Origin of the sequence: Streptomyces canus (genome assembly GCF_030815415.1) — a bacterium.
In the GTDB taxonomy this organism is placed as follows: domain Bacteria; phylum Actinomycetota; class Actinomycetes; order Streptomycetales; family Streptomycetaceae; genus Streptomyces; species Streptomyces canus_F.
In genome coordinates, this window is the sequence record NZ_JAUSWW010000001.1 from 4,383,287 (window position 1) to 4,440,654 (window position 57,368).

The 57,368-nt window shown below is 70.0% G+C and carries 52 protein-coding genes, 1 pseudogene and 1 riboswitch (2 of these 54 running past the window's edge); of the genes and pseudogenes, 22 read left to right on the forward strand and 31 right to left on the reverse strand.

The annotated features are described in order from the left end of the window. Positions 1–576, forward strand: partial view of a M28 family metallopeptidase gene (locus QF037_RS20180; protein ID WP_307027184.1) — the 3' portion only. The gene continues 375 nt to the left of window position 1, outside the view; the window shows 576 of its 951 coding nt (coding positions 376–951); its start codon lies off the left edge, out of view; it ends in the stop codon at positions 574–576. On the opposite strand, the gene QF037_RS20185 is transcribed toward QF037_RS20180, so the two are convergent. Then, positions 573–2,636, reverse strand: coding sequence for a hypothetical protein (locus tag QF037_RS20185; protein WP_307027185.1), 2,064 nt, complete (start codon positions 2,634–2,636; stop codon positions 573–575). The genes QF037_RS20180 and QF037_RS20185 overlap by 4 nt on opposite strands. A 218-nt stretch (positions 2,637–2,854) precedes the next feature. On the opposite strand from QF037_RS20185, the gene QF037_RS20190 reads away from it, so the two are divergent. Further along, entirely contained in the window at positions 2,855–3,352 is a 498-nt protein-coding gene (locus tag QF037_RS20190) for a DUF6668 family protein (protein ID WP_307027187.1), read from the forward strand. An 82-nt stretch (positions 3,353–3,434) separates the two neighbouring features. Further along, positions 3,435–4,019 carry a flavodoxin family protein gene (locus QF037_RS20195; RefSeq protein WP_307027189.1) on the forward strand — a complete coding sequence of 195 codons (585 nt, stop codon included), beginning with the start codon at positions 3,435–3,437 and terminating at the stop codon, positions 4,017–4,019. A 7-nt stretch (positions 4,020–4,026) separates the two neighbouring features. Here QF037_RS20195 and QF037_RS20200 read toward each other — a convergent pair whose 3' ends face one another. From QF037_RS20200 to QF037_RS20225, 6 genes are all read right to left on the reverse strand, one after another. Next, positions 4,027–4,893, reverse strand: coding sequence for an ABC transporter permease (locus QF037_RS20200; protein ID WP_307027190.1), 867 nt, complete (start codon positions 4,891–4,893; stop codon positions 4,027–4,029). Beyond that, positions 4,880–5,872: an ABC transporter ATP-binding protein gene (locus QF037_RS20205; protein WP_307027192.1), complete on the reverse strand. Its 993-nt coding sequence runs from the start codon at positions 5,870–5,872 to the stop codon at positions 4,880–4,882. The genes QF037_RS20200 and QF037_RS20205 overlap by 14 nt, the downstream gene beginning before the upstream one ends. Positions 5,873–5,905: 33 nt before the next feature. Next, entirely contained in the window at positions 5,906–7,141 is a 1,236-nt protein-coding gene (locus tag QF037_RS20210; protein ID WP_307027194.1) for a LolA family protein, read from the reverse strand. 249 nt (positions 7,142–7,390) lie between these two features. Next, positions 7,391–8,338: a CHRD domain-containing protein gene (locus QF037_RS20215; protein ID WP_307027197.1), complete on the reverse strand. Its 948-nt coding sequence runs from the start codon at positions 8,336–8,338 to the stop codon at positions 7,391–7,393. 185 nt (positions 8,339–8,523) lie between these two features. Next, positions 8,524–9,534, reverse strand: a complete 1,011-nt coding sequence (locus QF037_RS20220; RefSeq protein WP_307027199.1) for a polyprenyl synthetase family protein — start codon at positions 9,532–9,534, stop codon at positions 8,524–8,526. An 85-nt stretch (positions 9,535–9,619) separates the two neighbouring features. Next, entirely contained in the window at positions 9,620–9,820 is a 201-nt protein-coding gene (locus QF037_RS20225) for a hypothetical protein (protein WP_307027202.1), read from the reverse strand. A gap of 198 nt (positions 9,821–10,018) precedes the next feature. Here QF037_RS20225 and QF037_RS20230 point away from each other — a divergent pair. Then, positions 10,019–10,467: pseudogene (locus QF037_RS20230) on the forward strand (CocE/NonD family hydrolase C-terminal non-catalytic domain-containing protein); the annotation flags it as partial. 282 nt (positions 10,468–10,749) lie between these two features. Further along, a riboswitch (cyclic di-AMP (ydaO/yuaA leader) is annotated at positions 10,750–10,910 on the forward strand. 1 nt (position 10,911) lies between these two features. Then, positions 10,912–11,394 (forward strand): transglycosylase SLT domain-containing protein, encoded by a 483-nt coding sequence (locus tag QF037_RS20235; RefSeq protein WP_307027203.1) that lies wholly within the window; start codon positions 10,912–10,914, stop codon positions 11,392–11,394. Between the two features lie 12 nt (positions 11,395–11,406). On the opposite strand, the gene QF037_RS20240 is transcribed toward QF037_RS20235, so the two are convergent. Beyond that, positions 11,407–12,219 (reverse strand): HAD family hydrolase, encoded by an 813-nt coding sequence (locus QF037_RS20240; protein WP_307027205.1) that lies wholly within the window; start codon positions 12,217–12,219, stop codon positions 11,407–11,409. 341 nt (positions 12,220–12,560) lie between these two features. Here QF037_RS20240 and QF037_RS20245 point away from each other — a divergent pair, with 341 nt between their 5' ends. From QF037_RS20245 to QF037_RS20300, 12 genes are all read left to right on the forward strand, one after another. Further along, on the forward strand, positions 12,561–13,709 hold the full coding sequence (locus tag QF037_RS20245) for a glycoside hydrolase family 53 protein (protein WP_307027206.1): 1,149 nt from the start codon (positions 12,561–12,563) through the stop codon (positions 13,707–13,709). Between the two features lie 71 nt (positions 13,710–13,780). After that, positions 13,781–14,392, forward strand: a complete 612-nt coding sequence (locus tag QF037_RS20250; protein ID WP_307027208.1) for a hypothetical protein — start codon at positions 13,781–13,783, stop codon at positions 14,390–14,392. Between the two features lie 168 nt (positions 14,393–14,560). Next, a complete protein-coding gene (fahA, locus tag QF037_RS20255; RefSeq protein WP_307027209.1) occupies positions 14,561–15,790 on the forward strand; it encodes a fumarylacetoacetase in 1,230 nt (409 codons plus the stop codon). A 488-nt stretch (positions 15,791–16,278) separates the two neighbouring features. Further along, positions 16,279–16,659 carry a hypothetical protein gene (locus QF037_RS20260; RefSeq protein WP_307027211.1) on the forward strand — a complete coding sequence of 127 codons (381 nt, stop codon included), beginning with the start codon at positions 16,279–16,281 and terminating at the stop codon, positions 16,657–16,659. Beyond that, entirely contained in the window at positions 16,656–17,036 is a 381-nt protein-coding gene (locus QF037_RS20265; RefSeq protein ID WP_307027213.1) for a GntR family transcriptional regulator, read from the forward strand. Before QF037_RS20260 ends, QF037_RS20265 begins: the two co-directional genes overlap by 4 nt. A gap of 226 nt (positions 17,037–17,262) precedes the next feature. Beyond that, positions 17,263–18,204 carry a M56 family metallopeptidase gene (locus QF037_RS20270; protein ID WP_307027215.1) on the forward strand — a complete coding sequence of 314 codons (942 nt, stop codon included), beginning with the start codon at positions 17,263–17,265 and terminating at the stop codon, positions 18,202–18,204. A gap of 121 nt (positions 18,205–18,325) precedes the next feature. Next, on the forward strand, positions 18,326–19,114 hold the full coding sequence (locus QF037_RS20275) for a GntR family transcriptional regulator (protein WP_307027217.1): 789 nt from the start codon (positions 18,326–18,328) through the stop codon (positions 19,112–19,114). An 87-nt stretch (positions 19,115–19,201) separates the two neighbouring features. Continuing rightward, positions 19,202–19,429, forward strand: coding sequence for a 4Fe-4S dicluster domain-containing protein (locus QF037_RS20280; RefSeq protein ID WP_020120576.1), 228 nt, complete (start codon positions 19,202–19,204; stop codon positions 19,427–19,429). 16 nt (positions 19,430–19,445) lie between these two features. Beyond that, positions 19,446–20,789, forward strand: a complete 1,344-nt coding sequence (locus QF037_RS20285; protein WP_307027219.1) for an ABC transporter substrate-binding protein — start codon at positions 19,446–19,448, stop codon at positions 20,787–20,789. Then, on the forward strand, positions 20,786–21,769 hold the full coding sequence (locus QF037_RS20290) for an ABC transporter permease (RefSeq protein ID WP_307027222.1): 984 nt from the start codon (positions 20,786–20,788) through the stop codon (positions 21,767–21,769). The genes QF037_RS20285 and QF037_RS20290 overlap by 4 nt, the downstream gene beginning before the upstream one ends. 256 nt (positions 21,770–22,025) lie before the next feature. Continuing rightward, complete coding sequence (locus QF037_RS20295; protein ID WP_373463964.1) at positions 22,026–23,006, forward strand: ABC transporter ATP-binding protein; 981 nt, start codon at positions 22,026–22,028, stop codon at positions 23,004–23,006. A gap of 11 nt (positions 23,007–23,017) precedes the next feature. Further along, complete coding sequence (locus QF037_RS20300; protein ID WP_307027224.1) at positions 23,018–25,849, forward strand: fumarate reductase/succinate dehydrogenase flavoprotein subunit; 2,832 nt, start codon at positions 23,018–23,020, stop codon at positions 25,847–25,849. A gap of 66 nt (positions 25,850–25,915) precedes the next feature. On the opposite strand, the gene recQ is transcribed toward QF037_RS20300, so the two are convergent. Then, positions 25,916–27,919, reverse strand: a complete 2,004-nt coding sequence (gene recQ / locus QF037_RS20305; protein ID WP_307027226.1) for a DNA helicase RecQ — start codon at positions 27,917–27,919, stop codon at positions 25,916–25,918. 149 nt (positions 27,920–28,068) lie between these two features. Between recQ and QF037_RS20310 the strand changes: the two genes are divergently transcribed. Continuing rightward, positions 28,069–28,635, forward strand: a complete 567-nt coding sequence (locus QF037_RS20310; RefSeq protein WP_307027228.1) for a hypothetical protein — start codon at positions 28,069–28,071, stop codon at positions 28,633–28,635. Positions 28,636–28,711: 76 nt separating this feature from the next. Here the strand turns inward: QF037_RS20310 and nuoN are convergent, their stop codons facing one another. The 14 genes from nuoN to QF037_RS20380 are packed head-to-tail and all read right to left on the reverse strand — an operon-like array spanning position 28,712 to position 44,744. Continuing rightward, positions 28,712–30,361 (reverse strand): NADH-quinone oxidoreductase subunit NuoN, encoded by a 1,650-nt coding sequence (nuoN, locus tag QF037_RS20315; RefSeq protein ID WP_266889058.1) that lies wholly within the window; start codon positions 30,359–30,361, stop codon positions 28,712–28,714. Further along, positions 30,358–31,929, reverse strand: coding sequence for an NADH-quinone oxidoreductase subunit M (locus QF037_RS20320; protein WP_307027231.1), 1,572 nt, complete (start codon positions 31,927–31,929; stop codon positions 30,358–30,360). Before QF037_RS20320 ends, nuoN begins: the two co-directional genes overlap by 4 nt. A 5-nt stretch (positions 31,930–31,934) precedes the next feature. Next, positions 31,935–33,899, reverse strand: coding sequence for an NADH-quinone oxidoreductase subunit L (nuoL, locus tag QF037_RS20325; RefSeq protein WP_307027232.1), 1,965 nt, complete (start codon positions 33,897–33,899; stop codon positions 31,935–31,937). A gap of 14 nt (positions 33,900–33,913) precedes the next feature. Further along, a complete protein-coding gene (gene nuoK / locus QF037_RS20330) occupies positions 33,914–34,213 on the reverse strand; it encodes an NADH-quinone oxidoreductase subunit NuoK (protein ID WP_003974374.1) in 300 nt (99 codons plus the stop codon). Further along, positions 34,210–35,067 carry an NADH-quinone oxidoreductase subunit J gene (locus QF037_RS20335; protein ID WP_307027234.1) on the reverse strand — a complete coding sequence of 286 codons (858 nt, stop codon included), beginning with the start codon at positions 35,065–35,067 and terminating at the stop codon, positions 34,210–34,212. Before QF037_RS20335 ends, nuoK begins: the two co-directional genes overlap by 4 nt. Beyond that, a complete protein-coding gene (gene nuoI, locus QF037_RS20340; protein WP_307027236.1) occupies positions 35,064–35,666 on the reverse strand; it encodes an NADH-quinone oxidoreductase subunit NuoI in 603 nt (200 codons plus the stop codon). Before nuoI ends, QF037_RS20335 begins: the two co-directional genes overlap by 4 nt. Continuing rightward, entirely contained in the window at positions 35,659–37,014 is a 1,356-nt protein-coding gene (gene nuoH, locus QF037_RS20345; RefSeq protein WP_307027238.1) for an NADH-quinone oxidoreductase subunit NuoH, read from the reverse strand. Before nuoH ends, nuoI begins: the two co-directional genes overlap by 8 nt. After that, on the reverse strand, positions 37,011–39,539 hold the full coding sequence (locus QF037_RS20350; RefSeq protein ID WP_307027239.1) for an NADH-quinone oxidoreductase subunit G: 2,529 nt from the start codon (positions 39,537–39,539) through the stop codon (positions 37,011–37,013). The genes nuoH and QF037_RS20350 overlap by 4 nt, the downstream gene beginning before the upstream one ends. Beyond that, positions 39,536–40,885 (reverse strand): NADH-quinone oxidoreductase subunit NuoF, encoded by a 1,350-nt coding sequence (nuoF, locus tag QF037_RS20355; RefSeq protein ID WP_307027241.1) that lies wholly within the window; start codon positions 40,883–40,885, stop codon positions 39,536–39,538. Before nuoF ends, QF037_RS20350 begins: the two co-directional genes overlap by 4 nt. Continuing rightward, positions 40,885–41,757 carry an NADH-quinone oxidoreductase subunit NuoE gene (gene nuoE / locus QF037_RS20360; protein WP_307027243.1) on the reverse strand — a complete coding sequence of 291 codons (873 nt, stop codon included), beginning with the start codon at positions 41,755–41,757 and terminating at the stop codon, positions 40,885–40,887. Before nuoE ends, nuoF begins: the two co-directional genes overlap by 1 nt. Further along, on the reverse strand, positions 41,754–43,076 hold the full coding sequence (locus QF037_RS20365; protein WP_307027245.1) for an NADH-quinone oxidoreductase subunit D: 1,323 nt from the start codon (positions 43,074–43,076) through the stop codon (positions 41,754–41,756). Before QF037_RS20365 ends, nuoE begins: the two co-directional genes overlap by 4 nt. Then, positions 43,073–43,819, reverse strand: coding sequence for an NADH-quinone oxidoreductase subunit C (locus tag QF037_RS20370; RefSeq protein WP_307027247.1), 747 nt, complete (start codon positions 43,817–43,819; stop codon positions 43,073–43,075). The genes QF037_RS20365 and QF037_RS20370 overlap by 4 nt, the downstream gene beginning before the upstream one ends. Continuing rightward, positions 43,816–44,370, reverse strand: coding sequence for a NuoB/complex I 20 kDa subunit family protein (locus QF037_RS20375; RefSeq protein WP_307027249.1), 555 nt, complete (start codon positions 44,368–44,370; stop codon positions 43,816–43,818). Before QF037_RS20375 ends, QF037_RS20370 begins: the two co-directional genes overlap by 4 nt. A gap of 14 nt (positions 44,371–44,384) precedes the next feature. After that, positions 44,385–44,744: an NADH-quinone oxidoreductase subunit A gene (locus QF037_RS20380; protein ID WP_046261007.1), complete on the reverse strand. Its 360-nt coding sequence runs from the start codon at positions 44,742–44,744 to the stop codon at positions 44,385–44,387. 714 nt (positions 44,745–45,458) lie between these two features. On the opposite strand from QF037_RS20380, the gene QF037_RS20385 reads away from it, so the two are divergent. Continuing rightward, entirely contained in the window at positions 45,459–46,280 is an 822-nt protein-coding gene (locus QF037_RS20385) for a C40 family peptidase (protein WP_307027252.1), read from the forward strand. A 367-nt stretch (positions 46,281–46,647) separates the two neighbouring features. On the opposite strand, the gene QF037_RS20390 is transcribed toward QF037_RS20385, so the two are convergent. After that, positions 46,648–47,946, reverse strand: coding sequence for a geranylgeranyl reductase family protein (locus QF037_RS20390; protein ID WP_327718716.1), 1,299 nt, complete (start codon positions 47,944–47,946; stop codon positions 46,648–46,650). A 97-nt stretch (positions 47,947–48,043) separates the two neighbouring features. On the opposite strand from QF037_RS20390, the gene QF037_RS20395 reads away from it, so the two are divergent. Both QF037_RS20395 and QF037_RS20400 read left to right on the forward strand, forming a co-directional pair. Then, a complete protein-coding gene (locus QF037_RS20395; RefSeq protein ID WP_307027254.1) occupies positions 48,044–48,550 on the forward strand; it encodes a GNAT family N-acetyltransferase in 507 nt (168 codons plus the stop codon). 120 nt (positions 48,551–48,670) lie between these two features. Then, positions 48,671–48,985, forward strand: coding sequence for a PASTA domain-containing protein (locus QF037_RS20400; protein ID WP_307027256.1), 315 nt, complete (start codon positions 48,671–48,673; stop codon positions 48,983–48,985). A 4-nt stretch (positions 48,986–48,989) separates the two neighbouring features. Here QF037_RS20400 and QF037_RS20405 read toward each other — a convergent pair whose 3' ends face one another. Genes QF037_RS20405 through QF037_RS20420 form a run of 4 tightly spaced genes read right to left on the reverse strand, consistent with a single transcriptional unit; the run spans position 48,990 to position 53,736 of the window. Beyond that, positions 48,990–49,685: a demethylmenaquinone methyltransferase gene (locus QF037_RS20405; protein ID WP_307027258.1), complete on the reverse strand. Its 696-nt coding sequence runs from the start codon at positions 49,683–49,685 to the stop codon at positions 48,990–48,992. Between the two features lie 46 nt (positions 49,686–49,731). Further along, entirely contained in the window at positions 49,732–51,060 is a 1,329-nt protein-coding gene (locus QF037_RS20410; RefSeq protein WP_307027260.1) for an acyltransferase family protein, read from the reverse strand. Then, the gene (locus QF037_RS20415; RefSeq protein ID WP_307027262.1) at positions 51,060–53,327 is read right to left on the reverse strand and encodes a bifunctional polysaccharide deacetylase/glycosyltransferase family 2 protein; all 2,268 of its coding nucleotides are present in this window, start codon (positions 53,325–53,327) and stop codon (positions 51,060–51,062) included. Before QF037_RS20415 ends, QF037_RS20410 begins: the two co-directional genes overlap by 1 nt. Positions 53,328–53,346: 19 nt before the next feature. Then, positions 53,347–53,736, reverse strand: a complete 390-nt coding sequence (locus QF037_RS20420) for a hypothetical protein (protein ID WP_307027264.1) — start codon at positions 53,734–53,736, stop codon at positions 53,347–53,349. 307 nt (positions 53,737–54,043) lie between these two features. Between QF037_RS20420 and QF037_RS20425 the strand changes: the two genes are divergently transcribed. Further along, positions 54,044–55,048, forward strand: coding sequence for a chitinase (locus QF037_RS20425; RefSeq protein WP_307027266.1), 1,005 nt, complete (start codon positions 54,044–54,046; stop codon positions 55,046–55,048). A gap of 35 nt (positions 55,049–55,083) precedes the next feature. Here QF037_RS20425 and QF037_RS20430 read toward each other — a convergent pair whose 3' ends face one another. The 3 genes from QF037_RS20430 to QF037_RS20440 all read right to left on the reverse strand — a co-directional run. Continuing rightward, positions 55,084–55,548, reverse strand: coding sequence for an imidazolonepropionase-like domain-containing protein (locus QF037_RS20430; RefSeq protein WP_307027269.1), 465 nt, complete (start codon positions 55,546–55,548; stop codon positions 55,084–55,086). Positions 55,549–55,555: 7 nt separating this feature from the next. Next, positions 55,556–56,755, reverse strand: a complete 1,200-nt coding sequence (mqnC, locus tag QF037_RS20435) for a cyclic dehypoxanthinyl futalosine synthase (RefSeq protein WP_307027270.1) — start codon at positions 56,753–56,755, stop codon at positions 55,556–55,558. Between the two features lie 91 nt (positions 56,756–56,846). Next, on the reverse strand, positions 56,847–57,368 hold the 3' portion of the coding sequence (locus QF037_RS20440) for a prepilin peptidase (protein ID WP_307027272.1). It continues 210 nt past the right edge of the window; the window shows 522 of its 732 coding nt (coding positions 211–732); its start codon lies off the right edge, out of view — the gene reads right to left on this strand; its stop codon occupies positions 56,847–56,849.

Consider the following 57,368-nt stretch of genomic DNA (forward strand, 5'->3'; position numbering starts at 1 on the left):
GACAGCGTCACGTCCGGGGCGGGCATCAACGACAACGGGTCCGGTTCGGCGGCGGTCCTGGAGACCGCGCTGGCCGTGTCGAGAACCGGGTACCAGCCCACCAAGCATCTGCGGTTCGCCTGGTGGGGCGCGGAGGAGCTGGGGCTGGTGGGCTCGCGCTACTACGTCAACAACCTGTCCTTGGCGAACCGGGCGAAGATCAGCGGATATCTGAACTTCGACATGATCGGCTCGCCCAACCCCGGCTACTTCGTCTACGACGACGACCCGGCGATCGAGAAGACCTTCAAGGACTACTTCACCGGCCTCGGCGTCCCCACCGAGATCGAGACCGAGGGCGACGGCCGCTCGGACCATGCGCCGTTCAAGAGCGCGGGGGTGCCGGTGGGCGGGCTGTTCACGGGCGCGAGCCGTACGAAGACGGCGGCGCAGGTGGCCAAGTGGGGCGGGACGTCCGGGCAGGCGTTCGACCGGTGCTACCACTCGTCCTGCGACACGACGTCCAACATCAGCGACACGGCCCTGAACCGGAACAGTGACGCGGCCGCGTACGCCGTGTGGGAGCTGTCCTCCTAGGAGTTGAGCTTGCGGGCGCGCTCGGTGAGACGGCCCATCCGGGTCCGGGCCGACTCGAGTTGCTCGATGTCCTCGGCGGCCGCGCCGCCCTCCATGGTCAGCTCGGTCCACAGGCCGATCAGGTCGGTTCCCATGCGCAGGCCCTGCTCGGGGTCGCGTACGGCACGCCAGGCGGTCGCCGCGCTCTGGATGTTGCCGTACGCGGCCTCCGTGTCCCTCGCGTGGTGACGGGTGCGGGCCAGGTCCAGGGAGAGATCGAAGGCGCGGGCCGGATCACCTGCCAAGTAGGCGATGTACGCGGTGAGTTCGAACAGCCGCAGCACCTCGGGGTGGTCCGTCCCGAGCGTGCGGGAGGCCTCACCGACCGTCTGCTCGGCGAGCTGCGCGGCCTCCGTCACCCGGCCCGCCTTCACGGCCTCGTTGATCCGCGCCATCGGCCCGGCGAGAAACACGGTCCCGCCACCGTCGTACGCCGTCGCCGGATCGTCCCCGAGCACGGCCTCGGCCACGGCATCGAAGCCGCGGGGCGGGGTGGGCTTGGGGTCGGGCTCGTCGACGGGGGCGGAGGCGGTGAAGCCGAGGATGGGCTTGCGGGCGGGGGCGAGGCCGGAGGTGGGCGGGGGCCCGGGGGCGGGTGCGAGGCCGGAAGTGGGCGCGGGACCGGGCGTCGGGGCGGGTTCGGAGGTCGACACAGGCCCGGAGCTGGGCTCGGGGTGGGTGGTCGGCGTGGGGCGCGGGGCGGTTTCCGGCTTGGCGTCCGTCGGTGGTGCGTCTGCCGGGGGTACGTCCGTCACGGGCGCGTCCATCACGGGCGGCGGACCGAACTGGCCCGTCGGGGGCGCGACCGTACCGGGCGCCGCTTCCGCCACCCACTCGGGCACGGCCCGCAGCCGGAACGTCGGCACGGCGTCCCGGGGCTCCTGACCCTCCGGGTCCGGCAGGGCACGGAGGGGGAAGGTCGGGGGCTCGGGGGTCTGGCGGAAGAGATGGGTGGGCTTGTCCCGAGGGGGCTGGTCGGCGGGCTCGGCAGAGCCGCCCGGACCGGCGGGTGCGGCGGTGGGCGCGGACGGCGACGCAGGCTGGGCGGACTCGGCAGCCCCCGGCGCAGAGGCGCCAGACCCGGACGGCACCGCGGACTCGGCAGACGCCCGAGACGATTCAGCCGCCTCCGGCACGAAGTCGGCAGGCTCGGACGGCGGCGTGGGCCAGGCAGACGCCCGGGGCGATTCAGCAACCCCCCGCGCAAAAGCGCCGGACCCGGACGGCGACGCAGACTCGGTGGACCCCCGGAGCGGTTCAGCCGCCCCCGGCACGAAGTCGGCAGGCTCGGACGGCGACGCAGGCTGGGCGGACTCGGCGGGTCCCGGCGGAAAGGCGGTGGGCGGCGCGGGCGGTGGAGTCGGTCGTGACGCCTCACCCGGCTCCGCCGAATACGGCGCCTGGCCCTGCTCCCGCGGGTAAGGCGCCCCGCCCGGCTTACCCAGCCGAAGAGCGTGCCGCGGTTCCCCGGCCCCCGACAGCGGCCGCTGCTCCCGCGAGGGCGACACCCGACCCGACTCCCCCGCGTACGACACCCGGCCCGCGCCCTCCGACCCGAAACCCTCCCCCGGCTCCCCAGACCCCGGCAGCCGCCCCGACTCCCCCGCATACGACACCCGCCCCGAGCCCCCCGGCCGGAAAGCCTCGCCCGGCTCCCCCGCGTACGACACCCGCCCCGAGCCCTCCGGTCCGAAGCTCTCCCCGGGCGCCCCCGGCGGAGCCGTCGGTGTCGGTTCTGCTGTGAAGCGGCTCGAGCCGTCCGTGTCGATGCGCAGGGCGAGTACGTAGCCAATGCGGTGGTCGTGGACCGTGGTGTGGACGGGGTGGCCGGTGGCGAGGGCGATGCGGTGGAGGTGGTTGAGGACGGTCTGGTGGAGTTCCTCGCCGGGGACCGGCGTCACCGGTACGCCGCCCACCGCCGCGCCGGCCGGGCCGACCAGGACATCGATCGGTGCCGCCGCGAGCACGGCCGGCTGCGCGGTGCCCTGCTGGTCCCGCTTCTCACGGCTCAGTCGCGACATCGTTCCCTCACTCGGATCCGTCGAAGAGTGGGCGGACGGCGTGTTCGAACTCCATGGTGCCTCCATCGGCCGCCGCCCTCCCGCTCCCCCGGCATCAAGAGCCGGTCGTACACGTACTGTTGAGTAGTCTCTCCGCTCGCTCACGGTTCTCACGTCACCGTGGCGTCACAGGCTCGTCCCAGCCCGGCGGAGGGACGGCCCCGGAGAGGAGACCGTACGTGCAGCAGGCGCAGGGACCGGAGATCTGGATCCGTGGTCCGGTGACCGTACCGGAGGAACCTCCGGGGGCCGTCGCCACCCATGCCTCCGCCCGGCGTTTCTCCTTCGTCGGCACCCATGGCGGCGCGGGTGTCTCCACGCTGGCCGCCGTCTACGGCGGGTACGACTGCGGACGTGACTGGCCCGGCCCCGACGCTCCCGCGTCCGTGCTGCTCGTCGCCCGCACCCATGCGAGCGGGCTGTCCGCGGCGCTGCACACCCTGGACGCCTTCCGGCGCGGAACGGCCCCGCACGGCCTCGACCTCGACGCCGTGGTGCTCGTCGCGGACGCCCCCGGCCGGCTGCCGAAGCCGCTGGCCCAGCACGTCAAGGTGATCGAGTCGCTGATCGACGTCTACCGCGTGCCGTGGGTGCCCGCCTGGCGCCTCGGCGATCTCGGCGGCCACCCCCCGCGCGAGACCGCACCCCTGGCCCGCCTCACCGGCCGGTCGCGCTGACGGCCCCCGGACACGAACCCCCTCGACAGATACTTGCATGCGCATATAATCGGCGTACGACGTCCATCACCTGGGGGATTCCATGACGCGCCGTTTCCTGTTCGTGCTCGGCAGCAGCCGCGACGACGGCAACACCGAACTGCTGGCACGCGCGGCGGCCGAGCAGCTGGCCGAAGACGTCGAGCAGCAGTGGATCGACCTCAGCGACCACCTGCTGCCCGACTTCGAGGATCTGCGCCACGACAGCGACCATGTGCGACCGACCGAGGGGAACGTCGGGCTGCTGTTCGACGCCACCCTCGCGGCGACGGACATCGTGATCGCGTCCCCGCTGTACTGGTACTCGCTCTCCGGACAGGCCAAGCGCTACCTCGACTACTGGTCGGGCTGGCTGCGCACCCCCGGTGCCGACTTCAAGGGCACGCTCGCGGGCCGCACCCTGTGGGGTGTCACCGCGCTCGCGCACGAGGAGTTCGAGGTCGCCGATCCCCTGATCGGGACCCTCCACCACTCGGCCGCGTACATGGGGATGCGATTCGGCGGGGTGCTGCTCGGCAACGGAAGCAAGCCGGGCGACGTACTCGGCGACACGGAGGCGCTGGCCCGGGCGAAGACGTTCTTCGCCCAGGAGGCGCCGCTCGCGCGTTTCCCGTACGAGACCCCGTGAGCGGTGCTCAGGCCGTGATGTCCTTCGTCGTGAACCTCGCCCATGCCGCCGAGCCGAACACCGCCGCGTACAGGGCCTGGAGGCCGAGGTTCTTCACCAGGTCGTCCCAGTAGACGGGTTCGCGCATGAGGTCGGCGAAGGACAGCCAGTAGTGGGAGAAGAAGTACGGCTGGATCGCGTGCAGCTGGGGGATCTGGTCGAGGATCTGGACCGTGATGAGCAGGCCCACGGTCGTCGCCATCGCGGCGATGCCGCTGGCGGTCAGCGTCGACACGAACAGGCCGAGGGCCGCCACGCCGGTCAGTGACGCGGCGACGACCAGGGCGATCAGGAAGGCCCGGCCGAGGCCTTCGCCGAAGCTGATCTGAGTGCCGGAGATGGTGGTCAGATCCCCCAGCGGGAAGAGCAGGGCGCCGACCGTGAGCGCCGAGGCCGCGACCACCAGGGTGGCCACGAGGCAGAAGGTCATCACCGTCGCGTACTTGGTGAGGAGGAGGCGGGTGCGGCCGGCCGGGGCGACCAGGAGGTAGCGCAGGGTGCCGGCGTTCGACTCACCGGCTATCGCGTCGCCCGCGATGACGCCGATGGCCATGGGGAGGAAGAAGGGGAGGGTGGCGGCGAGTGCGGTGAAGACCAGGAACAGGCCGTTGTTGGTGATCTGCGAGACGAAGGCGGGGCCGCCACCGCCGCCTTGGGAGCCGCCGCCGTCGCCCGTCTCGATCTTCACGGCGATGCCGACGAGGATCGGTACGGCCGCGAGGACGCCGAGAAGGGCGAGGGTGCGCCAGCGGCGGAAGGTGGTGATCAACTCACTGCGGAACAACCCGAAGGTCCACAACGGACTCGGCTTGACCAGGACCTCAGCCTGCGACATCGAAGCCCTCTCCCGTCAGCGCCACGAAGGCGTCCTCCAGCGAGGCCCGTTCCACTCCGAAGGCCCGTACGCGCACGCCCGCTCCCACCAACGCGGCGTTGATGTCCGCCAGTTCGCCGTCCGGGGGATCCGCGGTCACCCGGTCCTCGGCCACCACCACATCCGCGACGCCCTGTTCCTTCAGCACCCGCGCCGCGTCCCCCGTGTCCGGGGTCGTCACCACCAGCCGTCCCCGCGTCCCCGCCGCCAGGTCGGCCACCGGGCCCTGGGTGATCAGGCGGCCCTGGGCCATCACGGCCGCGTGGGTGCAGACCTGCTCGATCTCGTCCAGCAGATGCGAGGACAGAAAGACGGTCGTGCCGTCCGAGGCCAACTCCCGTACCAGGGAGCGGATTTCACGCATCCCCTGCGGGTCGAGGCCGTTGGTCGGCTCGTCGAGGACGAGGAGCTTGCGGGGTTGGAGGAGGGCCGCCGCGAGACCCAGGCGCTGTTTCATGCCCAGCGAGTACGCCTTGGCCTTCTTGCCGGCCGCGGCCGCCAGGCCCACCCGGTCCAGTGCCGTCGCGACGCGTGCGCGCCGGGTGCGGGGGTCGGCGGTCGGGTCGGCGGCGTCGTAGCGGATGAGGTTGTCGCGGCCGGAGAGGAAGCCGTAGAGGGCCGGGCCCTCGATGAGCGCGCCCACGTGCGGCAGTACGGCGCGCGAGGAGCGCGGCATGGGGCGGTCCAGCACCCGGGCCGACCCGGAGGTCGGTTCGATGAGGCCCATCAGCATGCGGATGGTGGTGGTCTTGCCCGAGCCGTTCGGGCCGAGGAAGCCGAAGACGCTGCCGGCCGGGACGGTCAGGTCGAGACCGTCGACGGCGAGCTGCCCGCCGCGGTAGCGCTTGGTGAGGGCGCGGGTGTGGATGACGGTGTCACCCACGTCCGCGCTGTCACCGTCGCCCTCCGGTTGCGGCTCCGTGGCGGGCGGCTGGTCCATCGGCTCCCTCGATCCGTCGTGCGCGTGCGGTGGCTACTTGGCCTCGTTCGCCGCCTTCACCAGCGCGTCCTTGGTCACCGCGCCGACGTAGACCTTGCCGTCGTCGGTGATCAGGGCGTTGATCAGCCGGGTCTTGAACACCGTGCCCTCGCCGAACTTGCCGCTCGCCTTGTCGCCGAGCGAGTCGAGGAAGCCGCCGAAGGCGCCGCCGGCCTCGGAGCCGGACGGGATGCCCTGGCCGCCGGTGTCGAAGGTGGCGATGGAGGTCCAGCCCTCGCCGATGACGTCGAGCCCGTCCGGGCCGCCCCGGGCGAAGCCCTCGTCGCCGGAGAGGCCGCCGCCGGAGTGGCGGGAGTCGCCGGAGTGGCGCTCGGGTGCCCCGGCGGCGTCCTCCTCGGTGACCTTCGCGCCCTTGGGAGGCGTGAAGTCGAAGGTGGAGGCGGCCGGCTTGGCGTAGCTGATCTGGGTGAAGCCGGCGTCGACGACGGCCGCGCCGCCGCTCGCCGGGGTCAGCGTGAACTTCAGCGGCAGCCCGGTCTTCGCGTCCACGGCCACGGTGACCTGTCCGACGGTGGACCCGGAGTCCTTGGGCTTGATGACGAGCCGGTAGGCGTCGCGGCCCGCGACGTGCGCGGTGCCCTCGACGGTCACCGAGGTCGTGTCGTCGACCGCCTTGAGGGCGTCCTCGGTGAGGTCCTTGGGCGTGGCCGGGACCTCTTCCCGCTGGTCCTTGCCGTCGCTGTCGTCGGCGGTGCCGTGGAAGACCTCGTTGGTCCCGCTGTCGTAGCCCCACACGTCCTTGCCGTTGTGGATGAGGCTGTACTCGGCGGCGTTCTCAAGGAGCGAGAGCTTCTGCTTGTCCTCGCCGTCGGCCGCGACCCGCAGGGTGTGGGTGCCGGTGGCGAGTTCGGTGAGCTTGGACGTCGGATCGGCCGACGAACCGTCACCCGATCCCGAACCGCCGCCTCCGCCGGTCAGGCTGTTCTCCAGCCCGCCGAAGTCCGGCAGCCCCAGATCCGTGGTGATCTTCACGGTGCCGGACAGCTGCTCCACGTCCGACGCGGCGATCTTCTCGATGAGTTGCTGTGCGCTGATCTTCGGCAGGTCGGGGTCGCCGGAATCGGCGAGCGCCGGGACCAGCCCGATGGTCGCCGCGGCCACTCCCACGACCGCGACCGGGACGACGTACCGCGCGGCCCTGCGCCTCCCCGCGCGCAGGTCGTCGGTCTCGTCCGGCGTCGTGCTGTCGTCGGATCCGTACGGTGCCATGTGTGCCCTACCTCCGTGATCGGCGGCGGCTTCCAACTGCTCCACTCGTCCACCCCGTAGCCGCCATTCTCACCCGAATCGGTGAGGAGTGGTGTTTTCCCGTGGTTCCCATCTGACCAAATCCGACAGGCCGATACGTCAGCCCCCGGGCTCAACTCCACGTACACCTGCGGTATGACACATGGAGGCGGCGCCTCCCCCGACCCGTAGGGGTCGCGAGGGAAGACGCCGCTCATGTACGTCGGTGGATCAGCCGCGCAGGAACACGTAGTCCGCCTGGTACGGCACGCCGACGATCGCGCCGGGCGTGCAGGAGCCGGCCGGGGCGACGCCGCCGACGGTGTTCAGGCGCAGGATCTCGGTGGTGTCGGCGAGCAGGCCGTGGTGCTTGCCCGACTGCGTGGCCTTCAGGTCCAGCTCGGGGATGTTCCCGTCGCCGTTCGGCGTGCGGGAGATGACCGAGCCGGTGACCGCGCTGCCGTCCCGCGCGATCCATTGCGGGGTACCGGAGTTGGGCTTGACGAAGGAATGCGCGATGTGGCCGGCGAGCACGGCGCTGACGTCCCGCTGGGCGAAGGCGTACCCGCCGCCCTCGACCGGCTTGCACTCGTAGATCTGCCGGCCCTTGACGACGGACGCCTGGAAGTTGTGCAGCGCGTCCCGGAAGTCGAAGCCCGCGACGGTGACCTGGTGGAGCTGGCCGCGGACGGCTCCACCGGGGAACTCGGCGGTGTGCAGATTGGCGTAGAACGCGCCGGGGTCGGACTTCAGGGCGTCGAGCAGTGCGCCGTCCTTCACCTTCACGGTGCCGGTGACGCTGTGACCCCTGGCCTTGTCGAGCAGCTCGGTGAAGTCGACCTTGACGCCGCCGTTGGTGCCCTTGGCGCCCTGGTGGATGTGGAGCAGGGTGGGTTTGCCGGTGCCGCGCCAGGTCACGGCGACGGACACCTTGTCGCCCTTGACCTTGATGAACTCCAGTGCGGCGCCGTCCTTGTCGTTCACGGCGGGGCCGCCCTGGACGGGCACCTCGTTGGCGCCCCGGAGGCTCGCGGCGAGGATCGTGCCGCCGCTGCCGCTGAGGGCGCCGCTCCGGCTGACGACGCTCTCGCCGCCCGAGTGGCCCGCGTGGTCGGCGCGGTCACCTCCGGCGGCGAAGGCGGGAATCACCGAGGCGGCGACACCACCGGCGGCGGCCACCGCGACGGCGGTGACGACGAGGCTCTTACGGCGCTTGAGAACGTCGCTTTCATGCCCATGATTCTGTTGTCTCCCCGTATCGCAGCTGAGGCCCCCTGCGTCAGCTTCTGGGCATGATTACGGAGCTGATCTTAGATTGGACTCAGTCCAGATTAGTGACGTACGTCACATGTGCCGGGGGTCGGTCAGCCCGCCCGGTGCACCACCGCGTCGCACATCTCCACGAGCGCGGCCTTCACATCGCCCTCCGGCAGCGGAGCGAGCGCCGCCCGGGCCTCCTCCGCGAACCGCACCGTGTCCCGCCGCGCCTGCTCCAGCGCGGGATGCGCCCGCAGTTTGGTCAGCGCCTCGGCGTGCCGCGCGTCGTCGGCCAGGTCGGAGTCCAGCAGCTCACACAGCGCGATGTCCTCCGCGAGGCCCAGCCGCGCCGCCCGCTCCCGCAGTCGCAGCACCGGCATGGTCGGGATGCCCTCGCGCAGATCCGTCCCCGGGGTCTTGCCGGACTCGCGGGAGTCCGAGGCGATGTCCAGGACGTCGTCCGCGAGCTGGAAGGCGACGCCCAGCCGCTCGCCGTACTGCGTCAGCACGTCGACCACCGTCTCGTCGGCGCCCGACATCATCGCGCCGAACCGGCAGGACACCGCGACCAGCGAGCCGGTCTTGCCGCCGAGCACGTCCAGGTAGTGCTCGACAGGGTCCCGGCCGTCCACCGGCCCCGCGGTCTCCAGGATCTGGCCCGTGACCAACCGCTCGAACGCCTCGGCCTGCACCCGGACCGCCTCCGGACCGAGGTCGGCCAGGATGTGGGAGGCGCGGGCGAAGAGGAAGTCGCCGGTGAGGACCGCGATCGAGTTGCCCCACCGGGTGTTCGCGCTGTCGACCCCGCGCCGCACGGACGCCTCGTCCATCACGTCGTCGTGGTACAGCGTCGCCAGATGGGTCAGCTCCACCACCACGGCCGACGGCACGACTCCGGGGGCGTAGGGGTCGCCGAACTGGGCGGTGAGCATCACGAGCAGCGGACGGAAGCGCTTTCCGCCCGCCCGTACGAGGTGCTGCGCGGCCTCCGTGATGAAGGGGACCTCGCTCTTGGTGGCTTCGAGCAAGCCCTCCTCGACGGCCGCCAATCCGGCCTGGACATCGGCTTCCAGAGCCTGGTCCCGCACGCTCAGCCCGAACGGCCCGACGACGGTCACGAGGGGTCTCCTGTCTGCTGGTGTCTACTGGCGATTACACGGTTTGTCGATAGGTCGCTGCCCTCACTCAAGTCAGCGTATCCGGTCACGTTTCGATCACCGCTGCCGCCCACCCGCGCAGCACGGGTGGTATCGGATCACGACCGGTATGTTTTTGATCACCTGAAAAGAACGGATATCTTCCGACTTCCACGGAAGCAGACGTGGACACCAGGGTGAGCAGGCCTTTCGGCCAGTCGAAGAAGGCGGTGTCGTCCTCGGGGCCGGCTGCCGCTCTGTCCTGCACTTCGCCGACTCCGTGGCCGACGAGGTCATGGGCATGTCGGCCGGAACGGCCGAGTCCGTGTCCGCGGCCTGCGGCACTCCCGCGCATCTCGCCCCGGCAGCCGGCGGCCGGCTCGCCGAGCGGATGACCTGGGTGGGCCTGGGCGTGGCTCCGCCCGCGCGGTGGACGAGCGGGCTTCCCGCGTCGCTGACCGAGCAGCGTCACAGGGGGCCGGCCCGGCTCTGCGATGTGGCGCCGGACGGTTCGTCGACGCCGGCCACCCGGGGTGTGCTGAATCTGTCGGCGCGGCACGGGCGAGACCCGGGCGGTGCCATGGGAGCCGGGGGCGTCCGAGGATGTGGCGTTCGAGCCACACGGCATCGGGCATACCTTCCCGCCCGGCCACCGCATCCGGCTCGGCGGGCAGTTTCCTCGAACTTCCGGTGCGATCCCGTGAGTCGGCGGGCGACATCACCTTCGACGAGCCCGAGCAGTCCGAGCCGCTCGGCGTCAACGTCCCTGCCGCGCTGGACGAACCGCGCCCCGAGCGCCTGGCCGTACGCGATGTCGCCAAGGGTGAGTGGCGTCCGGAGGTCGACCCGCTGTCGGCGCGCACCCGCTCGGGCTGCTCGATCCGGCCGCACCGGCCGGAGGTCGCGTGGGACATTCCGAGAACGGCCGGTTAAGGCTAATTGCCCGATTTGCGGCCGGACTTCATCTTCAGTGACTTGAGTCACTTCACCCTGTGGACGGCCTGTGAGATCACGTCCGTCGATCCGCTTTGCCGGAACGCCAGTTGGTGATTGGCGGTCGCAAAGGATCAAGTACCCCATACGCCTCAGACCGAGGCCAATCTGCCCGTTGTGTGAATCCGGTACTTGTTCCGGACATGTGCTCTCGCATACGTTCCCGGCCGGGCGGAACGCCGAATCCTGCCGCCGCCCGGAGACCGCTCACCTACGAGAACTCACGGCAGGAGCGGGGGAACCAGGTAAGTCGCCGGACATAACGGACCGGCTTGGGGTGAAGTCGTGTCGCCGTACGGCGGCCCGGCCGGGCAGCTCCCGCCCGAACCCGACAGCTCACCTCGCAGGCGCAGGAGAGGAACCGTCATGCCTGCTGCCGCTCAGCACCGTCGCACCAGAACGTCCCGCCTCGCCCGCAAGCTCGCCGTCGCCGGTACCGGCATCGCCGTCCTCGCGCTCCCGGTCATCGGCGCGACCAGCGCCTCCGCGGCCACCCCGACCGTGGCCACGGCGACCTCACTGGGCTACGCCAACACCCTCGACGGCTGGATCCGGGCGTCGCTCCAGGTCATGGCCCAGAACGGCATCCCCGGGTCGTACGACAGCATCTACCGCAACATCATCCGCGAGTCGTCCGGCAACCCCTACGCCATCAACAACTGGGACTCCAACGCGGCCGCCGGCACCCCCTCCAAGGGCCTGCTCCAGGTCATCGACCCCACCTTCCAGGCGTACCACGTGTCCGGCACCTCGTGGGACCCCTACGACCCGGTCGCCAACATCACCGCGGCCTGCAACTACGCGGCGCAGCGGTACGGGTCGATCGACAATGTGTGGGGCGCGTACTAGGCCGACAGGGGCCTAGGCCTGTCGGAAGAGTCTTTCGAGGACGACGGCGATGCCGTCGTCCTCGTTCGACAACGTCACCTCGTCGGCCACGGCCTTGAGTTCGGGGTGGGCGTTGGCCATCGCGACCCCGTGTGCCGCCCAGTCGAACATGGGGATGTCGTTGGGCATGTCGCCGAAGGCGATGGTGTGTTGGGGGCCGAGGCCCAGGTGATCGGCGGCCAGGGCGAGGCCCGTCGCCTTGGTGATGCCGCATGGCTGGAGTTCGACGGTGCCGGGGCCCGACATCGTCACCGTCGCGAGGGAACCGACGACTCCGCGGGCCGTCGCCGCCAACTCGTCGTCGGACAGGGCGGGGTGGCGGAGCAGGACCTTGCTGATGGGCGCGCACCACAGGTCGTCGCGGCGGTCGACCCGTACGGCGGGGAGGGTGGGGTGCGGCATCAGATACCCCGGCTCGATGAGCGTGAGACCGTCGACGCCGTCCTGGTCGACGGCCGCGTATACCTGACCGACCTCGGCCTCGATCTTGCCGAGCGCGGTCTCGGCCAACTCCCGGTCCAGGGTCACCGACCACAGCAGACGGTCCGCGCCGGCGTCGTACACCTGCGCGCCCTGCCCGCACACCGCGAGCCCCGTGCTGCCCAGTTCGTCGAGGAGCGGCCGCACTCTCGGGGCCGGCCGGCCGGTCACCACCAGATGCCGGGCCCCGGCCTCCGCCACCCGCGCGAGCGCGGCGAGCGAACGGTCGGAGAGCGTGTCGTCGCCCCGGAGCAGGGTTCCGTCCAGGTCAGTGGCGACGAGTGAATATGCGGTGGGTGCGGCCATGATCAGAGAATACGGATGGAAACCCCCAGCGACTCGACGCGAACCGGACGGCTGCACCCTTCACATCCGTTGACGTCGGCTCCGGTTCGACGCACAAGTCGAGCCTCTCGTAAGCAGTCACGATCGAAGGCGAACCGGCCGAGCGCGCGGACGAGCCCGCTGCCGCTGTGAGCGTGCACAGCAGAGAAGCGTTTCAACCCCTTGTCAATGAAGGGGACGTCGGGTTACCTACATGTTGCTCGCGGATTACCGGCACTCCTGATTCTGTGCACGATCACAGATCCACGAGTCGTGCTGATCTTTTGGCTACGTCGACTTGAGCGCTTTGAGAGGAACAGAACATGCGCAGACGCAGTGTTCTCACCGCTGCGGGAGCCGCCGCGCTGGCCGTTCCCGTGCTGGGGGCGGCGCCCGCGGCAGCCTCCGCGGGCGGTCGCCGTGGGCTGGACATCCGGGCCATGGACATCTCCTCGCTGCCCAAGAACGAGGACCACGGCGCCGTGTACCGCACGGCCGACGGCCGCCGCGAGGATCCGGTCCGCCTCCTCGCCCACGCGGGCATCACCCATGCCCGTCTGAAGGTCTGGGTGAACCCGGTCGACGGCTACAACGACAAGGCCCGCGTCCTGCCGCTCGCCCGCCGTCTGAGACGGGCCGGCATCGGCATCTGGGTCGACTTCCACTACTCCGACACATGGGCCGACCCGGCGCACCAGACGAAGCCGGCCGCGTGGGCGGACCTGGACATCACGGGTCTGACGCGGGCCGTCTACGACCACACGGCCGATGTGCTCGGCGCCCTGAAGCGGCAGGGCACCCCGGCCGACCTCGTGCAGGTCGGCAACGAGATCAACGGCGGCATGCTCTGGCCCGAGGGCAAGAACTGGGGCAGCGACAGCGGGGGTTGGGGCAACCTGGCCGCCCTCCTGAAGTCCGGCCTGAGCGCCGCCCGCGACACCTCGCCGCGTATCCGCACGATGCTGCACATCGCCTCGGGCGGCGACAACGGCACGTCCCGCTGGTGGTTCGACACCGCGGTGTCCTACGGCCTCGACTTCGACATCATCGCCCAGTCGTACTACCCCTTCTGGCACGGCACCCTGGAGACCGCCGCCGCCAACTTCGCGGATCTCACCGCCCGTTACGCTAAGCCGGTCGTGATCGCCGAGACCGCGTACCCGTTCACGCTGGGCAGCGAGGACGACATCAACGACATCCTCAACAGCCCCTCGCAGCTCACCCCCGGCTTCCCCGCCACCCCCGAGGGCCAGGCCGCCTGGCTGCGCGCGGTCGCCGACCTCGCCGCCGCCGTCCCCGGCGGACAGGGCCTCGGCTACTGCTACTGGGAAGGCACGTGGACCTACCGCGCGGGCAGTGGCTGGAACCCGCAGGACCCGGGATCGGGCAACGCCTGGGAGAACCTGGCGCTGTTCGACTTCGACGACAAGGCACTGCCGGGGCTGCGGACGCTGGGCCGCTACCGGTCGTAACTCCCCTCGGCAGGGCGCTGACCGGGCTTTACCCGGCGGAGCCGTACCGGCGTGGGTGGGATGCTCGCGGGGTGACGGATCAACCGGAGACCTTTCTGAACCATCTGCGGACGGCCGCGGTCGGCGTGCTGGAGCGCATACCCGATGACCTGAAGGCCGAGATCTACACCCTGGCCTTCAACATCTGGCGCGTCGACTACGACGACCGTCATCCCTACGTCGACCTCGGCTACAACACCGAGAGCCAGTACGAACGGGAGCGGCGACCGGAAGACCCCGGCGAGGCCCGCTGGAACTACGCCTGCTGGATCCTCGAGGGCTTCGAGAAACTCGGGAACGTCCCCGAGGACCCGGTCGGCGCCCGGGTGCACGAGGCGGAGGTCCGGCGGCTCGGCGCCTGGTTCGACTCCGGGGACGAGGAGGACGAGGGAGAGGTCGACGAGGGCGAGACCGATGCCAAGTCGGACCTTCTCCGTCTGCACTTCCACGACGCCGTCATCGACCTCGCCCGCCATCTGCACGCCGACGGAGTGATCGAGAAAACCTTCGGCCGTCCGATCCCCGTGGTCGTGTTCGACATGGACTGCCCGGGCTGGGAGCTCCATGCCACCGAGGCCGCCAACCCGCCCGACCTGGTCGAGGAGTTCATGGAGTGGCAGCAGGCTCAACTGCCCGACTCCTGACCGCGCGAAGCCGCCGTACGCCTCACCGGCCGCGGTGCCGCGAACTCCATACCGCCGCCCTGTCTGGACATTAAGGACTCTTCAGGCCCTGCCAAGACCAGCGACTCGGCCGTAACGTGTGGCGCGACCACATGGCACACGCAGCGATTGAGAGCGAGGCAGCACCCCATGCCCCCCTTCGATCTCCCCGAGGGCGACCCCTTCGGCCCGCACAACCTTCCGTACGGCGTCTTTTCCGTGGGAGAGCAGGCCGACCGGACCGTCGGCGTCCGGCTCGGCGACCACGTACTCGACGCCGGCGCGGCGGCCCACGCCCTGGGTTCGCCGTACGCCACCCTGCTCGCCCGGCCGTCCCTGAACCCGCTGCTCGCGGCGGGCCGCACCACGTGGTCGGACGTACGGCGGGCCCTGACGGCATGGGTGACGGTGCCCTCGCACCAGTCGGCCGTCCAGGAGTTCCTGCACCCGCTCTCGTCGGTGACCCTGCACCTGCCCTTCGAGGTCGCGGACTACGTCGACTTCTACGCCTCCGAGAACCACGCCCGCAACGTCGGCCACATCTTCCGCCCCGACGCCGCGGACTCCCTGACCCCCAACTGGAAACACCTGCCGATCGGCTACCACGGCCGCTCGGGCACGGTCGTGGTGTCGGGGACGGACGTCGTACGACCGTCCGGCCAGCGCAAGGCCCCCTCGGACACGGAACCCGTCTTCGGCCCCTCGGTCCGCCTGGACATCGAGGCGGAGGTCGGCTTCGTGGTCGGCGTGCCCTCGGTCATGGGCTCGCCGGTGGCGCTGGGCGACTTCCGGGAGCACGTCTTCGGACTGTGCCTCCTCAACGACTGGTCCGCACGCGACATCCAGGCCTGGGAGTACGTCCCCCTCGGCCCGTTCCTCGGCAAGTCCTTCGCCACCTCGGTGTCGGCGTGGATCACCCCGCTGGACGCGCTGGAGGAGGCGCGGGTGGCGCCACCGGAGCGGACCCACGAACTGCTGCCGTACCTCGACGACTCGGCCTCCGGGGACGGTCCGGGCGGCTACGACCTCCGTATCTCCGTGTCGATCAACGGGCACCTGGTCTCCGAGCCCCCCTTCTCCACCATGTACTGGACCGCCGCGCAGCAACTGGCCCACATGACGGTGAACGGCGCTTCCCTGCGGACCGGCGACCTCTACGGCTCCGGAACCGTCAGCGGACCCTCCGAGCACGAACGCGGCTCCCTGCTGGAACTGACCTGGAACGGCCGCGACACCCTCGAACTCCCCGACGGCAAGCGGACCTTCCTGGAGGACGGGGACGTGGTGACCCTGTCGGCGTGGGCACCGGGGCCGGACGGGGTGCGGGTGGGCCTGGGTGAGGTCACCGGGCGGGTGGCCGCCGGGGAGCAACCCTTGTAGCAAGGAGTTGACACAAGCCTCCCTGGCACGCATCTTGTACTCACAGCTTGATACAAGCGGTCGTCGGTTGCGTCTCCACGGGGGTCTGTCCGTCATGCTCGAACTCGAATCCACCGCGCGGTCCTCGTCCCGCGCGCCCCTCGACCGCTACTCCCGTTGGACGGGCCTGGCCGTCGGGGTCCTGGCGGCCCGCCTGCTGTCGCCCCTGATCGGCGACGACGGCATCCTCTACGCCATCCCGGTGTTCGGTCTGTGCGCGGTGGCCGGGGTACTGGTGGGTGACGCTCTCACCGGTCCCCGGCGGGGTGCCGTGCGCACGGCAGGTCTCACCCCGCGCCGGGTGCGCGACCACGTTCCGCCCCGGATGACGTGGCTGTTGCTCGGGCTCGCTGCCGCGCTGGTCGTCCTGCTGGCCGTGACGACCGCGGGTGGCCTCACGGGACGATCTGGGGCGAGCGGGCCGTGCGCTCACGCTGACCTGCCGGGGCGTGACCGAGTCGGCCACCCCCTGGCCCGGCTTCTACTACAGCCTCCCCATGCTCGTCTCCCTCGCCGTCTCGACCGTCGCCTGCGGCTGGTCCCTGCGGCGGATCGCGACCCGACCCGGTGACGAGCAGTCCCGCCGGGACCGGACGCTGGCGATCGTGGCCGCGTGGGGGCTCGTGGTCTCGTCGTCCCTGCTCGGGGTCGCCTCGACGGTGTCCGGCGCCCTCATGAGCACGACCTGCGACGGAACGTTCGGGACCGTCGCGAACTGGGCGGTGTGGCCGCTGGGCCTGGTCGCCCTGATCATGGCGCCGTGGTGCCTGTTCACCATCGCCTCACCCCGGGCGACGCGCGCCAAGAAGGCGAAGGCGGACCGCTCGTGAGCGGCGAGGCCGTACGCGTCGACACGACCAGTCCCGTACCGCCGTACGAACAGATCCGCGCCCAGCTCGCGGGTCTGATCACCGCGGGCCGCCTGCCGGAGGGCGAGCGGCTGCCGACGGTACGGCAGCTCGCGGCCGACCTCGGGCTCGCACCGGGGACGGTCGCCCGGGCGTACCGGGAACTGGAGGCCGCGGCGCTGATCCGGACCCGACGGGGAGCCGGGACACGGGTGGCCCCGCTGCCGGCGGAACTGCGGCAGGGGCCGGATCCCGCCGAACTGGCGGCGCTGGCACGGGATTTCGTGGCGTCCGCGCGAGCGGCCGGGGCGGGGGACGCGACGGTGGTGGCGGCCGTGGCGGAAGCGCTGCGGCAGTGAGCGATGCAATGCTCCGGGGAGAAGAAGCGCGGCACTGAGAGCTTGCCGAAGGCCGTCCGGGGGCAGAGCGTCCGTTCTGTCCCCTGACTCCGTGCGTTCGGGCCGTCATACTGGCGGCGGGCGACGATGTGACCCGTACGTGCCGCACGGGACGCGGCGTGATCCGCGTACCGCCCTCGCCGCAGCCGCCTTTCTTCCCTTCCGACCAGGATCCGGAGCCCGTGGAATGACGTTCTGCCTGCTCCTGCTGAGCGCCGTCGCGCTGGCCGCCGCCGTGCCCGCCCCCCGTGCGCTGACCCGGGCCGCCTGGCCCGAACGGGAACCCGTGGTGGGGCTCTGGGTGTGGCAGTGCCTGGTCGCCACCGTCCTGATGTGCTGTCTGACAGCCCTGGTGCTCGGCGCCGCCGCCGTCTTCCACACGGTCCGCGACCATGTCTTCGCCCCCGCGCCACCGGCGGTGACCGCGGCCTACGACCTGTCCGCCGCCCCCGTCTGGGCGGCCCTGCTGACCCTCCTGCTGGCCTGCGGGGCCGCCTGGACGACCGCGATGCTGGCCCGCGAGCTCGTCGAGGCGCGCCGCCACCGCGGCGTGACCAGGGCGCAGCTGCGCGAACGCGCCCCCGAACTGCCCGGCGGCCTGGAGAAAGCCGCGCGCGGCCCCCTGCTGGTGCTGGAGGACGAATACCCCGACGCCTGGTGGATGCCGGGCAGCCCGCCCCAGCTCGTGGTGACGACCGGCGCCCTGCACCGCCTGACCGACCACCAGCTGGACGCCGTCCTCACCCATGAGCGCGACCACGCCCGCTCCCACCACGACTGGCTGCTCCACCTCTCGACCGCCCTCGCCTCCGGCTTCCCCCGCGTGCCCGTGTTCGCCCACTTCTGCGACGAGACCCACCGCCTGGTCGAACTGGCCGCCGACGACACGGCCTCCCGCCGCTGCGGCCACCTGACCACCGCCCTGGCGCTGATCGAGCTCAACCAGCACCGGGGCGTCCTGTCCTGCTCCTCCAGCCACCGCCTGCTGGGCGAGCGGGTCGACCGGCTGCTGGAACCCCGGCCGCGCCTGCTGCGCCGACACCGGGCACTCACGGCGGCAGTGGCGGCCCTGGTCCCCCTGCTGCCCCTCCTGATCGCGTTCGGACCAGGGCTGACAGCACTGGCCTGACCTGGCAGATCTTGCTCAGCGACAGCCGTTTACGCAGGTCAGCCGCGCGCCTGACACCCCGGCAGGTGGCGCAACACTGCCGCAACACCCCTTTTCCTACCTCCTCGCTATGGTTCGTGGCATGCCTCCCTCCGACCGCATCCGCGACCACGCCGGCCAGGGCGCGACCACCGTCGCCGCCCACCGTGCGCGTCGCCGGCTGCGCGCGGACCAGGCCCGGCAACTCGCCGACCTCCTGCGCCACCAGATCCTCACCGGCGGCTTCACAGACGACACCCTCCCCCACGAGTCGACCCTGGCCACCGACTACCGGGCCTCACGCAACACGGTCCGCCTCGCCCTGGACCTGCTGCGCGCCGAAGGTCTCGTCGACCGCCTGCCCGGAGTGGGCACCGTGGTCGTCGCGCAGAAGTACCCCCACGGCCTGGACCGTCTGATGGGCCTCGCGGAAACCCTCCACGAACACGGCACCGTCACCAACGAGGTCCGCACGATGGGCCCCGCCCCCGCACCCGCCCCGGTGGCCGAACGCCTCCAGGTCACACCCGGCACCGACGTCCTCTACATCGAACGCCTGCGCCGCCTGAACGGCCTTCCCCTCTCCCTGGACCTCACCTACATCCCGCTCGACATCGGCACCGCCCTGCTCGGCGCCGACCTGGAGAACACCGACGTCTTCCGCCTCCTGGAGACGATCACCGGTCAGCGCCTCGGCCACGCCGAGATCACCCTGGAGGCGGTGAACGCGGACACCCACTCCGCCGCCGTCCTGGAGGCCCCGCGCGGCGCGGCCGTCCTCATGCTGGAACGCCTCACCCACCTCGCCGACGGCCGCCCGGTCGACCTGGAGTTCATCCGCTTCCGCGGCGACCGCATCACCATGAGCGGCCTGCTGCACCGCTCCCTGTGACCACCCCCTCCCACCTCTTCATCGTTCGGCAGATCCCGCCCGGTTCACCACCGCGCGGAAAATCTCAGGACATCTCTGGAGACAGCCATGCCCTTGGTGCCCCAGCGGGCCGACGTGCCCGTGACCATCGACGAGTCGAAGTGCATCGACGGCTGCACGCTCTGCGTGGACATGTGCCCGCTGGACTCCCTCGCCATCGACGACAGCAGCGGCAAGGCATACATGCACGTCGACGAATGCTGGTACTGCGGCCCCTGCGCGGCCCGCTGTCCCACCGGAGCCGTCACGGTCAACATGCCCTATCTGCTCCGGTGAAAGGCCCCCGACTCCCATGAAACACAAGGCAATCGCCGCCTCCCTGGTGCTGCTGCTCGCGCCCCTGACGGCCTGCGGCGGCAGCGCCCGGGCCGGCGACGGCTCCACGGTGACCGTCACCGTCGGCTACCAGTCCAAGACCATCAACACCGTCACCGCCGGCACCCTGCTGCGCTCCCTCGGCTACTTCGAGAAGCAGCTCAACTCGCTGGGCGACGGCAAGACCTACAAGGTCGACTGGCAGGACTACGCCACCGGCGCCCCCATCACCGCCCAGATGACCGCCGGGAAGATCGACATCGGCTCGATGGGCGACTTCCCGCTCCTCATCAACGCGGCCCGCGGCAAACAGCTCGGCAAGCCGACCCACCTGGTCTCGGTCACCGGCTACAACCTCCGCGGCGGCCTCAACACCATCGTCACCGCCCCGGACTCCAAGCTGGCCTCCCTCGCGGACCTCAAGGGCAAGAAGGTGTCGACCAGCATCGGCTCCGCCGCCGACGGCACCCTCGTCCGCGCCCTGCAACGCGCCGGCATCGACCCCGACAAGGGCATCGAGAAGCTCAACCAGCAGCCCGCGGTGGGCGCCTCCGCCCTCTCCGCCGGCAGCACGGACGCGCTCTCCCAGTTCGTCGCCTGGCCCGGCCTGCTCGCCTACCAGGGCAAGGCGAAAGCCCTCTACGACGGGGCCCAGCTGAACCTCCCCACCTTCCACGGCGTCACCGCCCGCGAGGACTTCGCCAAGGAGCGCCCGGCCGTCCTGGAGGCCTTCCTCAAGGCCCAGGCCGAGGCCACGGACTACCTCGACGAGCACCCCGTGGCCGCCGCCGAGAAGGTCGCCGACGCCACCGGCCTGCCCGCCGAGGTCGTCTACCTTTACAACGGCGCCCACGGCATCTCCACCTTCGGCCCGGCGATCAAGCCCCAGCTGATCTCCGCCCTGAAGGAGGACGTCTCGGTCCTGAAGTCGGCCAAGCTGACCGGCGACGTGGACGTGGACGCCTTCGTCGACGACCAGTACGTCAAGAAGGCCCTGGGCGCCGACTACGCGAAGCGGCTCGCCACCGCTCCCCCGGCGTCCGCGAGCGAGGTCTGGCCCAAGGGCGCCTCCAAGACCCGCGCCTTCAGGACCCCGGCCGAACTGCTGGCCTACGTCGCCGAGCACAAGTCCGGCATCCGCGCCGCGTACGTCCCCGACGCCACCACCGGCACCCTGTGGTTCGCCGACAAGGCGCTCTGGGTGAGCGACGGCAAGGAGCTGCTGCCCTTCGTCACCCCGGCCGCCGCGCAGGCGTACGTCGGCGAACACGAGGGCGCCCGCGTCGTCCCGTACGCCGCCGCGCTGGAGCAGGCGTCGTGAGCCGGTACGCGCGGCGGGCGCTCCGGTATCCACGCCGGGCCGGCCGCCTCGCCCTGCGGGCCGGCTCGCTCGGGGTCGCCCTCGGCGTGTGGCAGCTGCTGACCAGCCTGGACATCGACCTGTGGCTGCGCTTCTCGCAGTTCCCCACCGTCACCGACGTCGCCCGCACCTTCGCCGACCGGCTGTCCGGCCCCGACTACTGGACCGACCTCACCGACAGCCTCACCCGCATCCTGAGCGGCTTCCTGCTCGCCGCGGTGCTCGGGGTGGCGACGGGCGTGCTCGTGGCGCGCTCCCGCCTCGCCGAGAACCTGCTCGGACCGGTCCTCGAGGTGATCCGCCCCATCCCGGCGATCGCCCTGGTCCCCGTCGCGATCCTCCTGTTCCCCTCCAACGAACAGGGCATCGTCTTCATCACCTTCACCGCGGCCTTCTTCCCGGTCCTCGTGTCCACCCGGCACGCGGTCCGCGCACTCACCCCCGCCTGGGAGGAGGCGGTGCTGACGATGGGCGGCGGACGGTCGCGGATCCTCGCCTCGGTCGTCCTGCCGGGCGCGCTGCCCGGCATCTTCGGCGGTCTCTCGGTCGGCATCGGCGTCTCATGGATCTGCGTGATCTCCGCCGAGATGATCTCCGGACAGTACGGCGTCGGCTACCGCACCTGGCAGGACTACACGGTCGTCGACTACCCCGGCGTCTTCGTCGGCATGGTCACCATCGGCATCCTCGGCTGGCTCACCTCCACGGCGGTCGAAGCACTGGGCCGCCGACTCACGCGGTGGCTGCCACGGACGTCGTACGACGTGGGGGCGGCCCCTCGGCCGAGAGCTGCGGGGTCCGCAGGAACGGTGCCGCCGGCTCCCGCGGGCGCGGGGCCCATGGACATCGGGGCCGCGGACGAACAGGCCGTGCACGAGAGGCCCAAGGACAAGGGGTCCCACCCCAGGACCGAGGAGGCACGCGATGAGCACCTCGTCTGAGACGACCGGCACGACCGGGGTGTCAGGGGCGTCAGGGACGACCGACACGATCGGTGGAGGGTCGGCCGCGGCGGGCACGGGCTCGGAGGCGCCCACGGCAAGCGGCACGAAGGGCACGACCTCGGCGGCTTCCGGGGCAACCGGCATGACCGGCGCGACCTCGAAGGCTTCCGGCGCAACCACGCCGACCGACGCGACCTCGCCGACGTCCGGAACAACCGGCACGACGGACCCGGCCTCGGAGGTGTCCAGGGCAATCGGTACGACCGCGGCGACCTCGAAGGTTTCTGGACAGACCGACGCGACCTCGCCGACGTCCAGGACAACCAGGACGACGAACCCGGCCTCGGAGGCGTCCAGGACAACCGGCACGACCGGCGCGACCTCGGAGGATTCCGGGACGACCGGCGTCACCGGCACCGCCGCGCAGGCGTCCGACACGGGGCCTGGCGCCGCCCCGGAGCGGCCCGCCTCCGGGGGCGAGGCTCCGGCCGCCGCCCCCGTACGCGGCACCCGCCTCACCCTCACCGGCGCCGGTCTCGGACGCCCCGGCGCCCCCGCCGTTTCCGGTGTCGACCTGGACATCGCGCCCGGCGAGATCCTGACCGTCGTCGGCTCCTCCGGCTGCGGCAAGTCGACGCTGCTGCGCACCCTCGCCGGACTGCTGCCCCCGCTCGACGGAACCGTGGAGCAGGACGGCCACCCGATCACCGCCCCGGCCGCGGACCGCGCCCTGGTCTTCCAGGAGGACGCCCTCCTGCCCTGGCGCACCCTGCGGGCCAACGTGGAACTCCCCCTCGCCATCAAGGGGGTGCCCCGCACCGAACGCCGGGCGCAGGCCGAGTCCTGGCTGGACCGCGTAGGACTCGCCGACCGGGCCCGGCACCTGCCGCACCGTGTCTCCGGCGGGCAACGCCAACGCGCCCAGCTGGCCCGGGCGCTCGCGGGAGCGCCCCGCGCCGTCCTGATGGACGAACCCTTCGGCGCGCTCGACGCCCAGACCCGCTCCGGCATGCAGGACCTGCTCGTGGAGGTGCTGCGGGGCACGGGCGCGACCGTCGTCTTCGTCACCCACGACGTGGACGAGGCCCTGTTCCTCGGCGACCGCGTGGCCCTCCTCGGCGCCGGCCGCCTCACCGCCGTACGCGACATACCCCATCCGCGTGACCGTACGGCCCACGAAGATCCCGCGCGCCTGGCCCTGCGGCGCGAAGTCCTCACCTCGCTCGGTACCTGAAAGGCCCCCTGGTGACCGCCTCCGTGAACACCCCCCTGGAGATCCCCGCACTCACCGACGCCGAGGAGCTGAGCTGCGACGTCCTCGTCATCGGCGGCGGCACCGCCGGCACCATGGCCGCCCTGACCGCCGCCGAGCACGGCGCCGACGTGATCCTCCTGGAGAAGGCCCACGTCCGGCACTCCGGCGCCCTCGCCATGGGCATGGACGGCGTCAACAACGCGGTCGTCCCGGGCCGCGCCGAACCCGACGACTACGTCGCCGAGATCACCCGCGCCAACGACGGCATCGTCGACCAGTCCACCGTCCGCCAGACCGCCACCCGCGGCTTCGCCATGGTGCAGCGACTGGAGTCCTACGGTGTGAAGTTCGAGAAGGACGAGCACGGCGAGTACGCGGTCCGCCAGGTCCACCGGTCCGGCTCCTACGTGCTGCCCATGCCGGAGGGCAAGGACGTCAAGAAGGTCCTGTACCGGCAGTTGCGCCGACGCGAGATGCGGGAGCGGATCCGCATCGAGAACCGCGTGATGCCGGTCCGGGTACTCACCTCTCCCGAGGACGGGCGTGCCGTGGGCGCGGTCGGCTTCAACACCCGCACCGGCGCCTTCGTGACGGTCCGCGCGGGCGCCGTCATCCTCGCCACCGGCCCCTGCGGCCGCCTGGGCCTTCCGGCCTCCGGCTACCTGTACGGCACCTACGAGAACCCCACGAACGCGGGCGACGGTTACGCCATGGCGTACCACGCGGGCGCCGAGCTCACCGGCATCGAGTGCTTCCAGATCAACCCGCTGATCAAGGACTACAACGGCCCCGCCTGCGCCTACGTCGCCAACCCCTTCGGCGGCTACCAGGTCAACCGGCACGGCGAACGCTTCGTCGACTCCGACTACTGGTCGGGCCAGATGATGGCGGAGTTCGCGGCGGAGGTCGCCTCGGACCGGGGCCCGGTCTACCTGAAGCTGAGCCATCTGCCGGAGGAGTCGATATCGGCCCTGGAGTCGATCCTGCACTCCACGGAACGCCCCTCCCGCGGCACCTTCCACTCCGGCCGCGGCCACGACTACCGCACCCACGACATCGAGATGCACATCTCCGAGATCGGCCTGTGCGGCGGTCATTCGGCCTCGGGAGTACGGGTGGACGACCACGCCCGTACGACCGTCCCCCGCCTCTACGCCGCCGGCGACCTCGCCTGCGTCCCCCACAACTACATGATCGGCGCCTTCGTCTTCGGCGACCTGGCGGGCGCGGACGCCGCCCGGTACCGGCCCTACGAGGGCGAGTTGCCTCTTCACCAACTCCGCGAGGCCCACGAACTGATCTACCGCCCGCTGCGCAACCCGGACGGCCCGCCGCAGCCCCAGGTCGAGTACAAGCTGCGCCGCTTCGTGAACGACTACGTCGCCCCGCCGAAGTCCGGCGCCCGTCTCTCGCTCGCCCTGGAGGCCTTCGAGCGGATGCACACCGACATCGCGGAGATGGGCGCCCGTACCCCGCACGAACTGATGCGCTGCGCCGAGGTCTCCTTCATCCGCGACTGCGCGGAGATGGCCGCGCGCGCCTCCCTGGCCCGCACGGAGTCCCGTTGGGGCCTCTACCACGACCGTCTCGACCACCCCCAGCGCGACGACGCCTCCTGGTTCCACCACCTCGACCTGCACAAGTCCCCCTCCGGCACGATGGAGTTCACGGCCCGTCCCGTGGCCCCTTACCTGGTCCCCGTCGACGAGTTCACCCCCACAGGCGGTCCCTCCCGACACCTGGGCGAGGTGCATCCGGAGGACGTGGCGACGGCCGGTTCCAGGGACCGCGCACCGATGGCGGCGGGGGTGCCGCTGGGGGCGGGTGGGGCGGGGTCGGTGGGGGCGGCGGAGTCGGGGTCGGGGCCAGTGTCGCTATCGGTGTCGGGGAGGGGGCCCCTCCCCCTCCCCACCCACCCCACCCCCGAGACTTCCTCCGCCCACCTCCTCGAACTCGTCGCCCTCGCCGAGCAGGAGCCCGAACTCGGCGCTCTGCGGCCGTACTTGAGCGACCCGGTGCCCGCCGTGCGACGCGAAGCCGTCGCCGTGCTGACGGAGGCGCTCCCGCTGGGAACGGGCCCCGCCCTGGCCGAGGCCCTCCGCGACTCCGCCGCCGAGGTACGCGCCGCCGCCGCGGCCTCACTGCGCGAGCTCGTCGAGACGCTGCCGCCCGAACCCGCCCTCCGCGACGGCCTCGCCGCCGCCCTCGCCGAGCCCGACCCGGTCGTCCGCGCAGCCGCCCTCGACGTGCTGCGCGCCCTGCGGCTGGGCGACACGGAGCTGTTCGCCGGCTCGCTGACGGACTCCGACATCGCCGTCCGCGTCGAGGCGGTACGCGCCCTCGTCTCGGTCGACGCCGCGGAGCAACTCGCCCACGCGGCACCGTCCGAGCCGTCCCGCGAGGTCCGGGTCACGATCGCCAGGAGCCTGGCGACGGTGTCGACGGAACATCCGGTCGAGGCCGTTCTCACCGCTCTCGCCGACCTCACCGAGGACGCCGACGCCCTGGTCCGTGGCGCCGCCTACGCCGCACTGGGCACCACGGGCTGCCTCGGGCCTCTCGCCGCCCGCGCGGTGACCGCCCTCGACGACCCCGCCTGGCAGGTCCGGTCCGGAGCGGCGACCGCCCTGTCCGCGGCCGACCCGGATGTCGCCGTCCCCGCCCTCGCCAAGACCCTCGCCGACCAGAACGCCGACGTCCGCAAGGCGGCGGTCCTGGCCCTGACCCGCCACACGGCCACCGGGGGCGCCCGCGCGGCCCTGGCCACGGCGACGACGGACTCGGACGCGGACGTCAGGGCGTACGCGACCCGAGCACTGTGACTGGGCCGGCGCCGGAGCCCCTGTCCGTTCCGGCGCCGGAGGCGGAATCGGCGCCCGCGGCCGTTCCTAGCTCCAGTCGGGCTCCGGTTCCTCGTCCATCTCGGGCCAGTCGTCGGCCCCCGGATCCGCATCGCTCTCCGGACTCGGTGCCTCCGCGGCCGGAGGGCTGTCGCCGAGCCCGGCCAGGACCGCCAGCACGCCCTCGCCGTATGTCACCAGCTTCTTCTCGCCGACGCCGCCGACCGTCCCGAGCTGTGCCACCGACGTCGGCCACACGGTCACGATCTCCCTGAGCGTGGCGTCGTGGAAGATGACGTACGCCGGGACGCCCTGCTCGCGCGCCTGCTCGCCCCGCCACGCCCGCAGCGCCTCGAAGGCCGGCATCAGCGAATCGGGCAGTTCCACCGCCGCGGCCTTCGCCTTGCGTTCGCCCCGCCCGGAAGAGGATCCGGCGGTCTTCGCGGAGGCCGGCTTCTTCGGCTCCTTGCGCAGCGGTACGTCGCGTTCCCTCCGCAGCACCGCGCCGCTCGCCTCGGTCAGCACCAGCGTGCCGTACTCCCCCTCGACCGCGAGCAGTCCCTGTGCCAGCAGCTGGCGGACGACGCCGCGCCATTCGCCCTCGGAGAGTTCCTCGCCGATGCCGAACACGGACAGCTGGTCGTGGTCGAACTGGATGACCTTGCCGGTGCGCTTGCCGAGCAGGATGTCGACGATCTGCACCGCGCCGAACTTCTGACCGCGCTCGCGCTGCAGCCGCACCACCGTCGACAGCACCTTCTGCGCGGCGACCGTGCCGTCGATGGTCTCCGGCGGGGTGAGGCAGGTGTCGCAGTTGCCGCAGCCTGACGGGTCCGGCTCCTGGCCGAAGTAGTTCAGCAACTGGCCGCGTCGGCACTGGGCCGTCTCGCACAGCGCCAGCATCGCGTCCAGGTGGGAGGCGGCCCGGCGGCGGAACGCCTCGTCGCCCTCGCCGGACTGGATCAGCTTGCGCTGTTGTATGACGTCGTTGAGTCCGTAGGCCATCCAGGCCGTCGACGGCAGTCCGTCGCGTCCGGCACGGCCGGTCTCCTGGTAGTAGCCCTCGACCGACTTGGGCAGGTCGAGGTGGGCGACGAAGCGGACGTCCGGCTTGTCGATGCCCATGCCGAAGGCGATGGTCGCGCACACGACCAGGCCCTCCTCGCGCAGGAACCGCGACTGGTGCCCCGCGCGGGTGCCCGCGTCGAGCCCCGCGTGGTAGGGCACGGCCTCGATGCCGTTCTTGCTCAGGAACTCCGCCGTCTTGTCGACCGAGTTGCGCGAGAGGCAGTACACGATGCCGGCGTCGCCTTCGTGCTCCTGCCGCAGGAAGGTCAGCAGCTGCTTCTTCGGGTCGGCCTTGGGCACGATCCGGTACTGGATGTTGGGCCGGTCGAAGCTCGCCACGAAGTGCCGGGCCGTCGGCATGTTCAGCCGCTGGGTGATCTCCTGGTGGGTCGCGTGCGTGGCCGTCGCGGTCAGCGCGATCCGGGGGACGTCGGGCCAGCGCTCGCCGAGCAGGGAGAGGGACAGATAGTCGGGGCGGAAGTCGTGGCCCCACTGGGACACGCAGTGCGCCTCGTCGATCGCGAAGACCGAGATCTTGCCGCGCGAGAGGAGGTCCAGCGTGGAGTCGAGCCGCAGCCGCTCCGGTGCCAGATAGAGCAGGTCCAGCTCGCCCGCCAGGAACTCCGCCTCCACCACCCGCCGCTCGTCGAAGTCCTGCGTGGAGTTCATGAATCCGGCGTTCACGCCGAGCGCCCGCAGCGCGTCCACCTGGTCCTGCATCAGCGCGATGAGCGGTGAGACCACGATGCCGGTACCGGGTCTGACCAGGGACGGGATCTGGTAGCACAGTGACTTGCCGCCACCGGTCGGCATGAGGACCACGGCGTCGCCGCCCGCGATCACATGCTCAATGACCGCGCCCTGCTCGCCGCGGAAGGCCTCGTACCCGAAGACCCGGTGCAGCGTGGCCAGCGCCTCACTCTCGGCCGTGTCTGCCACCTCGGTCGTCCTTGGCATCTCGCTGATCCCACCCATCCCGCGCATAGCCCTGTTCCCCGTACGTAGTCCCTCGACCACTGCGTCCACGATAGGGGTCCGCACCGACAACGCCGGAGTTATCCACAGGCTCACCCTGTGACTCTCCGCGGTCATACAAATGGCATCCGTCACATGGCGCATCAAGGAGCCCCATCATGTCCTCTCGGCCCCTCAAGGCCGTCATCACCATGGCGATAGCCGGCGCTCTCTCCATGACCGCCGCCCCCGCGCAGGCGGCGCCCGAGCCCGACCCGTTCGTCCTGACGTACACGAACACCGCCACATCCGCCTACGAGCCGCTCGCCCCGCCGGACGGCTGGGCCCGCACCGACACCTGTGTGCCCGAGATGGGCTACCGGTACGTCAACGCGGAGTACCTCGCCGACGACGTCGTCGATGCCGGCAAGCCGGAGGTCCTGCTGTACGAAGGCGGCTCCGACACGAGCGACCTTGATCTGTTCGCGGTGGCATGGGCCGTCAAGAACACAGGGCAGGCCGCGCCGACGCTGTTCGGCGAGACGTTCCGCAGCACCGAGGTGCCCGGCTACTACACGCTTCACGCGTGGATCTACGAGGACAACCCCGACGGGCTCTTCGAAACCTTCAACCCCACCGTGACGTGTCCGGCCGCGCCGACACCGGCGACCACGACGACGACCACAACCACGGCCACCGTGCCTGACTGGGTGTCCAGCCTCGACGACCTCGACGGGACGTCCTGAGCGCAACGCGGCGGCCCCGGTTCCCTCGAAGGGAACCGGGGCCGCCGTACAGGCACCGGGGTACCGGCACCGAGGGTCAGCGCACGAACACTCCCGCCTGGTTCGCCAGGTCCAGGAAGTACTGCGGCGCCACACCGAGCACCAGCGTGACCGCCACGCCGATGCCGATCGCCGCCATCGTCAGCGGCGACGGCACGGCGACCGTCGGACCCTCGGGCCGCGGCTCGCTGAAGAACATCAGCACGATGACGCGGATGTAGAAGAACGCCGCGATGGCCGACGAGATCACGCCGACCACGACCAGCGGCGCCGCGCCGCCTTCCGCCGCTGCCTTGAACACGGCGAACTTCCCGGCGAACCCGGAGGTCAGCGGAATGCCGGCGAAGGCCAGCAGGAACACCGCGAACACGGCGGCCACGAGGGGCGAACGGCGTCCGAGACCGGCCCACTTGGACAGGTGTGTCGCCTCACCACCGGCATCGCGCACCAGCGTCACCACGGCGAACGCGCCGATCGTGACGAACGAGTACGCCGCCAGGTAGAAGAGGACGGACGAGACGCCGTCCGGCGTGGTCGCGATGACGCCCGCGAGGATGAAGCCCGCGTGCGCGATCGACGAGTACGCCAGCAGTCGCTTGATGTCGGTCTGCGTGATCGCGACGATCGCACCGCCGAGCATGGTGACGATCGCGACGCCCCACATGACCGGCCGCCAGTCCCAGCGCAGGCCCGGCAGTACGACGTAGAGGATCCGCAGCAGCGCGCCGAACGCGGCCACCTTGGTCGCCGCCGCCATGAACCCGGTCACCGGCGTCGGCGCGCCCTGGTACACGTCCGGCGTCCACATGTGGAAGGGGACCGCGCCGACCTTGAACAGCAGGCCCATCACGATCATCGCGGCGCCGATCAGCAGCAGCGCGTCGTTGCCCATGGTGTCGGCGAGGGCCGGGTCGACGTTCGTGACCGTGCCGTCGACGACCTGGGCGATCGTGGCGTACGACACGGAGCCCGCGTACCCGTACAGCAGTGCGATGCCGAACAGGGTGAACGCGGAGGCGAAGGCGCCGAGCAGGAAGTACTTGACCGCGGCCTCCTGCGACATGAGCCGCTTGCGGCGGGCCAGGGCGCACATCAGGTACAGCGGCAGGGAGAAGACTTCCAGCGCGATGAACAGCGTCAGCAGGTCGTTGGCCGCCGGGAAGATCAGCATGCCGGCGACGGCGAACAGCAGCAGCGGGAACACCTCGGTGGTGGTGAACCCGGCCTTCACCGCGGCCTTCTCGCTGTCGCTGCCCGGTACGGAGGCGGCCTGCGCGGCGAAGGAGTCGACCTGTTTTCCGTGCTCCACCGGGTCCAGGCGCCGTTCGGCGAAGGTGAACAGGCCGACCAGGCCCGCCAGCAGGATCGTGCCCTGGAGGAAGAGTGCCGGTCCGTCGACGGCGATCGCGCCCATGGCGACGATGCCCGCCTTGGTGGTGGCGTATCCGCCCTGCGCGAGCGCGACGACCGCGGCGAAGGCCGAGATCAGCGCTACTGCGGAGACGAACACCTGGGCGTAGTACCGCTGCTTGCGCGGTACCGCCGCCTCGATGAGCACCCCGATGATCGCCGCACCGATGACGATCAGCGTGGGTGACAATTGTCCGTATTCGATCTTCGGCGTATCGATCTTCGAGATCGGATCGGCCGCGGTTGTCCACAGGCTGTGGACGGCTGTTGCGCTCACTTGGCCGCCTCCACCTCGGGCTGGGGGTCCTTCTTCTGGACGTCGGACATGGTCGCCTTGACCGCCGGGTTGACGATGTCGGTGACGGGCTTCGGGTAGACGCCCAGGAAGATCAGCAGTACGACCAGCGGCGCGACCACCACCAGTTCCCGCACCCGCAGGTCGGGCATGGTCGCGACCTCGGGCTTCACCGGGCCCGTCATCGTCCGCTGGTAGAGGACGAGGGTGTAGAGCGCGGCGAGGACGATGCCGAAGGTGGCGATGATCCCGATCACCGGGTAGCGCGCGAACGTGCCGACCAGGACCAGGAACTCACTCACGAACGGTGCGAGCCCCGGCAGCGACAGCGTCGCCAGACCGCCGATCAGGAAGGTGCCGGCGAGCACCGGGGCGACCTTCTGCACCCCGCCGTAGTCGGCGATGAGCCGCGAGCCGCGCCGCGAGATCAGGAACCCGGCGACCAGCATCAACGCGGCCGTGGAAATACCGTGGTTGACCATGTAGAGCGTCGCGCCGGACTGGCCCTGGCTGGTCATCGCGAAGATGCCCATGATGATGAAGCCGAAGTGCGAGATCGACGCGTACGCCACCAGCCGTTTGATGTCCCGCTGGCCGACCGCGAGCAGCGCCCCGTAGATGATGCTGATCACCGCCAGGACGAGGATCGCGGGCGTGGCCCACTTGCTGGCCTCCGGGAAGAGCTGGAGGCAGAAGCGGAGCATCGCGAAGGTGCCGACCTTGTCGACGACCGCCGTGATGAGGACGGCGACCGGGGCGGTGGCCTCCCCCATCGCGTTGGGCAGCCAGGTGTGCAGCGGCCACAGCGGGGCCTTCACCGCGAAGGCGAAGAAGAAGCCGAGGAACAGCCAGCGTTCGGTGCTGGTCGCCATGTCGAGCGAGCCGTTGGCCCGCGCCTCGGCGATCTCCTGGAGGCTGAAGTTCCCGGCGACCACGTACAGGCCGATCACCGCGGCCAGCATGATGAGGCCGCCGACCAGGTTGTAGAGGAGGAACTTCACGGCGGCGTACGACCGTTGCGTGGACGCCGTCTCCTCGCCGTGTTCGTGGGCCCGGTCCCCGAAGCCGCCGATGAGGAAGTACATCGGGATCAGCATGGCTTCGAAGAAGATGTAGAAGAGGAAGACGTCGGTGGCCTCGAAGGAGATGATCACCATCGCCTCGACGGCCAGGATCAGGGCGAAGAAGCCCTGCGTCGGCCGCCACCGGGTGTTGCCGGTCTCCAGCGGGTCGGCGTCGTGCCAGCCCGCGAGGATGATGAACGGGATCAGCAGGGCGGTCAGCGCGACGAGCGCCACCCCGATGCCGTCCACGCCCAGCTCGTACTTGACCCCGAAGTCCTTGATCCACCAGTGGGATTCGGTGAGTTGGTAACGGTCGCCGTCCGGGTCGAAGCGGACCAGGACGATCGCGGCGAGCACGAGGGTGGCGAGCGAGACGAGCAGCGCGAGCCATTTGGCCGCGGTGCGCCGGGCGGCCGGTACGGCGGCTGTGGCGATCGCGCCGATCGCCGGGAGCGCCGCCGTCGCTGTCAGCAGAGGAAAGGACATCGGTATCAGACCGCCCTCATCAGCAGGGTCGCGGCGATCAGCACTGCCGCACCGCCGAACATCGAGACCGCGTACGACCGCGCGTAGCCGTTCTGCAGTTTGCGGAGCCGTCCGGAGAGGCCGCCCATGGAGGCCGCCGTACCGTTGACCACGCCGTCGACCAGGGTGTGGTCGACGTACACCAGGGACCGGGTGAGGTGCTCGCCGCCGCGGACCAGGACGACGTGGTTGAAGTCGTCCTGGAGCAGGTCGCGGCGGGCGGCCCGGGTGAGCAGGGATCCGCGCGGGGCGACGACCGGGACCGGGCGTCGGCCGTACTGGAGGTAGGCGAAGGTGACGCCGATGACCATCACGGCGACCGTGGCACCGGTGACCGTGGCCGCGCTGATCGGCGAGTCACCGTGGTCGTGCCCGGTGATGGGCTCGAGCCAGTGCAGGAAGCGGTCGCCGATGCTGAAGAAGCCGCCCGCGAAGACCGATCCGAAGGCCAGCACGATCATGGGGATCGTCATGGACCTGGGCGACTCGTGCGGGTGCGGCTCCGCGTGCTCGCCGTGGTGCTCGGCGGCGGGCTCCGCGCTCGGTGCCTCGGGAGAGCGGGTGGGCTGGTTCCTCCAGCGCTCTTCCCCGAAGAACGTCATCAGCATCACGCGCGTCATGTAGTACGCCGTGATGGCCGCGCCCAGCAGGGCCGCGCCGCCGAGGATCCAGCCCTCGGTGCCGCCCTTGGCGAAGGCCGCCTCGATGATCTTGTCCTTGGAGAAGAAGCCGGACAGACCCGGGAAGCCGATGATCGCGAGGTAGCCGAGGCCGAAGGTGACGAAGGTGATCGGCATGTACTTCCGCAGGCCGCCGTACTTCCTCATGTCGACCTCGTCGTTCATGCCGTGCATGACCGAACCGGCGCCGAGGAACAGCCCGGCCTTGAAGAAGCCGTGCGTCACCAGGTGCATGATCGCGAAGACGTAGCCGATGGGGCCGAGGCCCGCGGCGAGGACCATGTAGCCGATCTGCGACATGGTCGAGCCGGCCAGCGCCTTCTTGATGTCGTCCTTCGCGCAACCGACGATCGCACCGAACAGGAGCGTGACGGCACCGACGATGGTGACGACCAGCTGGGCGTCCGGAGCGAGGTTGAAGATGTTGGCGGAGCGGACGATCAGGTAGACGCCCGCGGTCACCATGGTCGCGGCGTGGATGAGGGCCGAGACCGGGGTCGGGCCCTCCATCGCGTCCCCGAGCCAGGACTGCAGCGGCACCTGGGCGGACTTGCCGCAGGCGGCGAGCAGCAGCATCAGGGCGATGCCGGTGAGGGTGGCCTCGCCGGCGTCGCTGACCGCGCCCGGCTCCTCCTGCGTGCCGAGGAGCGGTCCGAAGGCGAAGGTCCCGAACGTCGTGAACATCAGCATGATCGCGATCGACAGGCCCACGTCGCCGACGCGGTTGACCAGGAAGGCCTTCTTCGCGGCGGTCGCGGCGCTGGGCTTGTGCTGCCAGAAGCCGATCAGCAGGTAGGAGGCGAGACCGACGCCCTCCCAGCCGACGTACAGCAGAAGGTAGTTGTCGGCGAGGACGAGCAGCAGCATCGCCGCGAGGAACAGGTTCAGATAGCCGAAGAAGCGGCGGCGCCGCTCGTCGTGCTCCATGTATCCGACGGAGTACAGGTGGATCAGCGAGCCGACGCCGGTGATCAGCAGCACGAACGTCATCGACAGCTGGTCGAGGCGGAAGGCGATGTCCGCCTGGAAGCCCTCGACCGGGACCCAGCTGAACAGGTGGCTCGTCAGGGTCCGGTGTTCGGCGTTCTTGCCGAGCAGGTCGGCGAAGAGTACGGCGCCGATCACGAAGGAGGCGGCCGCGAGGGCGGTGCCGATCCAGTGGCCGACGGCGTCGAGCCGCCGGCCGCCGCACAGCAGTACGGCCGCTCCGAGCAGGGGCGCCGCCACCAGCAGCGCAATCAGGTTCTCCACGATTCAGCGACCCCTCAGAGCTTCATCAGGCTGGCGTCGTCGACCGAGGCCGAGTGGCGGGAGCGGAACAGGGACACGATGATCGCGAGCCCGACCACGACCTCCGCGGCGGCGACGACCATCGTGAAGAAGGCGATGATCTGGCCGTCGAGGTTGCCGTGCATCCGGGAGAAGGCGACGAACGCCAGGTTGCAGGCGTTGAGCATGAGCTCGATGCACATGAACACGACGATCGCGTTGCGCCTGATCAGTACGCCGGTGGCGCCGATCGTGAACAACAGCGCCGCGAGGTAGAGATAGTTGACGGGGTTCACTTCGACGCCTCCTCGGTCCGCTCGAGGTTCGCCGGTGCCGTGTCGGTCCGCTCCAGGCGCTCCTCGGCGCGCTGTTCCAGTGCGCGCAGATCGTTGAGCGCCTCGGTCGAGACGTCACGGATCTGGCCGCGCTCGCGCAGTGTCTTGTTGACGGTGAGCTCGGAGGGGGTGCCGTCGGGCAGCAGGCCCGCGATGTCCACGGCGTTGTGCCGGGCGTACACACCGGGCGCGGGCAGCGGCGGAAGGTGCTTGCCCTCGCGGACGCGCTGCTCGGCCAGTTCCCGCTGGGTCTTGGCGCGCTCGGTGCGCTCGCGGTGGGTGAGCAGCATGGCGCCGACGGTGGCCGTGATCAGCAGGGCGCCGGTGATCTCGAAGGCGAACACGTACTTGGTGAAGATGAGGGTGGCGAGTCCCTCCACATTGCCGTTGGCGTTGGCCTGCGCCATCCCGTTGAACTCGGTCAGGGAGGCGTTGCCGATGCCGGCGATGAGCAGGATGCCGAAGCCGAGGCCGCAGAGAAGGGCCAGCCAGCGCTGGCCCTTGATGGTCTCCTGCAGGGAGTCCGCGGCCGTGACGCCGACGAGCATCACCACGAAGAGGAACAGCATCATGATCGCGCCGGTGTAGACGATGATCTGTACGACGCCCAGGAAGTAGGCGCCGTTGGCGAGGTAGAACACCGCCAGGATGATCATGGTGCCGGCGAGACAGAGCGCGCTGTGCACGGCCTTCTTCATGAGGACGGTGCACAGGGCGCCGATCACGGCGACGGTGCCGAGCACCCAGAACTGGAAGGCCTCGCCGGTGGAGGTGCCGGCAGAAAGAGTGGCTGTGGCGGCGAGCTGCATGCTCATGCGCCGACCTCCTCTTCTTCCGGCTTCTCTCCCTTGGAGACGGCGACCTGCTGGACCGTGCCGGGCGCGGCCTCGGTCACCAGGCCCCGGTAGTAGTCCTGCTCGTCCGTCCCGGGGAAGATCGAGTGGGGCGAGTCGACCATGCCCTCTTCGAGCCCGGCGAGCAGCTGCTCCTTGGTGTAGATGAGGTTGGCACGGCTGGAGTCGGCGAGCTCGAACTCGTTGGTCATCGTCAACGCGCGCGTGGGGCACGCCTCGATGCACAGGCCGCACAGGATGCAGCGGGCGTAGTTGATCTGGTAGACGCGCCCGTACCGCTCGCCCGGCGAGTAGCGCTCCTCTTCCGTGTTGTCCGCGCCCTCGACGTAGATCGCGTCGGCAGGGCAGGCCCAGGCGCACAGCTCGCAGCCGACGCACTTCTCCAGGCCGTCCGGATGGCGGTTGAGCTGGTGCCGTCCGTGGAAACGGGGAGCGGTGGTCTTCTGCTGCTCGGGGTACTGCTCGGTCAGCCGCTTCTTGAACATGGCCTTGAAGGTCACGCCGAAGCCGGCTACCGGATTCTGGAAACCGGGATCGGTCTCCTTGGGCTCCTCAGCCATCGGACGCCTCCTTTCCATCCAGAGATCCGTCACTCTGAGTATCGGGCCCGCCACTGACAATCAGCTCCCGCTCCCGGCGCGGGCGGCGCCTGGGCACGGGTGGCAACTCCTGTCCGGGCAGCGGCGGTACGGGGAATCCGCCGGCCATCGGGTCGAAGCCGACGGGCGGGGCGGGCTCCTCCTTCGGCTTGCCGCGGAACATGTCCGCGACGAAGGACAGCAGCAGGAGCACCAGGACGCCGCCGGCGACGTAGAGGACGATGTCGGCGAAGTCGTAGTTCTCGTTGCGCAGGGTCCGCACGGTCGCGACGAGCATCAGCCACACCACGGAGACCGGGATGAGGACCTTCCAGCCGAGCTTCATCAGCTGGTCGTAGCGGACACGAGGGAGCGTGCCGCGCAGCCAGATGAAGAAGAACAGCAGCAGCTGGACCTTGATGACGAACCAGAGCATCGGCCACCAGCCGTGGTTCGCGCCCTCCCAGAAGGTGCTGACGGGCCAGGGGGCCCGCCAGCCGCCGAGGAAGAGCGTCACGGACACGGCCGAGACCGTCACCATGTTCACGTACTCGGCGAGCATGAACAGCGCGAACTTGATGGACGTGTACTCGGTGTTGAAGCCGCCGACCAGGTCGCCCTCGGACTCCGGCATGTCGAACGGGGCGCGGTTGGTCTCGCCGATCATCGTGACGATGTAGATGAGGAAGGAGACCGGCAGCAGGATGACGTACCAGCGGTCCTGTTGCGCCTCGACGATCGTCGAGGTCGACATCGACCCGGAGTAGAGGAACACCGAGGCGAAGGCGGCGCCCATGGCGATCTCGTACGAGATCATCTGCGCGCAGGAGCGCAGTCCGCCGAGCAGCGGATAGGTGGATCCGGAACTCCAACCCGCAAGCACGATGCCGTAGATGCCGACCGAGGCGACCGCGAGGATGTAGAGCATCGCGATCGGCAGGTCGGTGAGCTGCATCGTGGTGCGCTGGCCGAAGATCGAGACCTCGTTGCCGGCCGGGCCGAAGGGGATCACCGCGATCGCCATGAAGGCCGGGATGGCCGCGATGATCGGTGCGAGGACGTAGACGACCTTGTCCGCGCGCTTGACGATGAGGTCTTCCTTCAGCATCAGCTTGACGCCGTCGGCGAGCGACTGGAGCATGCCCCAGGGTCCGTGCCGGTTGGGGCCGATGCGCAGCTGCATCCAGGCGACGACCTTGCGTTCCCACACGATGGAGAACAACACGGTCACCATCAGGAAGGCGAAGCAGAACACCGCCTTGAGGACGACCAGCCACCACGGGTCGGTGCCGAACAGCGAGAGGTCTTCAGCGGCGAGGTACGGGCTCATGCCTCCACCTCCTTGAGGGCTTCGGCGGCGAGGGCCGCCGGGCCGATGCGGACGAGTGAGCCGGGCACCGCACCGGCGTCGGAGGCGACTCCCCTGCCCGCGGAGTTCAGGGGGAGCCAGACCACGCGGTCGGGCATCTCGGTGATCTGCAGCGGGAGTTCGACCAGGCCGGCGGGACCGGTCACGGCGAGGAGGTCGCCGTCCTTCACCCCGGCCTCGGCGGCGGTGGCGGCCGACACGCGCGCGTGGGCCGCGTGCCGCGTCCCGGCGAGCGCCTCGTCGCCGTCCTGGAGGCGGCCCTGGTCGAGCAGCAGCCGGTGCCCGGCCAGTACGGCTTCTCCGGCGGCCGGCCGCGGCAACTGGGCTGCGGTCTCCAGCGGTTCGGTGGCCCGGGGTCCGTCCCAGGCGCCGAGCCGGTCGATCTCGCCGCGCACGGTCCTGAGGTCCGGAAGACCCAGGTGGACGTCCATGGCGTCGGCCAGCATCTGCAGCACGCGCGCGTCGGTGGGCGCGAGGCGGCGGGTCATCTGCTCGGGCTTGAGCGCGGCCTCGAAGAAGCGCACCCGGCCTTCCCAGTTGAGGAAGGTGCCGGCCTTCTCGACGACCGCGGCGACCGGCAGGACCACGTCCGCGTGCTCGGTGACCTCGCTGGGCCGCAGTTCCAGCGAGACCAGGAAGCCGACCTCGTGAAGTGCTTCACGTGCGCGTGCCGGGTCCGGGAGGTCGGCGACCTCGACGCCCGCGACGACCAGCGCCTGGAGTTCTCCGGTGGCGGCGGCCTCGACGATCTGGCCGGTGTCGCGGCCGTAGCGGTGCGGGAGTTCGGCGACGCCCCAGGCCGTGGCGACCTCCTCACGCGCGCGTGGGTCGGTCGCCGGACGTCCGCCCGGCAGCAGCGACGGCAGCGCGCCCGCCTCGAGGGCCCCGCGCTCTCCCGCCCTGCGCGGGATCCACACCAGCTGCGCACCGGTCGCGGACGCGGCCCGTACGGCGGCGGTCAGACCGCCCGCCACGGCGGCCAGCCGCTCACCGACGACGAGTACCGCGCCCTCGGAGCGCAGCGCCTCGGCGGCCCGAGCCCCGTCGCCGTCCAGGCCGACCCCGCCCGCGAGGGCGTCGAGCCACTCGGTCTCGGTGCCGGGAGCGGCGGGCAGCAGCGTGCCGCCGGCCTTCTCCAGACCGCGCGTCGCGTGCGTGGCCAGTGCGAACACCTGCTGCCCGTGCTTGCGCCAGGCCTTGCGCAGCCGCAGGAAGACGCCGGGTGCCTCCTCCTCGGCCTCGAACCCGACCAGCAGGACGGCGGGCGCTTTCTCCAGTGCGGTGTAGGTGACGCCCGTACCGTCGAGGTCGCGGCCGCGTCCGGCGATCCGTGCGGCGAGGAAGTCGGTCTCCTCGCCGCTGTGCACGCGTGCGCGGAAGTCGATGTCGTTGGTGTCGAGCGCCACGCGCGCGAACTTGCTGTACGCGTAGGCGTCCTCGATGGTGAGCCGGCCGCCGGTGAGGACTCCGGTCCGGGAGCGGGCCGCGGCGAGTCCCTGGGCGGCCGCCTCCAGTGCCTCGGGCCAGGAGGCGGGCTCGAGAACACCTTCGGCGTTGCGCACCAGGGGCGTCTCCAGGCGGTCGCGCTGCTGCGCGTAGCGGAATCCGAACCGCCCCTTGTCGCAGATCCACTCCTCGTTGACCTCGGGGTCGTTGGCCGCGAGCTTGCGCATGACCTTGCCGCGCCGGTGGTCGGTGCGCGTGGCGCAGCCGCCGGAGCAGTGCTCGCAGACGCTCGGGGTGGAGACCAGGTCGAAGGGGCGCGAGCGGAAGCGGTACGCCGCCGAGGTGAGCGCGCCGACGGGGCAGATCTGGATGGTGTTGCCGGAGAAGTACGACTCGAAGGGGTCGCCCTCGCCGGTGCCGACCTGCTGCAGTGCGCCCCGCTCGACCAGTTCGATCATCGGGTCGCCCGCGATCTGGTTGGAGAAGCGGGTGCAGCGGGCGCACAGCACGCACCGCTCGCGGTCGAGGAGCACCTGTGTGGAGATCGGTACGGGCTTCTCGTAGGTCCGCTTCTTGCCCTCGAAGCGGGACTCGGCCTGGCCGTGCGACATGGCCTGGTTCTGCAGGGGGCACTCGCCGCCCTTGTCGCAGACCGGGCAGTCCAGCGGGTGGTTGATGAGGAGGAGTTCCATCACACCGTGCTGGGCCTTCTCCGCGGCCGGCGAGGTGAGGTGGGTCTTCACCACCATTCCGTCGGTGCAGGTGATGGTGCAGGACGCCATCGGCTTGCGCTGGCCCTCGACGTCGACGATGCACTGGCGGCAGGCGCCGGCCGGGTCGAGGAGGGGGTGGTCGCAGAAGCGGGGGATCTCGATGCCGAGTTGTTCGGCGGCGCGGATGACCAGGGTGCCCTTGGGCACGCTGATCTCGGCGCCGTCGATGGTCAGCGAGACGAGATCTTCCGGCGGGACCGCCGCCTCTCCCCCTCCCGAGGAGCGTTGGCCCGCGGCGAAGCCGCTATCAGACTGGCGTACGGTCATGCGTTCACCTCCGTGCGGGAGTCGGCCCAGACCGTCGACTTGGCCGGGTCGAAGGGGCAGCCGCGGCCCGTGATGTGCTGCTCGTACTCCTCGCGGAAGTACTTGAGCGAGGAGAAGATCGGCGAGGCGGCACCGTCGCCGAGGGCGCAGAACGACTTGCCGTTGATGTTGTCGGCGATGTCGTTGAGCTTGTCGAGGTCGGACATGACGCCCTTGCCGGCCTCGATGTCGCGCAGCAACTGCACGAGCCAGTAGGTGCCTTCGCGGCAGGGTGTGCACTTGCCGCAGGACTCGTGGGCGTAGAACTCGGTCCAGCGAGTGACGGCGCGGACGACGCAGGTCGTCTCGTCGAAGCACTGGAGGGCTTTGGTGCCGAGCATGGAACCGGCGGCACCGACTCCCTCGTAGTCGAGGGGGACGTCGAGGTGCTCGTCGGTGAACATCGGTGTGGAGGAGCCGCCCGGCGTCCAGAACTTCAGCCGGTGTCCGGCCCGCATTCCGCCGCTCATCTCCAGGAGCTGGCGGAGGGTGATGCCGAGCGGGGCCTCGTACTGGCCGGGGCTGGTGACATGGCCGCTGAGCGAATAGAGCGTGAAGCCCGGGGACTTCTCGCTGCCCATCGACCTGAACCAGTCCTTGCCCTTGTGCAGAATCGCGGGAACCGACGCGATCGACTCGACGTTGTTCACCACAGTCGGGCATGCGTAGAGGCCCGCGACGGCAGGGAAAGGGGGACGGAGCCGCGGTTGACCCCGGCGGCCTTCGAGCGAGTCGAGCAGTGCGGTCTCCTCACCGCAGATGTACGCGCCTGCGCCCGCGTGCACGGTGAGTTCCAGGTCGAGCCCGCTGCCCAGGATGTTCTCGCCGAGGAAGCCCGCCTCGTAGGCCTCGCGCACGGCCTCGTGCAACCGCCGCAGGACGGGGACGACTTCACCCCGCAGATAGATGAAGGCATGCGACGACCTGATGGCATAACACGCGATGACAATGCCCTCGATGAGGCTGTGCGGGTTCGCGAACAGGAGCGGGATGTCCTTACAGGTTCCCGGCTCCGATTCGTCGGCGTTGACAACTAGATAGTGCGGCTTTCCATCACCCTGGGGAATGAACTGCCATTTCATTCCCGTGGGGAATCCCGCGCCGCCGCGGCCGCGCAGACCGGAGTCCTTGACGTACGCGATCAGGTCGTCCGGTGACATGGCGAGCGCCTTGCGGAGCCCCTCGTATCCTTCGTGCCTTCGGTAGACGTCCAGAGACCAGGACTTGTCCTCGTCCCAGAAGGCCGACAGCACGGGTGCGAGCAGCTTCTCGGGGCTGGTGTCTTTCAGTTCGGGTGCCAAGGTCATCACTCCCCCTCCTCGGCGGTAGGCCCTGCCGGGTGGGCCGGGTCGGAGGCCGACGTGTCCTGAGGCGCGTCGTGCGAGCTCAGGTGCTGTGTCGGTGACGGGTCGTGCACGGCCCTGTCGTGCGGCTCGTCGTGCGGGCCGCCGTCACGCGGGTGGACCACGCGCGCGGGTGCGGTCTCTCCTCTGGCCAGGCGGAGGCCCACCAGCGACGCTGGTCCCGCGCCGCCGCTTGCCTCGACGGCCCCTGGCCGCTCGTCGGGGAAGCCGGCGAGGATCCGCGCGGTCTCCTTGAAGGTGCACAGCGGCGCCCCGCGCGTGGGCTCGACCGTCCGGCCCGCGCGCAGGTCGTCGACGAGGCGTTTGGCGCTGGACGGGGTCTGGTTGTCGAAGAACTCCCAGTTGACCATCACGACGGGCGCGAAGTCGCAGGCCGCGTTGCACTCGATGTGCTCCAGCGTGACCTTGCCGTCCTCGGTGGTCTCGCCGTTGCCGACGCCGAGGTGCTCCTGGAGCTCCTCGAAGATCGCGTCACCGCCCATCACCGCGCACAGGGTGTTGGTGCAGACGCCCACCTGGTAGTCACCGCTCGGCCTGCGCCGGTACATGGTGTAGAAGGTGGCGACCGCGGTGACCTCGGCGGTGGTCAGGCCCAGCACGTCCGCGCAGAACCGCATCCCGGTGCGCGTGACATGGCCCTCCTCCGACTGCACGAGATGCAGCAGCGGAAGGAGCGCGGACCGGGAGTCGGGGTAGCGGGCGATGACCTCGCGCGCGTCCGCCTCCAGCCGGGCTCGAACGTCGTCCGGGTAGGCGGGCGCGGGCAGTTCGGGCATGCCCAGGCTGACGCCCTGCTCGGAAGAAGAGGTGGTCACCGGTCGACGCCTCCCATCACGGGGTCGATGGACGCGACAGCGACGATGACGTCAGCGACCTGGCCGCCCTCGCACATCGCCGCCATGGCCTGAAGGTTGGTGAAGGACGGGTCCCGGAAGTGGACCCGGAAGGGGCGGGTGCCGCCGTCGGACACGGCGTGCACCCCGAGTTCGCCCTTGGGCGACTCGACGGCCGCGTACGCCTGTCCCGGCGGGACGCGGAAGCCCTCGGTCACCAGCTTGAAGTGGTGGATGAGGGCCTCCATGGAGGTGCCCATGATCTTCTTGATGTGGTCGAGGGAGTTGCCGAGCCCGTCGGGGCCCAGGGCGAGCTGGGCAGGCCAGGCGATCTTCTTGTCGGCGACCATGACCGGGCCGGGCTGGAGCCGGTCCAGGCACTGCTCGACGATCCTGAGGGACTGGCGCATCTCCTCGAGGCGGATCAGGAAGCGGCCGTAGGAGTCACAGGTGTCGGCGGTCGGGACGTCGAAGTCGTAGGTCTCGTAATCGCAGTACGGCTGCGCCTTGCGCAGGTCGAACGGCAGCCCGGTGGAGCGCAGGATCGGGCCGGTGGCGCCGAGGGCCATGCAGCCGGCCAGGTCGAGATAGCCGATGTCCTGCATACGGGCCTTGAAGATGGGGTTACCGGTGGCGAGCTTGTCGTACTCCGGGAGGTTCTTCTTCATCTTCTTCACGAACTCGCGGATGTGGTCCACCGCGCCGGGCGGCAGGTCCTGCGCGAGTCCGCCGGGGCGGATGAACGCGTGGTTCATCCGAAGGCCCGTGATGAGCTCGTAGATGTCGAGAATCATTTCACGATCACGGAATCCGTAGATCATGATCGTGGTGGCGCCGAGTTCCATGCCGCCGGTGGCGATGCACACCAGGTGCGAGGAGAGCCGGTTCAGCTCCATCAGGAGCACCCGGATGATCTTTGTCCGCTCGGTGATCTGGTCCTCGATGCCGAGGAGTTTCTCGACGGCGAGGCAGTAGGCGGTCTCGTTGAAGAAGGACGTCAGGTAGTCCATGCGCGTCACGAACGTGGTGCCCTGCGTCCACGTGCGGTACTCGAGGTTCTTCTCGATGCCGGTGTGGAGGTAGCCGATGCCGCAGCGGGCCTCGGTGACCGTCTCGCCGTCGATCTCCAGGATCAGGCGGAGCACTCCGTGCGTGGACGGGTGCTGCGGGCCCATGTTGACGACGATGCGCTCGTCGTCGGCGCGGGACGCGGACTGGACGACCTCGTCCCAGTCGCCACCGGTGACCGTGTAGACGGTGCCCTCGGTGGTCTCCCGGGCGGATGCTGACTGCGTGCTCACGAGTACGACCTCCGCTGGTCCGGAGCCGGGATCTGGGCGCCCTTGTACTCGACGGGGATGCCGCCGAGGGGGTAGTCCTTGCGCTGCGGGTGGCCCTGCCAGTCGTCCGGCATCATGATCCGCGTCAGGGCCGGGTGACCGTCGAAGACGATCCCGAAGAAGTCGTAGGTCTCGCGCTCGTGCCAGTCGTTGGTCGGATAGACGGAGACCAGGGACGGGATCTTCGGGTCGGCGTCCGGGGCACTGACCTCGAGGCGGATCAGCCGGTTGTGGGTGAGCGAGCGCAGGTGGTAGACGGCGTGCAGCTCGCGGCCCTTGTCGTGCGGGTAGTGCACCCCGCTGACGCCGGTACAGAGCTCGAAGCGCAGGGCCGGGTCGTCGCGCAGGGTGCGGGCGACGCGCAGCAGGTGTTCGCGCTCGATGTGGAAGGTGAGCTCGTCGCGGTCGACGACCGTCTTCTCGATCGCGTTGTCGGGCAGGAGTCCCTGCTCCTCCAGTGCCCCCTCGAGTTCGTCGGCGACCTCGTCGAACCAGCCGCCGTAGGGGCGGGCCGCGGGGCCCGGCAGGCGGATCGAGCGCACCAGGCCGCCGTAGCCGGAGGTGTCGCCGCCGTTGTCGGCGCCGAACATGCCGCGCTGGACGCGGATCTCCTCGCCGCCCTGGCCGCGCTGACCGGGGAGGTTGGAGGCGCTGAGGTCCTTCTCGGGGTTCGCGCCGTCGCCGGCACCGTTCGCGTCGCTCACCGCAGCAGCCCCTTCATCTCGATGGTGGGCAGGGCCTTGAGCGCCGCTTCCTCCGCCTCGCGGGCCGCCTCCTCGGCGTTCACGCCGAGCTTGGAGCCCTGGATCTTCTCGTGGAGCTTGAGGATGGCGTCCAGCAGCATCTCGGGCCGTGGCGGGCAGCCCGGGAGGTAGATGTCGACGGGGAGGATGTGGTCGACGCCCTGGACGATCGCGTAGTTGTTGAACATGCCGCCCGAGGAGGCGCAGACCCCCATGGAGATGACCCACTTCGGGTTCGCCATCTGGTCGTAGACCTGCCGGACGACCGGGGCCATCTTCTGGCTGACCCGGCCGGCGACGATCATGAGGTCGGCCTGGCGGGGTGAGCCGCGGAAGACCTCCATGCCGAAGCGGGCCAGGTCGTAGCGTCCGGCGCCGGTGGTCATCATCTCGATGGCACAGCAGGCGAGGCCGAAGGTGGCGGGGAAGACGGACGCCTTGCGCACCCAGCCCGCGGCCTGCTCGACGGTGGTCAGCAGGAAGCCGCTCGGCAGCTTTTCTTCGAGTCCCATGAGTTAGAGGCCCCTCAGTCCCATTCCAGGCCGCCGCGCCGCCACACGTACGCGTACGCAACGAAGACGGTGAGCACGAAGAGCAGCATCTCCACGAGCCCGAAAACACCCAGGGCGTCGAAGGTGACGGCCCAGGGGTAGAGGAAGACGATCTCGATGTCGAAGACGATGAAGAGCATCGCCGTCAGGTAGTACTTGATGGGGAAGCGCCCGCCGCCGGCCGGCGTGGGGGTCGGCTCGACCCCGCATTCGTAGGCGTCGAGCCTGGCCCGGTTGTACCGCTTCGGACCGATCAGCGTGGCCATGACCACGGAGAAGATCGCAAAGCCTGCCCCGAGGGCTCCCAGTACGAGGATGGGCGCATACGCGTTCACCGCTCCTCGCTCCTCTCAGTCGGCACTGACTGCTGGCGATGGCGTTGAGTTCGCTGCCGCCCCACCCGTCCCGCAAGTCCCGCCCGTCCCGGCGAAGATCGCGAACATGTGAAGCAGGTCACAAGCCCAACTGACCCGCATCTTATGCCCGCCGGTCTGTGATCTGCGACACGGGGTATTGCACAAGCTTTGTGATCTCCACCACCTGACGAAGGATCATGAAGTCGGATGAGCGGTGATCTTCGTACGTGAAGCGTCCGAGCGATCACCAGAGGTGACATTTTCGCTCGTCGGCGCAGCTGAGAGTAGGCGTCTCCATATCAAGAGAGTTCCCTTGCATGCAAATTGGCGCTGGACTCGGCCGCTTGATAGTGCGCCGCGTTCACACATCAGGAGGAGTCGCGAGGCGCTATGTGGACGCGTGCACACATTCACGAGCGGATGAGGGCGGGATGCGTGCGCGAGACGCAGCCGCCGCTGTAACCGTTGCGTGACCTCCGCCACATCGACGAGAGGCCTCCGAGAACCGGGCTTGGCCACCTGTCCCAACCGGTGGTAAGCGCGGGGCAATTCGGACGTAAACACGAAAGTACGTGATCAAGGCCGTGTTGGGTCGCGTCCGCAATGTCCGTTACGGCGTCAATAAGGAGCGGCGGACGACGAATTCGGGGCGCCCATTGAACAACTGTGGCGCAGCACACGTTTCTTGAAGGTATGGAGGAGCCCCTGATACCGCTTGGTCTCATGTCCCACACCGCTCACATACGTAGCCACCGGAAGCCGCGCCGCAGCGCGACGACATCCATGGCGATGCGCGCCGGAGTTGCCGGTGGCGTCCTCAGCATGGCAGCGGCGGGCGCGTCGGCCTCGGCGAGCGCCGCCGAGCCGGTGACGCAGACCCTCGAACTGCCCACCCTCACGGCCGACCTGGCCGTCCAGGTCGCCGAGTCCGCGGACGCCACGCAGCAGGCGGCCGCGAACTACGAGCTCCAGGCCGAGCGCGACGCGGCCGCAGCCGCTGCCGCCAAGGAGGCCAAGAAGGATCTCGCCGAGGCGAAGAAGAAGGCCGAGGCCAAGAAGAAGGCAGAGGAAGCCCGCAAGGCCGCCGCGGAGGCCGCCGTCTCGCGTTCCTCGGAGCGGACCACCCTGTCCACCACCACGACCGCCTCGGCGCCCGCCAGCGGCAGCGTCGCGACCGTCATCGCCTTCCTCAAGGCACAGGTGGGCGACGCCTATGTCATGGGCGCCACGGGGCCCAACGCGTGGGACTGCTCCAGCCTGGTCCAGGCCGCGTTCAATCAGGTCGGCGTCGAGCTGCCGCGGGTCTCGCAGGACCAGTCGATGCAGGGCACCGACATCCCGCTGTCGCAGATCCAGGTCGGCGACATCCTCTACTGGGGCGGCAAGGGTTCCGCCTACCACGTGGGCGTCTACATCGGTGACGGCCAGTACCTGGACGCGGCCAACCCCTCCAAGGGTGTCGTCATTCAGGACCTGTCCGGATATCCGGCGTCGGGCGCGGTGCGCGTACTCTGACGAGCACGCACACGCGTCACGAACGTCGGAAGGGCCGCAGCCGCTCGGGGGCAGCGGCCCTTCCGCCTTTTCCCCCGGATTGTCCACATCCGGCAGCGCGTTGACGGCCGGCCGGCCGCCGCGCTGACTCGTCGGCGCCTTTGTGCGGGCCGTGGGGCGGCTGCGGAGGGTGCCCGCGGGGTGGATGACGAGTTGCCCGCGGTTCCCCGGCTCAGGGCCGCCCAGGCCCGTCACAGCCGGGTCCAAGGACCGGCCGAGCCGGCCGGCCAGGCCGAGTCGAGGTCATCCACGCCCTACGACAGGTGGCGGCCCGGCGCGAGGAGGTCTCCGCACGCCGGGCCGCCACCATCGAGGCGCACAGCCTGGTTCACGCCTTCGGGGCCACCTTGCTCAGCCCGTTGATGATGCGGTCCATGGCGTCGCCGCCCGACGGGTCGGTGAGGTTGGCCAGCATCTTCAGGGTGAACTTCATGAGCAGCGGGTGGGTGAGGCCGCGCTGGGCCGCGATCTTCATGACCTTCGGGTTACCGATGAGCTTCACGAAGGCACGGCCCAGCGTGTAGTAGCCGCCGTAGGTGTCCTTGAGGACCTGCGGGTAGCGCTGGAGCGCGATCTCCCGCTGGGCCGGCGTCGCCCGGGCGTGGGCCTGGACGATGACGTCCGCGGCGATGTTGCCGGACTCCATGGCGTAGGCGATGCCCTCGCCGTTGAAGGGGTTCACCATGCCGCCGGCGTCGCCGACCAGGAGCAGGCCCTTGGTGTAGTGGGGCTGGCGGTTGAAGGCCATCGGCAGGGCGGCGCCGCGGATCGGGCCCGTCATGTTCTCCGGCGTGTAGCCCCACTCCTCCGGCATCGACGCGCACCAGGCCTTCAGCACCTCGCGCCAGTCGAGCTCCTTGAAGGAGTCGGAGGTGTTGAGCACGCCGAGGCCGACGTTGGAGGTGCCGTCGCCCATGCCGAAGATCCAGCCGTAGCCCGGCAGCAGCCGGGGCTCGGGACCGCGGCGGTCCCACAGCTCCAGCCAGGACTCCAGGTAGTCGTCCTCGTGGCGCGGCGACTCGAAGTACGTGCGGACGGCGACGCCCATCGGACGGTCCTCGCGGCGGTGCAGGCCCATCGCCAGGGACAGCCGGGTGGAGTTGCCGTCGGCCGCGACCACGAGCGGCGCGTGGAAGGTGACTTCCCGCTTCTCGCCCGTGTCGCCGAGCTTGGCGTGCACGCCGGTGATGCGGCCGGTGCGGTCGTCGATGATCGGGGCGCCGACGTTGCAGCGCTCGTAGAGCCGGGCGCCCGCCTTCTGCGCCTGGCGGGCGAGTTGCTCGTCGAAGTCGTCGCGTTTGCGGACGAGGCCGTAGTCCGGGAAGGACGCGAGTTCCGGCCAGTCCAGTTGGAGGCGGACGCCGCCGCCGATGATGCGCAGGCCCTTGTTGCGCAGCCAGCCCGCTTCCTCGGAGATGTCGATACCCATGGCCACCAGCTGTTTGGTGGCTCGCGGGGTGAGGCCGTCGCCGCAGACCTTCTCGCGCGGGAACGCCGTCTTCTCCAGGAGAAGCACGTCGAGTCCGGCCTTGGCGAGGTAGTACGCGGTCGTGGAGCCGGCCGGCCCCGCGCCGACGACGATGACATCGGCGGTGTTTTCGGAGAGGGGCTCAGTCACGGCTGTCACGGCGGGATCTCCCCAAGTTCGCAATCTGCGTGCCGACCGGCACTGGACATGGGCAGTCTATTCAGCACGATTGATCACCCGGCTGAAGGGCTGCCCCGTGAACCGAGCTCTCCCCGTAGTAAGGCTGCGCGTCCCCACCGACGAGGACGCCGTCGCCTGGCACCGGATCTTCGACGACCGGGACGTCATGGAGTTCCACGGAGGCAGGTCGGCGGAGCTGTACGTCTACGAGGAACTCACCGCCCGCCAGCGTCGGCACGACGCCGAGCGGGGGTTCTGTCTGTGGACCATGGTCGACGAGAACGGGCAGGTCATCGGGTTCGCCGGCGCCCAGCCGTGGCCGCAGGACTGGGGGCCCAAGGGGGAGATCGAGATCGGCTGGCGGCTCGGGCGGGCGCACTGGGGCAAGGGGTACGCCACCGCCGCCGCGCAGATGACGCTGGAACGGCTGCGGGCGGCGGGCGTCTCCCATGTCGTGGCGCTGGTCAGACCCGGCAACGAACGGTCCGTCGCGGTCACCCGGCGGCTCGGCATGGAGCTCGCGGAGACGTTCCCGCATCCGCGGCTGCCGGAGGACGCGCTGTGCTTCCGCCTTGATCTGTGACGCAGAGTGATAATCGGCTACAGAAAAATACTCAGCGCTTCCAGGTAGCGCCCCAGTGCGGTTACTCTGCCCATACCGCTGGGGGTGACATCTGTGCGAATAACACCCAAAACGCCCGAAGTGCGCGTCCCTCGTCTGGTCGGTCTGATGGCCGTCGACGCGCGCGAGACGGCCAGGGCACAGGACCTGTTCATCAATGCGCCGGACCGCCAGGACTTCCACCTCGCCGTCGTCGACTACGTCGTACGCCAGTACCCGCAGCCCGGCGCCGAGGTGCCGCGGGAGTCGATGGTCTACGTGTGGTTCGACTTCGGTCCGGGTGACGGCGGCGGAGGCATGCGCGAGCCGCGCGTGCCGAACCCGTCGGGCGGCGGGCTCCAGCGCGAGCTGGACGAGCCCGGCGACCCCTGCACGGTCGGGATCGCCCCGCCCTGAACCCTCAGCCCGCCTTGAACCCGCGGTGCAGGGCCACGACCCCGCCCGTCAGGTTCCGCCACGCCACCTTCGACCAGCCGGCCTTCTGCAGACGCTCGGCCAGCGCGGGCTGGTCCGGCCAGGCGCGGATGGACTCGGCGAGGTAGACGTAGGCGTCGGGGTTGGAGGACACCGCGCGGGCCACCGGCGGCAGGGCGCGCATCAGGTACTCGGTGTAGACCGTGCGGAAAGGCGCCCAGGTCGGGTGCGAGAACTCGCAGATCACGACCCGGCCGCCGGGCTTGGTCACCCGGTACATCTCCCGCAGCCCGGCGTCGAAGTCCTGCACGTTGCGCAGCCCGAAGGAGATCGTGACCGCGTCGAAGGTGTCGTCCTTGAAGGGCAGCTTCGTCGCGTCGCCCGCCGTCAGCGGCAGCCACGGGTGGTTCTTCTTGCCGACCCTGAGCATGCCCAGCGAGAAGTCGCAGGGGACGACGTAGGCGCCGGTCTGCGCGAAGGGCAGGGACGAGGTGGCCGTCCCTGCCGCCAGGTCCAGGATCTTCTGCGCGGGCCGGGCGTCGACCGCCTTGGCGACCTCCTTGCGCCACGCCCGGTCCTGGCCGAGCGACAGCACGTCGTTCGTCAGGTCGTACCGTTCCGCCACGTCGTCGAACATCGAGGCGACTTCGTGCGGCTGCTTGTTCAGGGAAGCGCGGGTCACGGGCCCATTCTTGCAGCCGCCCCCGAGGAAACGGCCGAGGCCCCGCTCACGGCAGCAGCTTCGGCTTCTTCCGCGCCGCCACGTCCTCCACCCAGCCGCAGGCCACGACGAACACCGCGATCAGCACCCACCCGACCCCGAACATGAACCACTGGCTCTCCAGCGGCAGATACTTCTCGAAGGCCGGCACGTTCCAGAACTGGTCGATCAGCGGCACGGCGAGGATCAAGGCGATCTCGTGCCAGAGGTAGATCGTCACCGCGCGCGCGTTGAAGACCGTCACGACCCGGTCGAGCCGCCGGAAGCGGGTGAGCCACGCGAAGTCGATCGCGAAGTACGCCTTGGCCCACATCAGCAGCATCACGAACCCGGCCGACCAGAAGGCCTGCGCGAGCGGGATCTCGTCGAGGTCGTAGGTGCCGACCTCGCCCTGGTGGGAGAAGGCGTACCAGCCGCCGTAGCCGACCGCGGCGAACGACAGGACGACCACGAGCGCCGGTTTCATCCTCCGCAGCACGCCGTCGCGGTGCGCGAAGCCGAGGATCCAGCAGAAGAGATACGTCGAGAAGTCCCACATCTCGTTGCCGAGCCGTCCCTCCGGCCCGGACCACACGAAGGTGAGGACCAGGATCGGCGCCAGGGACAGGAAGAGCACCGGGACCGGCGCCGCCCGGAACACCTTCAGCAGAAGCGGGGACAGCAGCACGAACCAGAGATACGTCCGCAGGTACCAGAGGATCTCCCAGGCCTGTACGCCCCACTGGTTCCCCGGCGGATCACCGAACGGCACGATCCAGTAGGCGATCTCCCAGTGCGGCATCCAGTCGTGGACCAGCATCGCGAGGACCACGAAGAAGCCCCAGAACCAGAAGGGGGGCAGCAGCCGGCGGAGCCTGCTCCTCACGACCTTCAGCGCGGGCCGCTCCAGCGACTTCGCCATCAGGGTGCCGGCCAGGCCGAACATGATCCCCATGGAGGGGAAGACCATCCCGCACCAGGCCCACCCGAAGGTGTGATAGGTGACGACCCGGATGAGGGCGACGGCCCGGAGGGTGTCGAAGTAGCGGTCGCGGCCGACGGGCTTCGGCGGCGGCTTCTCCTCCGCCGCCTCTCCCGCGGGCTTTTCCCCTACGACCGCTACTTCGGGCTCGGGTTCCGGCTCGACCGGCGGCAGCGGAGCCGTCTCCTCCACCGCCACGGGCTGCCCGTAGTCCACGTACTGCTGCTGCGGACAGGTCTGTTGCGGATACGCCGGCTGGACATACTGCGGCTGTGCGTATTGCGGCTGCTCATGGCCGCCGTACTCCTGCCCGTTCCCGTCCCCGTAACCGTAGCCGTACCCCTGCTGCTGGTACCCCTGCTGCTCCCAGCTCATCAGCTCGCCCCCGCCGGCGTCCCGACCTCGCCGGTCCGCTTCAGCTTCTGCCAGCGCAGCCGGCCGCCCGTGAGGGCCGTGATGCAGGAGTGGATGAGGACGAGGTACATCATCTGCCGGTAGGCCAGCTGCTGGAGCGGCATCATCAGCAGATAGCGGTACTTCTCCTTGTCCAGCCGGAAGGCGTACGCGGCACAGACCAACTGCACCGCCAGCACCGCGAGCCAGGCCAGCAGCGCCGCCCGGAAGTCGATGAAGATCATCGAGTACGCGGTGAAGACGTCGATCAGCGGCGCGAAGACCGGCGTGACGATCTGGAAGATCACCACCAGCGGCATCCCGACCCGGCCGAAGCGGCCCGAAGGGCCCCTGTCGGTCAGGGACTTGCGGTGCTTCCACAGCGCCTGCATGGTGCCGTACGACCAGCGGTAGCGCTGCGACCACAGCTGCTTGAGCGAACCCGGCGCCTCCGTCCAGGCCTTGGCGTGCTCCTGGTAGACGACCCGCCAACCCGCGCGGTGCATGGCGATGGTGATGTCGGTGTCCTCGGCGAGCGTGTCCTCGCTCATACCGCCGACCTCGAGCACCGCCTCGCGGCGGAACGCGCCGATCGCGCCGGGGATCGTCGGCATGCAGCGCAGCAGGTCGTACATACGGCGGTCGAGGTTGAAGCCCATCACGTACTCGATGTGCTGCCAGGCACCGATGATCGTGTCGCGGTTGCCGACCTTGGCGTTGCCGGCGACGGCGCCGACCTCCGGGTCGGCGAAGGGCTGCACCAGCTGGTGCACGGCGTCCGGCTCGAAGACGGTGTCGCCGTCCATCATGATGACGATGTCGTAACTGGCGTTGCGCACACCGTTGTTGAGGGCGGCCGGCTTACCCGCGTTCTCCTGCCGGATGACCCGGACGTTCGTCATGCCCAGCTCGTGGGCCGCGTTGAGCGAGATCTCGGACGTGCCGTCCGTCGAACCGTCGTCGACGACGATGATCTCGATCGGATGGGTGCTCCGCGCCAGCGACTTGAGGGTGTTGGCAATGCACTCCTTCTCGTTGTACGCCGGGACGATCACGCTCACCGGCCGGGTGACCGTCGGCCCCCAGCTGAAGCGGCGTTTGTTGCGCTGTCTGTAGTGGCGGCGGGCGAGGATCAGCATCATCCCGAACCGCCCCATGACGGCGACGCCGACGACCATGAGGCCGACCGACAGCGTGGGTACGGCGTACTCGGCGACGGCGACGGCCGCGAGCAGGGCCTTGCCCTCGTAGAGGGTCGCTCCGCCGGCCTCGCGGTGGGCGGCCTGGAGGTTGCCGGCACCCGTGCCCCCGCCGGGCTGCTGACCGTTCACGGCGCCCGGTCCGCCGGCCTGTTGGCCGTTCGCCGACTGCTCCTTCTCGATGACGCCGCTGATGGTGGTGAAGGTGTACCCCTTCGCCTTCATCTTCTGGATGTACTGGGGCAGCGCCTTGATCGTCTGCGAGCGCTCGCCACCGGCGTCGTGGAAGAGCACGGACGCCCCGTCGTTGTCGTCCGGTGTCGCCCACTTGACGATCTTCGAGACGCCCGGCTTCTTCCAGTCGTCGCTGTCGGTGTCGACGAAGACGCTGGTGTAGCCGTCCTCGCCGAGCTTCTCGTAGACGGGCCAGCTGTAGTTGTCGATGGCGTCCGTCTCCGAGGAGTACGGCGCCCGGAACAGCGTGGTCGTGATGCCCGCCGCACCCGCGAGGGCCAACTGGGTCTGCTGCATCTCGCGGTTGACCCGGGCGTCGCTCTGATAGGAGAGGTCGACGTGGGTGAAGGTGTGGATGCCCACCTCGTTGCCCTGCTCGACCATGTCCTTCACGATGCCCGGGTAGCGCGAGACCATCGAGCCGACCACGAAGAACGTGGCGGGGACGTCGTACTTCTCCAGGATCTCCAGCACCTGTGGTGTGTACGTCGGGTTGGGGCCGTCGTCGAAGGTCAGCGCGATCGTCTTGTCCGGGACGGAGACGCTCGTCGCCGAGCCGCCGCGGAAGCTGACGATCGGGCCTCCGTCGAGGATCTTGTCCGGCACCTTGCTGGAGCTGGCCCCGTCGCGGACCCGCTCGTCGCCGCCGACCTCGGCGCGCAGATAGCCGTCGAGCAGCATCACGCTGGTCAGCGCGAGCAGGAGCAGTCCGGCGAGGAGGACGCGCGGCTTCTGGAGCGCCGCGGCCTTGCCCGCCGCCCGTCCCAGACGGGAGGGGGCGCGGCGGCGGCCGCGGGAGGGAGTCGTCGTAGTCATAAGGGTGGCTGCGCTCCGGTCAGTCGGCGGTCGCGGCGGCGGACGGTGTGGGCACGCCCGACGGCAGCGCGGGCGGAGATCCGCTGGGCCGCACGCTGCTGCCGATGCCGCCCTGTGGCTGGCTGCCGGGTCCGTTGCCGTTCTGGGCGCCCGGACCGCCCTGGCCCTGGCCGGACCCGAAGGGCAGCAGCGAGGTCGGGGTCGAGGTGCCGATGCCCATGAAGGCGAGGCCCAGGACGACGGCGTACCCCACACACAGGAGACCGACGAGAAGACCGATCCGGCGCAGCAGCTTGGAGCGGCGTCCGGAGTTGTCAACGAACACGGGCCCGTCGGCGGCTCCGTTGCCACGGCGTTTGCGGCGGCGACCACGTTCGGCGCGGTTTTCGATGGCAGGCTCGGAATGCATTCCCCGGACGTTAGAGAGTCTTTATGTGTCCGAAACTCAGGAATTCATGTGAGGCGCGTATGAGAAACGTCTTAACCTGTCTCTTCTCTGAGAGTTCGCTGGAACGGCTGCGCAACTCCCGCGGAGAGGAAAGGGGTTGAATGCCCGCTCTGGGCGCCCGGATCACCCGTTTTATTCGCGCATGCCCATGCGCCCGCTGTGTGAATCCTGTCCTCATGAAGCTCAGCCCCGTGTGAGACATTTCCACTCGCCCAACACAGTTTGTTTCCATCCTGAGACAGAAATCACGAGAGCGGGTGCATGCCGAATGCGGCGTTTCCTGAGGCCGGCGGCAGGGCTGAGTTGCCTGTTTGCCCTGGCCACAGCCGGTTGTTCCGCGGACACCGACACCACCTCGGAAGCGACGCCGGCCCAGTCCGCCGAGGCTTCCGAAGAAACCTCGTCGAGCACCTCGTACGCCCCCTACGTCAGCGCCACGGAAGCCTCCGGCAACGACTCGGCCGGCGCTCCGACGACGTACAACCTGGCCTTCGTGATCGCGGACGGCAGCGACTGCACACCCACGTGGAACGACTCGCACGCCATCGGCGACTCCTCGGTGGCCACCCGGATCTCGGAGCTCAAGGAGGACGGCGCGAGTGTGCGGGTCTCCTTCGGCGGGGCGTCGGGCAAGGAGCTCGCGGAGAGCTGCGGCAGTGCGACGGCGCTCGCGCAGGCGTACGGCGAGGCCCTCGACGCGGCCGGCTCCACCCAGGCCGACTTCGACATCGAGGGTGACGCGCTGACGGACTCCGCGTCGGTGGAGCTGCGGTCGAAGGCGATCGCGCTGCTGCAGAAGTCGCGCGGCGACCTCACCGTGTCCTTCACGCTGCCCGTGATGCCGTCGGGGCTCGACGACGACAGCCTCGCGCTGCTGGAGTCCGCCAACAACAGTGCCGTACAGGTCTCGACGATCAACCTCATGACCATGAACTACAGCGAGACGTACGACGAGGACATGGGCGACTACGCGATCACCTCGGCGAAGGCCGCGCATACCCAGCTGAAGGATGTCTTCGGGACGTCGGACGCCGTCGCGTGGCGGGCGATCGCGCTGACGTCGATGATCGGGGTCAACGACGTCGACAACGAGACGTTCACGTTGTCGGACGCGGCTCAGGTGCGGGCCTTCGCCGAGGAGAAGGAGATCGGGTGGGTGTCGATGTGGTCGACGTTCCGGGATCAGGAGTGTGACGACGAGGGTGACGAGCTCACCAACTGCAGCGGGGTGGAGCAGAGTTCGGGCGCTTTCGCGGAGGCGTTCGCGGAGTAGTGGGTCGGCTGCGGGCCGCCTTGGGGGCGCTCCGACTAACGGCGTCTGTGGACCAGCCGGCCCGCGCACACCGTCGCGATGCACTCGCCGCTCTCGTCGAAGACGGCCAGATCCGCGCGGCCGGCATGGACGAAGCCGTACGGGCGGCGGACGGGCATGGTCGGCGGCACCACGATGATGTCGTTCCGGGCGGCGGCGGCCCTCAGTTCGGGGGTGTCGACGTACGCCTCCAGGACGGCTGTCGCCCCCGTTTTCAGCAGCGCGTGCATGCGCTCACGCGGTGTCGGCGCGTCCGGGATCGGGCCCTGGTGGAGGAAGGCGGGACCGAGGACGCCGGGCCAGCGCCGCACCCGGGCGTCCGGAAACTGCTCCTGGACCTCGGCCAGCGTCCCCATTCCGACGACCCGGTTGCCCTGCACGGCCACGGCGCCGCCCGGCACCGGCTCCAACTCCTCGTCCCACCCGTACCGCAGCGCCTCGGCGGCGTGAATTGTCAGCACGGGTACGTCAGTTGGACGCGAGGATCTTCAGCTCGGGATGTGCCGTGCCACCCTCGATCGCCGTCGACGAGATGTGGGACACGATCCGCGCGTCGACGGGGTCGTGCGCCGGGTCGTCGTGGACGACGAGGTGTTCGTACGTGGTGGAGCGCTGGGCCGGGACCCGTCCCGCCGTACGGATCATGTCGATCATTTCCTGGAGGTTGGAGCGGTGCTTGGCACCGGCCGCCGAGACGACGTTCTCCTCCAGCATGATCGAGCCGAGGTCATCGGCGCCGTAGTGCAGGGTCAGCTGCCCCGCGTCCTGGCCGGTGGTCAGCCAGGAGCCCTGGATGTGGGCGATGTTGTCCATGAAGAGCCGGGAGATCGCGATCATCCGCAGGTACTCGAAGATCGTGGCCTGTGTGCGGCCCTTCAGGTGGTTGTTCATCGGCTGGTAGAGGTACGGGATGAAGGCCCGGAAGCCGCCGGTGCGGTCCTGTACGTCACGGATCATCCGCAGGTGCTCGATGCGCTCGGCGTTGGTCTCGCCGGTGCCCATGAGCATCGTGGAGGTGGACTCCACGCCCAGGTTGTGCGCGGTCTCCATGATCTCCAGCCAGCGCTCGCCGGACTCCTTGAGGGGCGCGATGGCCTTGCGGGGGCGCTCGGGCAGCAGCTCGGCGCCGGCGCCGGCGAAGGAGTCGAGACCGGCAGCGTGGATGCGCTGGATCGCCTCCTCCACGCTCACCTTGGAGATGCGGGCCATGTGCTCGACCTCGGACGCGCCGAGGGAGTGGATGACCAGCTGCGGGAATTCCTTCTTGATCGCCGCGAAGTGCTTCTCGTAGTACTCCACGCCGTAGTCCGGGTGGTGGCCGCCCTGGAACATGATCTGCGTACCGCCCAGCTCGACGGTCTCCGCGCAGCGGCGCAGGATGTCGTCGAGGTCGCGGGTCCAGCCCTTGTCCTTGGCCGTGGGCGGGGCGTAGAACGCGCAGAACTTGCACGCCGTCACGCAGACGTTGGTGTAGTTGATGTTCCGCTCGATGATGTACGTCGCGATGTGCTCGGTCCCGGCGTACCGACGGCGTCGTGCCGCGTCGGCGGCCGCGCCGAGCGCGTGCAGCGGGGCGTCGCGGTAGAGGTCGAGCGCCTCCTCCGGAGTGATCCGCCCACCGGATGCGGCGCGGTCGAGGACGGACTGAAGGTCGGCCTTCTCGGTCACCGGAGCGTCCCTTTCGTCAAGGGTTGTGGACGGAACCATCCGTAATGGACGGACTGCGCCAGCCTACGCCAGCGGTTTTGCGAGGCACACGTCAGGCCGCGTACGCGCCGATCAGCAGTCCGACGAACGCCCCCATGATCAGGAACGGTCCGAACGGGATCGACGTCTTGCGCCCCGCCTTCCGCGCGACGACCAGCGCACCGCTGTACAGCGCCCCCAGCAGGAACCCGGCGAAAGTCCCCAGCATGACCGTCGGCCAGCCGTACCAGCCCAGCACCGCCCCCGCCCCGAGCGCGAGCTTCACATCGCCGAAGCCCATGCCCGCGGGGTTGATCAGGAACAGCACGAAGTAGCCGCCGCCGAGCGCGAGGGCGCCCAGGAGTGCTGTCGGCCAGTCCCCGGTGTGCTCGGGCACGAACGACATCATGCCCAGCAGCGCGAGGGCGGCGCCCGCGAGCGGCAGGGTCAGGACGTCGGGCAGCCGCTGCACCCGCAGGTCGACCACGGCCAGCAGTACGCCGACCGGGGCGAGCAGCAGCCAGACGGCGATCTCGGGCCGGGTGCCGGTCGCGGCGGCGAGGGCGGCGCAGACGAGAGCGGTGAGGGTGGAGAG

Excerpts from the sequence above, each read along its gene's own strand:
- QF037_RS20235 (WP_307027203.1), top strand. The coding sequence starts at position 10,912 with ATGCCTGCTGCCGCTCAGCACCGTCGCACCAGAACGTCCCGCCTCGCC.
- QF037_RS20280 (WP_020120576.1), top strand. The coding sequence starts at position 19,202 with ATGCCCTTGGTGCCCCAGCGGGCCGACGTGCCCGTGACCATCGACGAG.
- nuoF (WP_307027241.1), bottom strand. The coding sequence starts at position 40,885 with ATGACCTTGGCACCCGAACTGAAAGACACCAGCCCCGAGAAGCTGCTC.
- QF037_RS20425 (WP_307027266.1), top strand. The coding sequence starts at position 54,044 with ATGCGGCGTTTCCTGAGGCCGGCGGCAGGGCTGAGTTGCCTGTTTGCC.
- QF037_RS20385 (WP_307027252.1), top strand. The coding sequence starts at position 45,459 with ATGGAGGAGCCCCTGATACCGCTTGGTCTCATGTCCCACACCGCTCAC.
- QF037_RS20245 (WP_307027206.1), top strand. The coding sequence starts at position 12,561 with ATGCGCAGACGCAGTGTTCTCACCGCTGCGGGAGCCGCCGCGCTGGCC.
- QF037_RS20415 (WP_307027262.1), bottom strand. The coding sequence starts at position 53,327 with ATGACTACGACGACTCCCTCCCGCGGCCGCCGCCGCGCCCCCTCCCGT.
- QF037_RS20185 (WP_307027185.1), bottom strand. The coding sequence starts at position 2,636 with ATGTCGCGACTGAGCCGTGAGAAGCGGGACCAGCAGGGCACCGCGCAG.
- QF037_RS20285 (WP_307027219.1), top strand. The coding sequence starts at position 19,446 with ATGAAACACAAGGCAATCGCCGCCTCCCTGGTGCTGCTGCTCGCGCCC.
- QF037_RS20195 (WP_307027189.1), top strand. The coding sequence starts at position 3,435 with ATGACGCGCCGTTTCCTGTTCGTGCTCGGCAGCAGCCGCGACGACGGC.
- QF037_RS20275 (WP_307027217.1), top strand. The coding sequence starts at position 18,326 with ATGCCTCCCTCCGACCGCATCCGCGACCACGCCGGCCAGGGCGCGACC.
- QF037_RS20375 (WP_307027249.1), bottom strand. The coding sequence starts at position 44,370 with ATGGGACTCGAAGAAAAGCTGCCGAGCGGCTTCCTGCTGACCACCGTC.
- nuoH (WP_307027238.1), bottom strand. The coding sequence starts at position 37,014 with ATGAGCCCGTACCTCGCCGCTGAAGACCTCTCGCTGTTCGGCACCGAC.
- recQ (WP_307027226.1), bottom strand. The coding sequence starts at position 27,919 with ATGCGCGGGATGGGTGGGATCAGCGAGATGCCAAGGACGACCGAGGTG.
- QF037_RS20205 (WP_307027192.1), bottom strand. The coding sequence starts at position 5,872 with ATGGACCAGCCGCCCGCCACGGAGCCGCAACCGGAGGGCGACGGTGAC.
- QF037_RS20420 (WP_307027264.1), bottom strand. The coding sequence starts at position 53,736 with ATGCATTCCGAGCCTGCCATCGAAAACCGCGCCGAACGTGGTCGCCGC.
- fahA (WP_307027209.1), top strand. The coding sequence starts at position 14,561 with ATGCCCCCCTTCGATCTCCCCGAGGGCGACCCCTTCGGCCCGCACAAC.
- QF037_RS20335 (WP_307027234.1), bottom strand. The coding sequence starts at position 35,067 with ATGAGCATGCAGCTCGCCGCCACAGCCACTCTTTCTGCCGGCACCTCC.
- QF037_RS20310 (WP_307027228.1), top strand. The coding sequence starts at position 28,069 with ATGTCCTCTCGGCCCCTCAAGGCCGTCATCACCATGGCGATAGCCGGC.
- QF037_RS20200 (WP_307027190.1), bottom strand. The coding sequence starts at position 4,893 with ATGTCGCAGGCTGAGGTCCTGGTCAAGCCGAGTCCGTTGTGGACCTTC.
- QF037_RS20240 (WP_307027205.1), bottom strand. The coding sequence starts at position 12,219 with ATGGCCGCACCCACCGCATATTCACTCGTCGCCACTGACCTGGACGGA.
- QF037_RS20320 (WP_307027231.1), bottom strand. The coding sequence starts at position 31,929 with ATGTCCTTTCCTCTGCTGACAGCGACGGCGGCGCTCCCGGCGATCGGC.
- QF037_RS20350 (WP_307027239.1), bottom strand. The coding sequence starts at position 39,539 with ATGACCGTACGCCAGTCTGATAGCGGCTTCGCCGCGGGCCAACGCTCC.
- QF037_RS20210 (WP_307027194.1), bottom strand. The coding sequence starts at position 7,141 with ATGGCACCGTACGGATCCGACGACAGCACGACGCCGGACGAGACCGAC.
- nuoI (WP_307027236.1), bottom strand. The coding sequence starts at position 35,666 with ATGGCTGAGGAGCCCAAGGAGACCGATCCCGGTTTCCAGAATCCGGTA.
- QF037_RS20410 (WP_307027260.1), bottom strand. The coding sequence starts at position 51,060 with ATGAGCTGGGAGCAGCAGGGGTACCAGCAGCAGGGGTACGGCTACGGT.
- QF037_RS20270 (WP_307027215.1), top strand. The coding sequence starts at position 17,263 with ATGACGTTCTGCCTGCTCCTGCTGAGCGCCGTCGCGCTGGCCGCCGCC.